This window comes from Nocardia donostiensis, from assembly GCF_002081715.1.
GTDB classification, from domain to species: domain Bacteria; phylum Actinomycetota; class Actinomycetes; order Mycobacteriales; family Mycobacteriaceae; genus Nocardia; species Nocardia donostiensis.
In genome coordinates this window covers 54760-112017 of the sequence record NZ_MUKP01000013.1, presented here as the reverse complement: position 1 = coordinate 112017, position 57258 = coordinate 54760, and the positions used below count along the sequence as shown (strand labels likewise).

At 65.9% G+C, this 57258-nt stretch carries 57 protein-coding genes and 4 tRNA genes (1 of these 61 only partly in view); 42 read left to right on the top strand and 19 right to left on the bottom strand.

The window, feature by feature from the left end; genetic code table 11:
* Position 1 precedes the first annotated feature (1 nt).
* The gene (locus B0T44_RS11520; protein WP_254854226.1) at positions 2-319 is read left to right on the top strand and encodes a hypothetical protein; all 318 of its coding nucleotides are present in this window, start codon (positions 2-4) and stop codon (positions 317-319) included.
* Between the two features lie 656 nt (positions 320-975).
* Here the strand turns inward: B0T44_RS11520 and B0T44_RS11515 are convergent.
* Positions 976-1173, bottom strand: a complete 198-nt coding sequence (locus tag B0T44_RS11515) for a hypothetical protein (protein ID WP_077119557.1) — start codon at positions 1171-1173, stop codon at positions 976-978.
* Positions 1174-1227: 54 nt separating this feature from the next.
* Positions 1228-1437, bottom strand: coding sequence for a BldC family transcriptional regulator (locus tag B0T44_RS11510; protein WP_077119466.1), 210 nt, complete (start codon positions 1435-1437; stop codon positions 1228-1230).
* Positions 1438-1739: 302 nt separating this feature from the next.
* Between B0T44_RS11510 and B0T44_RS11505 the strand changes: the two genes are divergently transcribed.
* From B0T44_RS11505 to B0T44_RS11485, 5 genes are all read left to right on the top strand, one after another.
* On the top strand, positions 1740-2102 hold the full coding sequence (locus B0T44_RS11505) for a DUF4229 domain-containing protein (RefSeq protein WP_077119464.1): 363 nt from the start codon (positions 1740-1742) through the stop codon (positions 2100-2102).
* Positions 2099-3184 carry an L-cysteine desulfhydrase Cds1 gene (gene cds1, locus B0T44_RS11500; protein WP_077119462.1) on the top strand — a complete coding sequence of 362 codons (1086 nt, stop codon included), beginning with the start codon at positions 2099-2101 and terminating at the stop codon, positions 3182-3184. Before B0T44_RS11505 ends, cds1 begins: the two co-directional genes overlap by 4 nt.
* A gap of 172 nt (positions 3185-3356) precedes the next feature.
* On the top strand, positions 3357-3578 hold the full coding sequence (locus tag B0T44_RS11495) for a helix-turn-helix domain-containing protein (RefSeq protein ID WP_077119460.1): 222 nt from the start codon (positions 3357-3359) through the stop codon (positions 3576-3578).
* Complete coding sequence (locus B0T44_RS11490; protein WP_077119458.1) at positions 3578-4159, top strand: Clp protease N-terminal domain-containing protein; 582 nt, start codon at positions 3578-3580, stop codon at positions 4157-4159. Before B0T44_RS11495 ends, B0T44_RS11490 begins: the two co-directional genes overlap by 1 nt.
* Positions 4160-4217: 58 nt before the next feature.
* Entirely contained in the window at positions 4218-4601 is a 384-nt protein-coding gene (locus tag B0T44_RS11485) for a phage holin family protein (RefSeq protein WP_077119456.1), read from the top strand.
* An 11-nt stretch (positions 4602-4612) separates the two neighbouring features.
* Here the strand turns inward: B0T44_RS11485 and B0T44_RS11480 are convergent, their stop codons facing one another.
* Together B0T44_RS11480 and B0T44_RS11475 are read right to left on the bottom strand one after the other, a co-directional pair.
* A complete protein-coding gene (locus B0T44_RS11480; RefSeq protein ID WP_077119454.1) occupies positions 4613-5482 on the bottom strand; it encodes a 1,4-dihydroxy-2-naphthoate polyprenyltransferase in 870 nt (289 codons plus the stop codon).
* Between the two features lie 28 nt (positions 5483-5510).
* Positions 5511-5978 carry an SRPBCC family protein gene (locus tag B0T44_RS11475; protein WP_077119452.1) on the bottom strand — a complete coding sequence of 156 codons (468 nt, stop codon included), beginning with the start codon at positions 5976-5978 and terminating at the stop codon, positions 5511-5513.
* A gap of 260 nt (positions 5979-6238) precedes the next feature.
* Between B0T44_RS11475 and B0T44_RS11470 the strand changes: the two genes are divergently transcribed.
* Positions 6239-6508, top strand: a complete 270-nt coding sequence (locus B0T44_RS11470) for an Rv3202a family protein (protein WP_139347925.1) — start codon at positions 6239-6241, stop codon at positions 6506-6508.
* Here the strand turns inward: B0T44_RS11470 and menD are convergent, their stop codons facing one another.
* The 3 genes from menD to B0T44_RS11455 all read right to left on the bottom strand — a co-directional run bounded on the left by menD (position 6509) and on the right by B0T44_RS11455 (position 9645).
* Positions 6509-8155: a 2-succinyl-5-enolpyruvyl-6-hydroxy-3-cyclohexene-1-carboxylic-acid synthase gene (gene menD / locus B0T44_RS11465; protein ID WP_077119447.1), complete on the bottom strand. Its 1647-nt coding sequence runs from the start codon at positions 8153-8155 to the stop codon at positions 6509-6511.
* Between the two features lie 311 nt (positions 8156-8466).
* Positions 8467-8913, bottom strand: a complete 447-nt coding sequence (locus B0T44_RS11460; protein WP_077119555.1) for a DUF6918 family protein — start codon at positions 8911-8913, stop codon at positions 8467-8469.
* A gap of 75 nt (positions 8914-8988) precedes the next feature.
* A complete protein-coding gene (locus tag B0T44_RS11455) occupies positions 8989-9645 on the bottom strand; it encodes a PaaI family thioesterase (protein ID WP_077119445.1) in 657 nt (218 codons plus the stop codon).
* Positions 9646-9772: 127 nt separating this feature from the next.
* Here B0T44_RS11455 and B0T44_RS11450 point away from each other — a divergent pair, with 127 nt between their 5' ends.
* The 3 genes from B0T44_RS11450 (at position 9773) to menE (ending at position 12413) form a co-directional block, all read left to right on the top strand.
* Positions 9773-10687, top strand: coding sequence for a 1,4-dihydroxy-2-naphthoyl-CoA synthase (locus tag B0T44_RS11450; RefSeq protein WP_077119443.1), 915 nt, complete (start codon positions 9773-9775; stop codon positions 10685-10687).
* Between the two features lie 11 nt (positions 10688-10698).
* A complete protein-coding gene (locus B0T44_RS11445; protein ID WP_077119441.1) occupies positions 10699-11088 on the top strand; it encodes a VOC family protein in 390 nt (129 codons plus the stop codon).
* A 149-nt stretch (positions 11089-11237) separates the two neighbouring features.
* Positions 11238-12413 (top strand): o-succinylbenzoate--CoA ligase, encoded by a 1176-nt coding sequence (menE, locus tag B0T44_RS11440; RefSeq protein WP_077119553.1) that lies wholly within the window; start codon positions 11238-11240, stop codon positions 12411-12413.
* Here menE and B0T44_RS11435 read toward each other — a convergent pair.
* Together B0T44_RS11435 and B0T44_RS11430 are read right to left on the bottom strand one after the other, a co-directional pair.
* Complete coding sequence (locus B0T44_RS11435) at positions 12382-12960, bottom strand: TIGR03086 family metal-binding protein (RefSeq protein WP_077119439.1); 579 nt, start codon at positions 12958-12960, stop codon at positions 12382-12384. The genes menE and B0T44_RS11435 overlap by 32 nt on opposite strands.
* 178 nt (positions 12961-13138) lie before the next feature.
* Positions 13139-14707, bottom strand: a complete 1569-nt coding sequence (locus tag B0T44_RS11430) for an MFS transporter (RefSeq protein WP_077119437.1) — start codon at positions 14705-14707, stop codon at positions 13139-13141.
* A 117-nt stretch (positions 14708-14824) separates the two neighbouring features.
* Between B0T44_RS11430 and B0T44_RS11425 the strand changes: the two genes are divergently transcribed.
* Positions 14825-15463 carry a TetR/AcrR family transcriptional regulator gene (locus B0T44_RS11425; protein ID WP_077119435.1) on the top strand — a complete coding sequence of 213 codons (639 nt, stop codon included), beginning with the start codon at positions 14825-14827 and terminating at the stop codon, positions 15461-15463.
* A gap of 82 nt (positions 15464-15545) precedes the next feature.
* Here the strand turns inward: B0T44_RS11425 and B0T44_RS11420 are convergent, their stop codons facing one another.
* Positions 15546-19817, bottom strand: coding sequence for a bifunctional nitrate reductase/sulfite reductase flavoprotein subunit alpha (locus B0T44_RS11420; protein ID WP_245839245.1), 4272 nt, complete (start codon positions 19815-19817; stop codon positions 15546-15548).
* Between the two features lies 1 nt (position 19818).
* Between B0T44_RS11420 and B0T44_RS28000 the strand changes: the two genes are divergently transcribed.
* Complete coding sequence (locus tag B0T44_RS28000) at positions 19819-19947, top strand: hypothetical protein (protein WP_254893675.1); 129 nt, start codon at positions 19819-19821, stop codon at positions 19945-19947.
* Between the two features lie 90 nt (positions 19948-20037).
* Here B0T44_RS28000 and B0T44_RS11415 read toward each other — a convergent pair whose 3' ends face one another.
* On the bottom strand, positions 20038-20742 hold the full coding sequence (locus B0T44_RS11415) for a demethylmenaquinone methyltransferase (RefSeq protein ID WP_077119548.1): 705 nt from the start codon (positions 20740-20742) through the stop codon (positions 20038-20040).
* An 87-nt stretch (positions 20743-20829) separates the two neighbouring features.
* Here B0T44_RS11415 and B0T44_RS11410 point away from each other — a divergent pair, with 87 nt between their 5' ends.
* Positions 20830-21690 (top strand): alpha/beta fold hydrolase, encoded by an 861-nt coding sequence (locus B0T44_RS11410; protein ID WP_077119431.1) that lies wholly within the window; start codon positions 20830-20832, stop codon positions 21688-21690.
* Between the two features lie 13 nt (positions 21691-21703).
* Here B0T44_RS11410 and B0T44_RS11405 read toward each other — a convergent pair whose 3' ends face one another.
* On the bottom strand, positions 21704-22159 hold the full coding sequence (locus B0T44_RS11405) for a DUF3592 domain-containing protein (RefSeq protein WP_077119550.1): 456 nt from the start codon (positions 22157-22159) through the stop codon (positions 21704-21706).
* Between the two features lie 40 nt (positions 22160-22199).
* Here B0T44_RS11405 and B0T44_RS11400 point away from each other — a divergent pair, with 40 nt between their 5' ends.
* On the top strand, positions 22200-22706 hold the full coding sequence (locus tag B0T44_RS11400) for a DUF2505 domain-containing protein (protein ID WP_077119429.1): 507 nt from the start codon (positions 22200-22202) through the stop codon (positions 22704-22706).
* 26 nt (positions 22707-22732) lie between these two features.
* Here B0T44_RS11400 and B0T44_RS11395 read toward each other — a convergent pair whose 3' ends face one another.
* Genes B0T44_RS11395 through B0T44_RS11385 form a run of 3 tightly spaced genes read right to left on the bottom strand, consistent with a single transcriptional unit; the run spans position 22733 to position 24989 of the window.
* The gene (locus B0T44_RS11395; RefSeq protein WP_077119546.1) at positions 22733-23176 is read right to left on the bottom strand and encodes a VOC family protein; all 444 of its coding nucleotides are present in this window, start codon (positions 23174-23176) and stop codon (positions 22733-22735) included.
* A 10-nt stretch (positions 23177-23186) separates the two neighbouring features.
* Positions 23187-23705: a helix-turn-helix transcriptional regulator gene (locus B0T44_RS11390; RefSeq protein WP_081511953.1), complete on the bottom strand. Its 519-nt coding sequence runs from the start codon at positions 23703-23705 to the stop codon at positions 23187-23189.
* Positions 23706-23708: 3 nt separating this feature from the next.
* A complete protein-coding gene (locus tag B0T44_RS11385; protein WP_077119427.1) occupies positions 23709-24989 on the bottom strand; it encodes a geranylgeranyl reductase family protein in 1281 nt (426 codons plus the stop codon).
* 132 nt (positions 24990-25121) lie between these two features.
* On the opposite strand from B0T44_RS11385, the gene B0T44_RS11380 reads away from it, so the two are divergent.
* Positions 25122-26144 carry a polyprenyl synthetase family protein gene (locus B0T44_RS11380; RefSeq protein WP_077119425.1) on the top strand — a complete coding sequence of 341 codons (1023 nt, stop codon included), beginning with the start codon at positions 25122-25124 and terminating at the stop codon, positions 26142-26144.
* Between the two features lie 349 nt (positions 26145-26493).
* Positions 26494-27369, top strand: coding sequence for a zinc metalloprotease HtpX (gene htpX, locus B0T44_RS11375; RefSeq protein WP_077119423.1), 876 nt, complete (start codon positions 26494-26496; stop codon positions 27367-27369).
* A 139-nt stretch (positions 27370-27508) separates the two neighbouring features.
* On the opposite strand, the gene B0T44_RS11370 is transcribed toward htpX, so the two are convergent.
* The gene (locus tag B0T44_RS11370) at positions 27509-28000 is read right to left on the bottom strand and encodes a YajQ family cyclic di-GMP-binding protein (RefSeq protein WP_077119421.1); all 492 of its coding nucleotides are present in this window, start codon (positions 27998-28000) and stop codon (positions 27509-27511) included.
* Between the two features lie 214 nt (positions 28001-28214).
* Between B0T44_RS11370 and B0T44_RS11365 the strand changes: the two genes are divergently transcribed.
* The 25 genes from B0T44_RS11365 to B0T44_RS11245 all read left to right on the top strand — a co-directional run bounded on the left by B0T44_RS11365 (position 28215) and on the right by B0T44_RS11245 (position 54864).
* Positions 28215-28297 (top strand) — tRNA-Tyr (locus B0T44_RS11365).
* Positions 28298-28585: 288 nt separating this feature from the next.
* A tRNA-Thr gene (locus B0T44_RS11360) sits at positions 28586-28658 on the top strand.
* Positions 28659-28740: 82 nt separating this feature from the next.
* Positions 28741-28816: transfer RNA gene (locus tag B0T44_RS11355), tRNA-Met, on the top strand.
* Positions 28817-28857: 41 nt separating this feature from the next.
* Positions 28858-29028, top strand: a complete 171-nt coding sequence (gene rpmG, locus B0T44_RS11350) for a 50S ribosomal protein L33 (RefSeq protein WP_011211653.1) — start codon at positions 28858-28860, stop codon at positions 29026-29028.
* 165 nt (positions 29029-29193) lie between these two features.
* Complete coding sequence (locus B0T44_RS11345) at positions 29194-30264, top strand: fused (3R)-hydroxyacyl-ACP dehydratase subunits HadA/HadB (protein ID WP_077119544.1); 1071 nt, start codon at positions 29194-29196, stop codon at positions 30262-30264.
* 239 nt (positions 30265-30503) lie between these two features.
* Positions 30504-30576: transfer RNA gene (locus tag B0T44_RS11340), tRNA-Trp, on the top strand.
* 109 nt (positions 30577-30685) lie between these two features.
* Positions 30686-31087 (top strand): preprotein translocase subunit SecE, encoded by a 402-nt coding sequence (gene secE / locus B0T44_RS11335; RefSeq protein ID WP_077119419.1) that lies wholly within the window; start codon positions 30686-30688, stop codon positions 31085-31087.
* 94 nt (positions 31088-31181) lie between these two features.
* A complete protein-coding gene (nusG, locus tag B0T44_RS11330; RefSeq protein ID WP_077119417.1) occupies positions 31182-31970 on the top strand; it encodes a transcription termination/antitermination protein NusG in 789 nt (262 codons plus the stop codon).
* A gap of 89 nt (positions 31971-32059) precedes the next feature.
* Positions 32060-32494, top strand: coding sequence for a 50S ribosomal protein L11 (rplK, locus tag B0T44_RS11325; protein WP_077119415.1), 435 nt, complete (start codon positions 32060-32062; stop codon positions 32492-32494).
* Positions 32495-32571: 77 nt separating this feature from the next.
* Positions 32572-33285: a 50S ribosomal protein L1 gene (gene rplA, locus B0T44_RS11320; protein ID WP_077119413.1), complete on the top strand. Its 714-nt coding sequence runs from the start codon at positions 32572-32574 to the stop codon at positions 33283-33285.
* Between the two features lie 414 nt (positions 33286-33699).
* The gene (gene rplJ, locus B0T44_RS11315; RefSeq protein ID WP_077119411.1) at positions 33700-34239 is read left to right on the top strand and encodes a 50S ribosomal protein L10; all 540 of its coding nucleotides are present in this window, start codon (positions 33700-33702) and stop codon (positions 34237-34239) included.
* 72 nt (positions 34240-34311) lie between these two features.
* Positions 34312-34692 (top strand): 50S ribosomal protein L7/L12, encoded by a 381-nt coding sequence (gene rplL, locus B0T44_RS11310; RefSeq protein ID WP_077119409.1) that lies wholly within the window; start codon positions 34312-34314, stop codon positions 34690-34692.
* A 246-nt stretch (positions 34693-34938) separates the two neighbouring features.
* The gene (locus tag B0T44_RS11305) at positions 34939-36012 is read left to right on the top strand and encodes an ABC transporter ATP-binding protein (protein WP_175648090.1); all 1074 of its coding nucleotides are present in this window, start codon (positions 34939-34941) and stop codon (positions 36010-36012) included.
* 21 nt (positions 36013-36033) lie between these two features.
* Positions 36034-36828 (top strand): MlaE family ABC transporter permease, encoded by a 795-nt coding sequence (locus B0T44_RS11300; RefSeq protein ID WP_077119407.1) that lies wholly within the window; start codon positions 36034-36036, stop codon positions 36826-36828.
* Between the two features lie 63 nt (positions 36829-36891).
* A complete protein-coding gene (locus B0T44_RS11295) occupies positions 36892-37698 on the top strand; it encodes an MlaE family ABC transporter permease (protein WP_245839262.1) in 807 nt (268 codons plus the stop codon).
* Between the two features lie 17 nt (positions 37699-37715).
* A complete protein-coding gene (locus B0T44_RS11290) occupies positions 37716-39050 on the top strand; it encodes an MCE family protein (RefSeq protein WP_077119540.1) in 1335 nt (444 codons plus the stop codon).
* A 47-nt stretch (positions 39051-39097) separates the two neighbouring features.
* Positions 39098-40165 (top strand): MCE family protein, encoded by a 1068-nt coding sequence (locus B0T44_RS11285; RefSeq protein WP_077119538.1) that lies wholly within the window; start codon positions 39098-39100, stop codon positions 40163-40165.
* Positions 40165-41175, top strand: coding sequence for an MCE family protein (locus B0T44_RS11280; protein WP_077119403.1), 1011 nt, complete (start codon positions 40165-40167; stop codon positions 41173-41175). The genes B0T44_RS11285 and B0T44_RS11280 overlap by 1 nt, the downstream gene beginning before the upstream one ends.
* A complete protein-coding gene (locus tag B0T44_RS11275; protein WP_077119402.1) occupies positions 41175-42404 on the top strand; it encodes an MCE family protein in 1230 nt (409 codons plus the stop codon). The genes B0T44_RS11280 and B0T44_RS11275 overlap by 1 nt, the downstream gene beginning before the upstream one ends.
* A gap of 19 nt (positions 42405-42423) precedes the next feature.
* The gene (locus B0T44_RS11270) at positions 42424-43683 is read left to right on the top strand and encodes an MCE family protein (RefSeq protein ID WP_077119400.1); all 1260 of its coding nucleotides are present in this window, start codon (positions 42424-42426) and stop codon (positions 43681-43683) included.
* The gene (locus tag B0T44_RS11265; protein ID WP_077119398.1) at positions 43680-44921 is read left to right on the top strand and encodes an MCE family protein; all 1242 of its coding nucleotides are present in this window, start codon (positions 43680-43682) and stop codon (positions 44919-44921) included. The genes B0T44_RS11270 and B0T44_RS11265 overlap by 4 nt, the downstream gene beginning before the upstream one ends.
* A 174-nt stretch (positions 44922-45095) precedes the next feature.
* Positions 45096-46052, top strand: coding sequence for a hypothetical protein (locus B0T44_RS11260; protein WP_077119396.1), 957 nt, complete (start codon positions 45096-45098; stop codon positions 46050-46052).
* 215 nt (positions 46053-46267) lie between these two features.
* A complete protein-coding gene (locus B0T44_RS11255) occupies positions 46268-46786 on the top strand; it encodes a hypothetical protein (protein ID WP_245839247.1) in 519 nt (172 codons plus the stop codon).
* A gap of 488 nt (positions 46787-47274) precedes the next feature.
* Positions 47275-50793 (top strand): DNA-directed RNA polymerase subunit beta, encoded by a 3519-nt coding sequence (gene rpoB / locus B0T44_RS11250; RefSeq protein WP_081511949.1) that lies wholly within the window; start codon positions 47275-47277, stop codon positions 50791-50793.
* A gap of 117 nt (positions 50794-50910) precedes the next feature.
* Positions 50911-54864, top strand: coding sequence for a DNA-directed RNA polymerase subunit beta' (locus tag B0T44_RS11245; protein WP_077119390.1), 3954 nt, complete (start codon positions 50911-50913; stop codon positions 54862-54864).
* Between the two features lie 69 nt (positions 54865-54933).
* Here B0T44_RS11245 and B0T44_RS11240 read toward each other — a convergent pair whose 3' ends face one another.
* Complete coding sequence (locus tag B0T44_RS11240) at positions 54934-55569, bottom strand: DUF8020 domain-containing protein (RefSeq protein ID WP_077119388.1); 636 nt, start codon at positions 55567-55569, stop codon at positions 54934-54936.
* 142 nt (positions 55570-55711) lie between these two features.
* A complete protein-coding gene (locus B0T44_RS11235) occupies positions 55712-56173 on the bottom strand; it encodes a MarR family winged helix-turn-helix transcriptional regulator (RefSeq protein ID WP_077119386.1) in 462 nt (153 codons plus the stop codon).
* 137 nt (positions 56174-56310) lie between these two features.
* On the opposite strand from B0T44_RS11235, the gene B0T44_RS11230 reads away from it, so the two are divergent.
* Positions 56311-56682: a VOC family protein gene (locus B0T44_RS11230; RefSeq protein WP_077119385.1), complete on the top strand. Its 372-nt coding sequence runs from the start codon at positions 56311-56313 to the stop codon at positions 56680-56682.
* Between the two features lie 12 nt (positions 56683-56694).
* Here the strand turns inward: B0T44_RS11230 and B0T44_RS11225 are convergent, their stop codons facing one another.
* On the bottom strand, positions 56695-57258 hold the 3' portion of the coding sequence (locus B0T44_RS11225; protein ID WP_077119383.1) for an SUKH-4 family immunity protein. 15 nt of this gene lie beyond the right edge of the window; 564 of the gene's 579 nt are visible here — the last part of the coding sequence; its start codon lies beyond the right edge, outside the window — the gene reads right to left on this strand; its stop codon occupies positions 56695-56697.

The following is a 57258-nucleotide window of genomic DNA, read 5'->3' as shown; positions in this document are numbered from 1 at the left end:
AATGTTCGGGGACAACAAGGCGCTCGGGTTGGTCAACCGAGGCATTCACGGCAGCGGTGCGGACCTGCACACGCTCGCCGAACGGCACGGCTACCGACTCGTGTTCACAGTCGCACTCGATACCGGCCCGCTGGTGGCCGGGCTCATCATCGCCCAACACATCTACGAGCACGGAGCCGCAGCCGTCGTCGTCCCGAACTTCGCCCACATCGACGCCGTGCGCCACATCGTCACCGACCTGGCCGAACTCATCACCCCGATGCGCACCTACCCCCGCGGCTACCGCTGGCCCGTGCTCGACCTCGAGGACGAACAGTGACGGGCGCAGACATAGCCCTGGTGCTGTTGGTGCTGGCTCTGGTCGGGCTGACGACATGGCTGTTCTGGCCCGAACGCCAAGCACGGGAGGGTTCCGCCGACCGCGACGAGGGATAGCCGACGCCGACAACCTGGGATGAGCGCAACTCACACCAGGAACTTTGCGTGATCCCGCAAAGTGGCGCCGACCATCTTGCCGACGCCGACCAAAGGGGCGGACTTCAATTCCGACCCTCGAGGGTGACCCGGAGTGCTACGGCGATCACCGAAACCGGCTGGGGTACTCACACCGAGTACCCCGGCCGTCTGTCTGACTGGCGCTTCGGTACGCAGAGGGTACGCAGTAGTGCCGAGAGAGGGCTAAACAGGCCAACGATGAACAACGCGCCTACCTGCGTATTTGTTACCCACGCCTAAACGCGCCGACAACAGCAAACGCCAAGATAGGCATTCATCATCAACATGGTGATCAGCGGTTTGCACAGCTACGCGGGACTGAGCTGACCGCAACTCGCTCCGCGCAGCATCAGCCGACCGGTACCAGCGAGCGGGTCGAATGCCAGCCCGCTAGGCCGCGTGCCGCTGCACTGCGGCGAGACCGAGCGAGGCGAACGGATTCGGAGAACGTGAAACGGGTATCGGACCGGACTCGGCGGATCAGCGTTCGGCCGACCCCGGATCGGTATCGCGATGTTGTTGACGAGAAATACGCCAGAGGAATTCGGGGTCGTCATCCGGGCCGATGATGCGCTTACGGGCCGGGCCGGGCGGTGTCGCTGTCCGCTCGGGGCCGAATGCCTTCCAGCACAGCACCGCGACAGCCACAATCGCGATGAGCGCCAACAGGTACGTCACGTCGTCCACCTCCTGACATCGAGGGTAGACCCGTGACCGGCCCACGCGCACACGTCAGCGTCGGGTCGCTTCTGTGGTGAGCGACTCGAGCAGCTGCATGACCTCCGATTCCCGGAACCGGCGATGCCCACCCGGGGTGCGTAGCGACCCGAGGCGACCGGCATGCGCCCAACGGGTGACCGTTTTCGGATCGACATGGAACAGGGCGGCAACCTGGCCCGGCGTCAGCAGGGTGTCCTGGCTGCCGACGGTGATCGCGGTCATGGCAAACCTCTCCGTATTCGACAACTTCCCTCATCAGATGTCGACATAGTGGCACCGCGACCCCTAGGTACTCGAACTACCCACAGTTGGTAAAGGGGAGGTAATAGACAAAACGGGCGTACCTCCGCCTCCGCTCCGGCCATGCGCATTTCTGTCACCTCCCTTGTTTGCACGGCTGGGTGGGGTATGCCCGGCTGCCGCTTTTGTTGCGGGGCGTGCGGCCTGCGTACCTCCGTGTTCGCTCCAGCGAGTGGGTCTGCGGGTGGGTCTGCGGCTCGGCTGCGTCCATTAGGCTGGACGGTGTGAGTAAGGCATCTGGATCAGGCGGAGCACCCGCCGGGCAAACGGGGGGATCCGCAGGCAAGCGACTGGCCCGCAACCTGGGGCTCTACACCTTGGCGCGACTCGGTCTGGTGGTGGCCGTCACCGCGGTGATCCTGTTCGGCGCCCGCCTGTTCTCGGTCGAAGTGCCGCTCATTGTCGCCGCGCTGTTCGCGCTGATCATCGTGATGCCGCTGTCGCTGGTGCTGTTCAAGGGGCTGCGTGCCAAGGTCAACGAGGACATCGCCGCGGTCGACGAACGCCGCAGGCAGGACAAGGCCCAATTACGTGCCCGGCTGCGCGGCGAAACCGGCGAATCAGCCGAGCGGGACGGCGGCGTGTGAAATCGGTCGACCGCCCAGCGCCACGTGACTGGGTCGACAACGCTATACGGCTGATCGACGCCGACACCCAGCGCAGTGCGGACACCCACCTACTGCGCTACCCGCTGCCGCCGGAGTGGAATATCCAGCTGTACCTCAAGGACGAGTCCACCCATATCACCGGCAGCCTCAAGCATCGGCTGGCGCGTTCACTGTTCCTGTACGCGCTGTGCAACGGCTGGATCACCGAAAACACCACGGTTGTGGAGGCCTCGTCGGGATCCACCGCAGTGAGCGAGGCATATTTCGCGAAAATGCTCGGACTGGATTTCGTCGCGGTGATGCCCGCGAACACCTCACCGCAGAAAGTCGCGTTGATCGAGGCTCAAGGCGGACGCTGCCATTTCGTGCAACGACCACCCGATATGTACACCGAGGCGGCCCGGCTGGCTGCCGAATGCGGCGGCCACTACCTGGACCAGTTCACCAACGCCGAACGCGCCACCGACTGGCGCGGTAACAACAACATCGCCGAATCGATCTTCGAGCAAATGGTGCTGGAAACCCACCCGATACCGGAATGGATCGTGGTGGGCGCGGGCACCGGCGGCACCAGCGCCACCATCGGCCGCTATATCCGCTACCGTCGCCACGCCACCCGGCTGGCCGTGGTCGACCCAGAGAACTCCGCGTTCTTCGGCGGTTACGAAACCGGTGACCCCGGCTACCAGACCGGGATGCCGTCGCGGATCGAAGGTATCGGCAGACCCCGTATCGAACCATCGTTCGTCGCCGAGGTAGTGGACCGGATGATGGAGGTTCCCGACGCCGCATCCATCGCCACCGCACGGCACGCCAGTCGCGTACTGGGCCGCCGCGTCGGCGGTTCGACCGGAACGAACCTGTGGGGCGCGTTCGCGTTGATCGCCGACATGCTCGACCGCGGCCGCAGCGGCAGCGTGGTGACCCTGCTCTGCGACGGCGGGGACCGCTACGCGAACAGCTACTACGACGACGACTGGGTCGCCGCCCGCGGTTTGGACCTGGCCGCCCCCACCGCCACCGTCGAGTTCTTCCGCGCCACCGGCGCCTGGCGCGACTGACGACTACCTCCGCCTTCGCTCCGGGTGTATCTCCGTCTTTTTTGCGGCCGTGTGTGACCTCGGCGTCCCGTTCTTACTTGGCCGCGGTTTCTGTGTTCCGCCGATGCAAACGCCGGCGAGATGTGTCAATTTTTGTTGACAAGCTTGGGGGTTGTCAACCAAAATTGACGTCATGACAGAAGCAACCACGTTGGCCGCGGCGGCGGGCAGCCCGGATCCGAAAGAGGGTCTGCGGGCGGTGCTGGCGCTGCGGCGGCTGCTGGAACGGCTGGAAGCGATACAGGTGGCTAATGCCAGGGACCAAGGCTGGTCGTGGCAGGCGATCGCCGACGCGCTCGAGGTCAGCAAGCAGGCAGTGCATCAGAAGTACAACCGGAAGGGCAGGGGCCGCTAATGTTCGAAAGGTTCAGCAAGAACGCCAGGATGGTCGTCGTCATGGCGCAAGAGGACGCGCGCGAGCTACGTTCCCCGCACATCCGCGTCGAGCACGTGCTGCTCGGCCTGCTGTCCCAGAGCGAACCCGAGCTGGTGGCGCTGCTGGAGCAGGCGGGACTCACCCGTGACGGCGTGCGCGGCACCCTCGCCGAGCGCGGCAAGCACGCGCCGCTCGGTAGCGAGGACGCGGATGCGCTGCGCTCCATCGGCATCGATCTCGACGCCGTACGCGACAGCCTGGAGGCAAGTTTCGGCGCCGACGCGCTCGACCGGGCCACCCCGCCGCAGCGGCGCGGCCTGTTCGGCTGGGGCAAATCGCTGAACTCCGGCCATATCCCGTTCACCGGGGACGCGAAGAAAGTACTGGAACTGTCGCTGCGCGAAGCGCTGGCACGTAAGGACAAAACCATCGAATCAGCACATGTGCTGCTCGGTATCCTGCGCGCGCCCAACGCCACCACATCGGCGCTCCTCGGCGACGCCGCCGGTATCGCCGTGCTGCGTGAGCGCGTGCACGGGCTGCTCGACCGCGTGGCCTGACTGCGCCGATTCGCCGGTGTGCCAGCCGTTATGGGTGGAATCGGCCTAGCATGTCTGCATGCAGCTTGTGCTCAGATTGATCATCACCGCGTTCGCCATCTGGCTGGCGGCGAGCTGGGTCGACAAGATCGACATCGTCAGTCCGGAAGATCAGGGCAACGGGGCGAAGATCATCGTCCTGCTCGCTGTCGCGGTGGTGTTCACCGTGGTCAACGCGTTGATCAAACCGATAGTGAAACTGCTTTCGCTGCCGCTGGTGATTGTCACGCTCGGACTGTTCCTGCTGGTGATCAACGCGCTCATGCTGTGGCTGACCGCGTGGATCACCGAGTTCACCGAGTACGGGTTGCGCATCGATGGATTCTGGGCCGCGTTGATCGGCGCGATCATCATTACGGTCGTCAACTGGGTGCTCGGCATCCTGGTGCCGGACCGGGACTGAAAGCCCGACGGTCAGCCGAACCCGAGCGCCAGCGCGCTCACCGCGGACCAGACCAGCAAGGCGAGACCGGAATCGCGCAATGCGGGAATGAGTTCCAGCCCGTTACCGCCGGAACGGACCGGGTTGTTCGCACGGACCGCCAACGGGACGGCGAGCAACCCGGCCAGCGCCCACGGGGTGCGCACCACCAGCAGCAGCGTCGCCAGGAACGGAACCACCAGCAGCACCAGATGCAGGGTGCGGGTGCGTGGATCGCCGAGTTTCACCGCGAGGGTGGTCTTTCCGGATTCGGTGTCAGTGGGGATATCGCGCAGATTATTGGCGACCAGCACCGCGCTGGAGAACGCGCCGACACCGACGGCGAGCACCGCCCCGGCCCACTCGATCCGCTCCGCCTGTACGAACTCGGTGCCCAATACGGCCACCAGGCCGAAGAAAACGAAAACCGCGATTTCGCCGAAACCGCTGTAACCGTACGGTTTGCGCCCACCGGTGTAGAACCAGGCGCCTGCCAGGCAGGCCGCGCCGATCAGCAGCAACCACCGCGCCGTCGTCAGCGCCAGCACCAGCCCGAACACCGCGCCGACGGTCAGGCTGGCAATCGCGGCGCCGCGGACCGCGGTAGGGGAGGCCAGGCCAGAACCGACCAGCCGCAGCGGGCCGACCCGTTCGTCATCGGTGCCGCGCACCCCATCGGAGTAATCGTTGGCGTAGTTGACACCGATGATCAACGCCAGCGAAACGACCAGCGCCAGCACGGCTTTCCACCACGCCGCAGCGTCCAGCGAGGCGGCGGCGCCGGTTCCCGCGAGGACCGGGGCGATAGCGTTCGGCAGAGTGCGGAGCCGGGCACCCTCGATCCAATGCGCTGCGGTAGCCATGTTCGCAGCCTAATGCGCTCGGCGGCAATCAGTCCGCGGCGGCTTCGGCGGCCGCCCGCAGCCGGGCCAGCCCCTTCTCGAAATCCTTGCCGACCAGCCGGTCCATCGGCATGACCCGGCCGAGCAGAGCCATCACCCCCGTCTGCTCGCCGTTCATCCGCCACACCACATCGGTACCGCCGGTGGTAGCCGGATTCAGGGTGAACGTGGCGGTGTTGGTGGCCCGCCACGGCCGCTCGAACGACACCCGCACCCTGATCTCCCGATCGGAGCTGGAGGTGATCTCCATGGTGCCGCTGCCCGCCTTACGGTTGCCCTCCCAGGCGTAGCGCGCCCCCGTCCCGGTGTCCGGGCCGCTGTACATCCGGCGCAGTTCGGGGTCGAGATCCTCCCAGGGTGACCACTGGGCCCAGTTGTGGAAGTCGTTGATCAGTCCGTGCACGCGTGCCGGTTCGGCCGCGATCGTGATCTGGCGTACCACCTCGAATTCGGCCATCCGCACAGCGTAAGCGACCGATCAGTAGGGCGGAACCCGTTTCGACCTGCGTGTTTCGCCGTCATCGCCGTGCTGCCGCCGGTCAGCGACACGCCCGAGATCGGTGAGTGAGACCACATCGTCGCGGGTTGCCCGATCCGGCGGTGCGGAGCATCCTCGACAGCGCCGGACTGTTTCCCCGTTACCTGGGTAAGCATCGATCGAGGCTTACCCCTCGGTAGAGGAAACCCCTCATAGGAAAACGCGGAGAGGAGCCCACGATGATCGATCGCACGCCCCGCACGGTGGACGAGGTGCCGGAAGCCGATCTCGCCGAGCAGTCGGTCCCGGCCTATCCCGACGACCCCGCGTACTCCGATATCGACTCCGGCGCCTTTCCCGAGGACACCGCTGCCACCGACGTCGAACCCGGTCCCAGCCTGCGCGACAACTGGAACGCCAACACCGCCGATATCGTCGAACAGTCCATCTCGGTGCCACTGGAGGACGAGTACGGCGATCTGGAGGACGAATACCCCGGCCAGGAGTGATTACGGGCCGATCTTGGCTTTCACGGTGGCGTGCAGTTCACGCAGTCCGACGCGTTCGGTGAGCACTTCGAGCACCCGGATGCCTGGCGCGCTGCCGGTGAGTTCTGCGGCCAGTTCGCCGGGATCCACCTGGCGGTGCGGGATGCGGTAGGCCGCGCACAGCGCCGCCAGGTCCATCCCGTGCGGGGTGCCGAAGACCCGCTCGAAAACGCCCGCGTACTGCGGGTCGCCCTGTTCGAGCAGTTCGAAGATGCCGCCGCCGTCGTCGTTGGCGACGATGATGGTCAGATCGGCAGGTCGTGGTTCCCCGCGCCCGATCAACAGCCCGGCCGCATCGTGCAGGAAGGTGAGGTCGCCGATCAGCGCGACGGTGCGGCCCGGATGGCGCAGCGCCGCGCCGACGGCCGACGATACGGTCCCGTCGATACCGGCCACACCACGGTTGGACAGCACGGTGACCCCAGGACGCGGATAGGAGACCAGGGCGGCGTCCCGGACCGGGTTGGATGCGCCGAGCAACAGTTGGTCACCCTCGCGTAGCGCGTCCATCACCACGGCGGCCACATGCAGGCCGGTGGGTTTGGGATGCCGGGCGATCTCCTCGCGCACCACCCGCCGTGCCTGCGCGTCTAGTTCGCGGCACCGCTCTAGCCACTGTTCGCTGGGCGCGCCGCTGGTAATCGCGCGGGTCCCGGTGCCGACCACGTTGCCGGAGACATCGGGCCAGCGCGGTCCGGTGGTCAACGCGTAGACGGTGACCGACGGGTCGGCCAGCACTTTCGCTACCTGACGGTGCAGTGTCGGGCGGCCGGTGATGATCGCCTGACGCGGTTTCAGCAGCGGCAGCGCCAGCGGGTGCAGGGCAGGCCCGTGCATGGGTGCGGTCGGTTCGGCGACGGTGGGCAATGCCGCGAGTTCCGGGCGCAGGCCTGCGCCGTGGCCGGAGACGACGACCGTGTCCGGGGTCAGATCGATTTCGAGCGGCACGTCGAGCGTGGCGTACTGAGTGGCTGTCCAGGGCTGATCGTCGGCGCGGCCCGCGGGCGCCTGCTCCTCGGGTGCGAAGTCGGGGACGAGTGGTTCTCGCAGCGGGATATCGAAATGGACCGGCCCGGCGTTCCCGGAGCGGGTGCCGCGCGCGGCCGCGAGTACCCGGCACACTGCCGAGCGCCAGACGCTGTTCTGCTGGGCGTACGGTCCGCTCGACCCGCCGTCGCCGGGCTCGGTTTCGGCCAGGCCGAGGCTGATCGCCGCGCGCACCTGACTGCCGAACAGCCCGAATTGTTCCACCGTCTGATTGGCGCCGGTGCCCAGCATTTCGTAGGGCCGGTTGGCGCTGAGCACGATGAGCGGAACCCGGGCGTAATTGGCTTCCAGAACGGCCGGGCCCAGATTGGCCACCGCGGTCCCGGAGGTCATCACCACCGGGACAGGGGCGCCAGAGGCGATAGCGATACCGACCGCGAGAAAACCGGCTGTGCGTTCGTCGATACGCATATGCAGCCGTAACCGTCCCGCGGCGTCGGCGGCCTGCAGGGCGAATGCCAGCGGTGCGTTGCGGGAGCCGGGACACAGGACGACGTCCCGGACACCGCCGCGGACGAGTTCGTCGACGACAACCCGCGCTTGCGCTGTTGACGGATTCACGCCTCCAGACTCCCAGACGCTGCCCGCCGCGTCTGCGTCGCCCTGCTCACACACGCGTGTCCCCCGGCCACCGGGCGTGCCACCCCCATGGAAACCGGATCACCCCTGCGAGATGCGGTGCAACCGACCGGAAATATGCCCGCCGCTAAAAACATCGATGTCACCTGCATATCGAAGGGACCGGCCAGCCGGTGTGGTGACCGCCCCCGAGATGAAACGCGGAGCGTCGCACCTGACATGGAACGGGGTGCGACGCGCCGTGCACTTACCTCCGCCGGAACGCGGAGGCTTGCGCGCTACGTTCGCTGGGGTCAGCTTGCGTGACGCTGCACCAGGTCGCCGACCCGGGGCAGTGCCTCGATGACGTTCTTCTTGGCGGAAGAGCGCATCGAGTTGTAGACCTTCTGGATGGCGGGCCTGCTGGAGGCCTCGGCACGCGCGTCGGTCACCGCGAGCAACGCCTCGGCGACCTCGTCGGACTTGGCGACCAACAGGTCACCGAAGCTGCCGGAACCGTTCGCCTGGAACTCTTGCCAGTACGGCTCGAGCTGCGCGACCAGTTTGGGCGCCAGGGACTCCAGTGCATCGGGAACGATGGACGGGCTGATCTTCTTGACCGCCGCGTACCCACCCTTCACGGCCAGGCCGGATGCACCACCCTTATCGGAGACTTCGGCATCCAGGACCTGGACGGCGTCGGCAAGGAAAGCCGGGCGCTTGGCCTCGTCGAGCAGGGATTCAGACAGTGCTGCAACCAATTTCAGGATCCTCCGGATCATTGTTCGATGGACGGGCAGCCGCAACTATACGCACCGCCCCCGTCATCGCATCGGCTACGGCTGTCCCGGCAGCAGCTGCACCATCAGCGCCTCGCAATCGGCCAGCACTGTTCCCTCCGCGTCGGTGAGTTCGGCGCTGGTGAACGTTTTCCGGCGGTCGATCCGCTCCACGCGGCCGCGCACCGTCAGCGGGGTCTCCAGCGGAGTCACCTTGCGGTAGTTGACGTGCAGGTAGGCGGTGCGGCTGATCGGGCGGCCCGCATAGTGCACGATCATGCCCATCAGATCGTCGAACAGCAGCGGCAGCACCCCGCCGTGTACCGCGCCGTTGCCGCCGAGGTGGTAGCGGCGGAATTCGCCGGTCAGCACGATGCCGTCGGGTCCGGCTTCGACGACGGTCCAGGGCAGCATCAGCAGGCTGCCGCGGCCGGGCAGTTCCATGGTGCGCCCGGCAGGTCCCTGGCCTTCCGGCGCGCGATAGGGCTCCAGCAGTTCGATCATCTGCCGTGCCTGAGCAAGTGCGGCGCCGTACACCTCGTCGGGGGCGTCCACGGAGACGGCGAGATCCTGCAGTGTCCGCATCGCTTCGACGAAATCGGCGAAGTCGGGGCCGGGCTCGGCGGGCTCCCATTTGGGAAACCCGCCGTGCTGTTCGTACCGTCTCGCGTCGACCGCGCTTGAGTCGATAACCGGTTTCACTCGCTCGCTCATAACTGCACCGTATCCTGTCGTTATACGCCGTCAAGCCGCAACTGGGCAGTTGTGGTGTATCCGACGGAAACCGGCGCGGACACGCGGCATTGCCGCGCGAGAGGAACCGGGGACCATAATCACGGATGTGACGTTCAATCCGAAGCTGTGGCGGCCCGTTCCCGGGTTCGAGAACCTGACCGACATCACCTACCACCGGCATATCGACCAGGGCACCGTCCGGGTCGCCTTCGACCGGCCGGAGATCCGCAACGCGTTCCGCCCGCATACGGTCGACGAGCTCTACCGGGCGCTCGACCACGCCAGGATGACCCCCGATGTGGGTGCGGTCCTGCTCACCGGCAACGGACCCAGCCCCAAAGACGGCGGCTGGGCGTTCTGTTCCGGCGGTGACCAGCGCATCCGTGGCCGCACCGGCTACCAGTACGCGCGCACCGACGATTCCGGCGCCATGGGCGAAACCGCCGACACCGTCGACCAGGCGCGCGCGGGCAGGCTGCACATCCTGGAGGTGCAGCGACTCATCCGGTTCATGCCGAAGGTGGTGATCGCCCTGGTCAACGGCTGGGCAGCAGGCGGAGGTCACAGCTTGCACGTGGTTTGCGATCTGACCCTGGCCAGCCGCGAACACGCCAGGTTCAAGCAGACCGACGCCGATGTGGGCAGTTTCGACGGCGGCTACGGCAGTGCGTACCTGGCGAAACTGGTCGGCCAGAAGTTCGCCCGCGAGATCTTCTTCCTCGGACGTCCCTACACCGCCGAGGAAATGCACCGGATGGGTGCGGTGAACCGGGTCGTCGACCACGCCGAACTAGAGGATGTCGCGCTCGAATGGGCCGAAGCGATCAACGGCAAATCCCCGCAGGCACAGCGGATGTTGAAATACGCTTTCAACCTGGCCGATGATGGCTTGGTCGGCCAGCAACTGTTCGCAGGCGAAGCCACTCGAATGGCGTACATGACCGATGAGGCGATCGAAGGCCGGGACGCCTTCCTGCAGAAACGGGAGCCGGACTGGTCCCCGTTCCCCTGGTACTTCTGAACGGAGAGCGGATGGACATCCTCAGCAGCCGGATCATCCTGCGCCCCCACGATTACGAGAAGACGCTGGCGTTCTACCGGGACGCGCTCGGTTTGGCGATCGCACGCGAATACCCGGGCGGCACGGTCTTCTACGCGGGCCAGTCGCTGATCGAGGTGGCGGCGCACGGCAGAGCCGAGGATGCTCCAGCTGGAGCCGGCTTCCAGGGCGCGATCTGGTTGCAGGTGCGCGATCTGTCCATCGCCGCTACCGAACTCGCGCTCGACGGCATCCCGATCGAGCGGCCGCCGATGCAGGAACCGTGGGGTTTGATCGAGATGTGGCTGCACGACCCGGACGGGGTGCCGATTGTGCTGGTCGAGGTGCCGCCGGAGCATCCGCTGCGGCGCGATAACCGTTGAAGCCGCGGTGAGGCGGACCCGTTCTGTGTTCGTCGACACGGACATGACACGATCGCTGACGTGAGCGAGCGCAGCGAGCGAACCACGGGTACCCCGCAGCCGACCGCGAGCGGGGCGCGGCCGTGAGTAAAACCTTGCGTACTCTGCCGATGCCGACCGGCACCGGAGTGAGCGATGTGCTGCCGCATCTGCGTCAGGTGCTCGACGATAACGATTCGGCCGCCTGGCTGCCCATCCCGACCAGCGACCGGCGGGAGGCGCGCAGGCTCAGCGATGCGCTCGCGCCCGGTGAGCCGATCGATGACGAGGTGGCTCTGGTGGTGACCACCTCCGGCAGCACCGGTGTGCCCAAGGGCGCCATGCTCAGCGCCGCCGCGCTGCGCGCCAGCGGCAACGCCACCCATGAGCGGCTCGGCGGCCCGGGCAGCTGGCTGCTGGCACTGCCCACCCACCACATCGCCGGTATCCAGGTCCTGTTGCGCGGCATCCTCGCCGGGACCGAGCCCACCGTGCTCGACGTTTCCGGCGGGTTCCTGCCCGAGGCGCTGGCCGGGGCCGTCGCGAGCATGCCTGGCCCGCGTCGTTACACCTCGCTGGTCCCGACACAGCTGATCAAGGCACTCGACACCCCGTCAGGGGTGGCCGCGCTGGCCGAACTGGATGCGGTGCTCGTCGGTGGTGCGGCCACGCCGGTCCCGGTATACGAGCGGGCGCGGGCGGCGGGTATCAACGTGGTCCGCACCTACGGCATGAGCGAAACCTGCGGCGGCTGCGTTTACGACGGGGTGCCGCTGAGCGGTGTACGCGTCCGGATCGAGGACGGTCGCGTCCTGCTCGGTGGTGCTGTGCTGGCTTCCGGTTACCGCAATCTGCCCGATCATCCGGCGTTCGCCGAACCGGGCTGGTTCCGCACCGATGATGCGGGTGTTTACGACAACGGTGTGCTGCGGGTGACCGGTCGTCTCGACGAGGCGATCCTGACCGGTGGGCTCGTGGTCATCCCGCAGGTGGTGGAAGCCGTGCTGGCCACCCACCCCTCGGTCAGCGAATGCGTGGTGCTCGGCCTGCCCGATGAACGGCTGGGACAGCGTGTCGTGGTCGCCGTGGTCCCCACTCCCGGCGCCACCCCGACCCTGGCCGAACTGCGCGAGCACGTGCTCGCCGAACTCGACTCGATCGCGGCCCCACGAGAACTGGCGGTGCTCGACGAACTTCCGCTGCTCGGCGTCGGTAAGCCGAACCGGGCGGAATTGCGCCGGGAGCTGCTGTCCGATTCCATGGGGCAACCCGGAGTTATCCGGTCCAGGACGGATCGCGGCCAGTGAGCCCGAGCACCCGGTGCAACAGGGGCGCGTCGTGCGGGATCGGCACAATCGGGCCGAAAAGTCCCGGGGTGCCCTCCGGCGGGGTGCCGCGCAGGAAGTCCAGCAGCACCTCCAGATCCTCCTGAGCCACTTCGGGCCGTCGACCGGTGGCGCGGGCGAGATCCCACGCATGGATCACCAGCTCGTCCAATGTCACCCTGGCCAGCATCGCGGCGGGCATGGTGACACCGCCTGCCTCGGTGTCACCTACCCATGCCTCCGGTTCCCGCCATGCGGCGACCAGTGCTGTCAACTGCTCCGGGATTCGGGTACGCCAATCGGCGGGCGGCGTATTGCCCGGCCCGACCGACGGTGATGCCGAGCGTCCCACCGACTCTTTGGTCGCCGCCTGCCGGAACGCCTCGGTGAGGCCGACGATATGCGCGAGCAGATCACCGACGCTGGCCTGCGCGCAGGGCGTGGGGGCGGTGAGTCGGTCATCGGGGATCGCGGCCACCACCTTTGCGAGCGTGTCGGCGGCCGATTGCAGATCGAACTCTTGGGCCATCGGTTCTCCTCAGCTGGGTTCTGCAGAAGAGACGCGACGAACCGGCTGGATTTATCGGTCGCCGCGAGTCGGCCCGATGAGGTGGTCCTGTGACCTTCCGTCAGCGCGATCGACCCGCGTCAGCTGATCGAGGTCGCCGGGTGGGCACACCGCTCGTTGTCTCGGCGAGGAGCAGCACTCAGACGACCGAAGCTTCCTGCTTCTCGGATTCGCGCACAGGTTCTTTCGTGACAAGCACCTGCTTGGCCGCGCGACGCCCCGGCGCCCACACTCCGATGGCGACCGCGGCGACCAGCGTCAGGATGCCGAGCGCGATAGCGGACTGCTGCGCCCCGTGCGCGAACGCGTCCTTGGCGAGATCGGCCAAGGGTTGCGCGGCGGGCCCGACGCGTTCGGTGACTTCCAGTGCGGCGGCGAGTGAATCACCGACCGGTTCCCTGGCCTGCTCGGGGAGCCGGGGGAGGACCGCGGCGATGCGGTCGCTGTATCCGGCTGCCAGGATGCTACCCGCGACCGCGACGCCGATGGCCGCGCCGATTTCGCGGGCGGCGTCGTTCACCGCCGACGCCACACCGTGCTTTTCCACTGGGGTGCCCGCGATGATGGCGGCGGTGGCAGGCGCGGTGCAGACACCGAGTCCGATGCTCATCACCAGCAGCGGCCACAGCAGGTCGAGATACGTACTGTCGGCGGTCAGGCGCGACAGCAACAGCAGCCCGATGCCGATGGCGGCGAGGCCGAGGAAGGTCAGCAGTCGCAGCCCGAATCGTTCGGCGAGCCGGGGCGCGATCGCCGACAGAGCGATGATCGGCACGACCATCGGCGCGAGCGCCACCGCCGAAAGCAGCGGCGCATAGCCGAAGATCAGCTGCAGGAACTGCACGAACAGCATGAAGACGCCGAACGAGACCAGATACTGGACGGCCACCGAAGCCGCACCGCTGCCGAACCCCCGGTCGGCGAACAGCCGCAGGTCCAGCAGCGGATGCTCGACCCGTAATTCCACGGCGACGAACGCTGCCGCGGCGACCACCGCACTACTGAACAGCCCGATCACCACGGTGTCGGTCCAGCCGCGGATGGGCGCCTCGATCGCGGCGACGACGAACATCCCGATCGCGATCGCAGCGGTGATCGCGCCCCACGCATCGAGCGTAGGTCGTGTCTCGTCAACGGACTCGGGCACGGTGAACGCGGCGACCGTCAGCGCCGCACCCGACACCGCCATGGCGATGAACACCGAGACCCACGACCACATCTGGAGCAGCATGCCCGATCCGAGCAGGCCGAGCACCGCACCCGCCCCCGCGACACCGGACCACAGACCCACTGCGGTACTGCGCCGATCTTCGGGGAATCCACTGGTCAACAGCGAGAGAGTGGAGGGCATGACCAGCGCGGCGCCGACGCCGGCAATAGCCCTGGCGAAGATCAACCACAGCGGTGAGTCGACAAGCAGTGGTAGTGCGGACGCCGCCGCGAAGATCACCAGCCCGGCGATCAGGACGGCGCGACGGCCGTAGCGGTCGCCGAGTGCGCCCGCAGGTAAGACCAGGCAGGCTAGCGCGAGTGTGTATCCGTCCACGATCCAGGTGAGCTGTAGCTGCGTGGCACCGGAGGTGGCGGCCACCTCGGGCAGCGCGGTGTACAGCGCCGCCATCGAGGCGATCACCAGGGCAATCGCCAAACACGACACTGCGAGCAGCCAGCGTTGCGCGGCGGTCAACCGTGTCCTCGTGGGCTCCATCGGTTCCTCCCGAGGCATCGAATCAGAGAAAAGATAACTTTAGTATCGCTACGCTACTAGCAGTATCATAAGTAGAGTCGACCGGCGATGGACACCCCGAGGAGGAACACTCGAGCCATGAGCCCCACCGGTGCCGACCTGCCGCCCGACGACACGGACCCGCGCAAACTACGCTCCCGCGCCCGGCTGCTCGACGCCGCGACCGAACTGCTGCGCTCCGGCGGACTGGATGCCGTGACGATCGAGGCCGTCACGCGGATGTCGAAGGTCGCGCGCACCACGCTGTACCGCCATTTCGACAATGCCGTGCAGTTGCGTGCCGCCACACTGGAACGTCTGCTGCCGCCGGTACTGGAAACGCCTCCGGAGGGCCCGCTGCGCGACCGGCTCGTCGAAATACTCAGCAGGCAGGCCGCGGTGGTGAACGAGGTGCCGCTGCACATCTCCACCATGGCCTGGCTGGCCACCGGCGATCGTTCCGAAGGCGGCGAAGGCCCGGCACTGACATCGCTGCGCATACGCCTCATCGAGCAGTACCGCGCCCCCTTCGACCGGCTGCTCGACACCGAGGAGGCGCACGCCGAGCTCGGCGACTACGACCGCACTCTCGCACTGATACAGCTGCTCGGACCCATCGTCTTCGCCAAACTCGTCGGGATCGGAAACCTCACCTCCGACGACTGCGCCCGCCTCGTCGACGACTTCCTCACCGCCCGCGCAACGGACCGGGCAGCGCGGGAGCGCAAAACCAGGTAGGCAAAGACGCCGTCGCATGGACACGAGAGCTGACTCCGGACGAGGAACACCGGCTGCTCGAATGGCTCGGGATTGCGAAACCTCAGTAAACGTCCCGTACATACCGTTTTTCGGCGACCAGCTGTCTGCGGAACGCGAGCGCGGCGTCGGTGTCCATTTTCCCGTGCACCCGGACGATATCGAGGAGCGCTTCGTCGACGTCTCTGGCCATGCGGGCGCCGTCACCGCACACGTAGAAATATGCGCCGTCGCACAGCCACGACCACAGGTGCGCACCGTGCTCGATCATCCGGTGCTGCACATAGATGCGTTCGCGCTGGTCGCGGGAGAAAGCCAGGTCCAGGCGGGTGAGAAAACCCGAGCCGAACATCTCGGACAATTCGTCCCGATAATAGAAATGCTGATCGACGTACTGGTCGCCGAAGAACAACCAGTTGCGTCCGGTGCATCCCAGAGCGCGACGCTGCTGTAGGAACCCGCGGAACGGCGCGATCCCCGTACCGGGGCCCACCATGATCATCGGGGCGGCCGGGTCGGCGGGCGGCTTGAAATGCGGTGCGCGCTGCAAGAAAACCGGAACGCTCTGCCCACCTGCCCGGTCGGCCAAAAATGTCGAACACACCCCGCCCCGCGCGAGGTGGTGCCCGTAACGCACCACGCCGACCGTCAACTCGATCTCACCCGGGTCGACCAGCGGACTGGACGAAATCGAATACAGGCGTGGCTGCAGCCTTTTGAGCACCTCCAGCCATTCGACCAGATCGGCTTGAACCGGAAAATCCCGCAGGACGTCCACGGCTTGCCGGTCCCACAGGTACCTGTCGAGTTCGATGCGATTGTCGCGGCGCAGCAGTTTCGCCAACCGGTTGTCCGGATTGCGGTCGGCGATGAATTCCAGCAGATGACGCCCGGCCTTGGTGATGTCGTAATGGGTGCGCAGCGCCTCGACCAGCGGTAACTCCGTACCGTCCACAGCGACGGAACTCGCTTCGCGCAATCCCGTCACCTCGAGCCATTCGGCCACCACCTGCGGCGCATTCGACGGTCGGATTCCCAGTGCGTCCCCCACCTCGTAGCCCGCGCCGAGCCCACCCAGATCGAACCCGAACCGCCGCACCTCCTTCGCCGAACCCGCCGCCGACAACAGCTCGTTACGGATCAACGGCACGTGCAGCGGCGAGTTCCGGGTGAACGGCGCGGGTTCGTCACGAGCTCGGCGGCTGGGTGCGGCTGTCGGCAACAGCGCCGTCGCCGCGCCGGCCCGATGCGTTGGTGTACCCATCGGCCGGGCCGCTGGCATCGTGCCGGGCTGGGCAGTCAACGCAGTGCCGGAGTAGGCGGCTGGTGCGGCACCGGGCCCATGCCCTGCAGCAGCGCCCTCGAACTCCGGAGCCATCTCGGTACCGTCCAGCTGGCCCGCCGCATGAAGTACCGATATGACATCGTCGAGCCATTGTGCCCCTGGCTCGGCATAATCGGGTTCGGACTCGACCCGGGTGAGCAGTCGTCTCGCCCCGCGATCGGTGAGCATGTCGTCCAAGGCCCGTCCGTGTCCGCAGAAATCGTCGTACGACGAGTCGCCGAGCGCGAACACCGCATACCGGACCCCGGACAACCGCAGCGCTTCATCGGCCAGCGATTCCCGGAATTCCGCCCCGTTATCGGGCGGTCCTCCGTCGCCGAAGGTGCTGCTGATCACCAGGACGTCCCCGCAGAGCGCCCTCGGATCGCACGCGTTCATTTCCAGTAGCCGCGGCGCGAACCCGGAGTCGGCGAGCCGGGCTGCCGCGATTTCGGCGAACTCCTCGGCAGTGCCGGTCTGCGAAGCCCACAGCACGGTTACCGCACGGGTGATGACCTCGGTGTCACCAGGTATCACCGAAGGCACGGGATGTCGAGGTATGGAGCGGGAATACATTCCGGCCAGCAGCCCGTCGACCCAGAGCCTGCTGTGCGACGACAGCGGCGCAGAATCCGGTAGCACCGGCACCGCGGTATCCGCAACGGTATGCAGTGCGGTCAGATAACCGCTCAGGTAGATCCGCTCGGTGTCGTTCAACGCAGGTGTCGCGGTATCGGCGCCGAGCAGCGCAGCCAGCGGGTGCACGGTTCGTTCACTCGGTGGACCGCCCACCAGGCCGTCGACTGCTGTCCGGACGGCTGGTTCTGCGGCCGGGCCGACAGCAGGCGCGACCGATGGTGGCGTGGGCGAGGGTTCCGGTTCGATCATCAGCGCCTCCGGCCGGGTCATCCCTGCCACCCGGCGCAGCGCGACCGCACACGCCTTGTACTCCGGTTGCCAGGATTCTGGATCGACAGCGTCGCTGGTGACAGCGTTGACGGTCAGATATTCGCCCTGTTCGTCGTTCCAATGGAACGGGGCGAAACAGTCACCCGGCCGCACCCGGTCGCTGATATCGACAGGCAGTACCGCCCGTCCGCGGCGGGAGGTGAGCTCGAGGTGATCGCCGGGGCGTACCTCGAGACGCCGCGCATCGTCTGGATGGATCTGCAGGAACGGCTGCCCGGTGAGCTTGCCGAGTTTGGCGATCCGGCCGGTTTTGGTCATGGAATGCCATTGATGCGGTAAACGGCCGGTATTGAGCAGGAACGGGTAGTCGTCGTCTGGCATTTCCTGTGCGGGCATATGCGGGCGGGCCCAGAACACGGCACGTCTGCTCGGCGTCGGAAAAGCCAGCGCGGGACGATCTCCGGATTCGTCGGTGGACACCGGACCGGTCGCGCCGTCATTGCGGTACCGGATCGGGTTGCGTCGCCGTCCCGGGTCGGGGCACGGCCACTGCATCGGGCCTTCGCGTAGCCGTTCGTAGCTCATGCCGCTCAGGTCGTAGCCGGTGACGGGATTGGCGAATCGGGTGATTTCGGCGAAAACATCAGCGGCTGAAGCGTAAACGAAACCCGGAAAGCCCATTTCGGTCGCAATCCGGGCGATGAGCAGCCAATCCGGCATGGCCTCGCCGACCGGTGCCACACTTGCGGGCAGCAGCGTTACAGTGCGTTCCGAATTCACCATCACCGCGTCCGCTTCGGCCCACAGGGCGGCGGGCAGCATCAGATCGGCGTAGGTGTTCGTCGCGGTTCGGGTGTAGGCGTCCTGTGTGATCACCAGTTCGGCCGCCTCCAGCCCGGCGATCACCGTTTTCCGGTTGGCCACCGTAGCGACCGGGTTGGTGCCGATGATCCAGGCGGCTTTGATATCGCCCGCAGCCATACCGCGGAACATCTCGATGGTCCCCGGCCCGGTTTCCTCGCGAATAGTGCCCGGTTCCAGATCCCACACGGTTTCCACGTACGCGCGATCGGCAGCCGCGAGCACACTGCGCTGCCCTGGCAGCCCTGGACCCAGATAACCCATTTCCCGGCCACCCATCGCGTTCGGCTGACCGGTCAATGAAAACGGGCCGCTTCCGGTCCGGCAGATAGCGCCGGTGGCCAGATGCAGATTGCAGATGGCGTTGGTGTTCCAGGTGCCGTGAGTGGACTGGTTCATCCCCATCGTCCACAGCGTCATCCATTCGCCCGCCGCGCCGATCCAGCGTGCGGCGGTGCGGAGATCGGCTTCGGCGAGCCCGGTGATCTCGGCGACCCGAGCCGGGGTGTAGTCGGCGAGGAACTCCGGCATCACCGACCAGCCTTCGGTGTAGTCGGCGATGAACTGCTCATCGATGTCGCCAGCTGCCACGAGCAGATACAGCAGACCGTTGAGCAGCGCCAGATCGGTGCCGGGCGCGATCTGCAGGAACAGGTCGGCCCGCGCCGCGGTGTCGGTGCGCCGGGGATCGACGACGATCAGCTTTGCGCCCGCTTTCAACCGGTCGGCCATCCGCAGGTACAGGATCGGATGACAATCGGCCATATTGGCGCCGATCACGAAGAACACATCGGCGTGATCGATATCGTCATAGGAGCCGGGCGGCCCGTCCGCGCCGAGAGATTGTTTGTATCCGGTGCCCGCGCTGGCCATGCACAGCCGGGAATTGGCTTCGATGTGCACCGTGCGCACATAACCCTTGGCCAGTTTGGTCGCCAGGTATTGCGCTTCCAGTGACATCTGCCCCGAGACGTACAGCGCGATGGCGTCGGGTCCGTGCTCGTCCAGAATCGCGCGCAAACGAGTGGCGGTCTCGCGCACCGCCTCGTCCACCGGTACGGCCTGGGGTTGCGCGCCGCGCCGGGGGCGGGTGTAGGCGGTGGTCATCCGGCCGGGCGCGGCCATCAACTCGGCGTGGGTAGCGCCTTTGGTGCACAGCCTGCCCGCGTTCGCCGGATGTAATTTATCGCCGCTGACCTGGGCGATCACCGGGTTGCCCGCCGCGTCTGGCCGGGTGGTCACGGTGATCCCGCAGCCAACGCCGCAGTACGAGCACGCCGTCCTGGTCGTGCTGGGCTGCCGGTTGGTCGCCGCATCGGACATGTACCCGATGATGGGGGCGCGCGATTTCGTCGGTTTTTCCCGACGTTAGCGGGAAGTGACGTTCTTCCTCACCCGCAGCTTCCACGGCGGTGAGGCCACCGGAAGGTCACCGCCAGATTTCGCCCCGTGACCTGGGTGTTCAGCCCAGTTTGCAACCCCGGTGCAAGGCCACGACGCCCGCGGTCAGATTGCGCCATTTCACATTCGACCAGCCCGCATCGGCGATATGCCGCGCCAGCTGGCGCTGGTTCGGCCACGCCCGGATCGATTCGGCGAGGTAGACGTAGGCGTCCGGGTTGCTGCTGACCGCCTGCGCCACCCGAGGCAGCGCCTTCATCAGGTACTCCAGGTAGATGGTGCGGAACACCGGAACGACAGGTGTGGAGAACTCGCACACCACCAGTCGCCCGCCCGGCTTGGCCACCCGCAGCATCTCCCGCAACCCCAGATCGATATCGGCCACATTGCGCAGCCCGAACGAGATGGTCACCGCGTCGAAGGAGTTGTCGGCGAACGGTAACGCCATCGCATCCCCTGCCACCATCGGCACCCGCCGGGACCGTCCCGCCGCCAGCATCCCCTGCGAGAAATCGGCTGCCACACACCAGGCGCCCGATTTACCCAGCTCCACCGTGGAAACCCCCGTCCCCGCCGCTAAATCGAGCACCCGCTCCCCGGGCCGCGGATCGATGGCTTGCCGGGTCGCCCACCGCCAGTACCGATCCTGTCCCGCGGAGATCACCGTATTGGTCAGGTCGTACCGCCGTGCGACACCGTCGAACATCGACGCGACCTCATGCGGTTGTTTGTCCAGGGAGGCACGGACCGATTCTGTTTTCGCCACGAACACGACACTAACCCCAACATCGCCTGATCGCCCTCGGGTTCGCACCTGATCCGCGCTGGCGTTGCCGACTGGCACCATGGCCATGTGGAAGCGTTTGTCATCAGCCCGCCCCGCACCGGTGAACAGCGACTGTCTGACGGACGGACACTCGGCTGGGCCGAATGGGGGCCGGAAAAAGGTTTCCCAGTGCTGCTTTCACCGGGTGCGGCGACTAGTCGCCACCTCGGTTTCGGTGCCGGGATTCTCGACGATCTGGGGGTACGGCTGATTTCTGTCGACCGGCCAGGGCTGGGCGCATCGACAGCGGTCCCATCTCGCACCTTCGCCGATTTCGCCGCCGACACCCAGGAATTCGTCGAACGCCGTGAACTCGGGAAGCCGGCTATGGTCGGTAACTCACAGGGGGCACCGTTCGCGCTGGCCTGCGCCGCGGCGGAGGTGGTCGACGCACTCGCCCTCACCTCGGCTGCCGACGAGATCGCGCAGCCCCGTTTCGCCGAGGCGCTTGAGCCGCAGCTGCGGCATCTGGTGGACACCGTAGTGTTCGACCCGGTCGCCGCGCGTCGCATCCTCAGTGAATTCGATGCGCAGACGATGTGGGACATGGTGATATCCGGCAGTCCCAGCAGTGATCTGGCCGTATACCAGGACGAGGCATTCGCCGCCGCATACCGGCAGGCCCTCGCCGAAGCATTCGGCCGAGGCCCCCAGGGTTACGCCTGCGACACCGTACTTGCGATGGGGTATTGGAGTATCGACCTGGCCTCCATCCGGGTACCGGTCGACCTCTGGTACGGCGAGCAGGACACCAGCCATTCACCCGATCTCGGCGTGGGGCTCGCAGAACGCATCCCCGGGTGTGTCCGGCATGTCGTGCCGGGGATCGGTGGGGCGGTGCTGTGGACGCATGCCGAACACATCCTTCGCAGGCTGGTCGGCCGATGAGTCCCTGCCGTGCTCACTGCACCGCACCCGGCTCCCGGCCCCGCATCCGGGCCAGTAGCCAAAGCGTCGGCAGCGCCAGCGCCCAGGTGATCGCGATCACCGACAGTGCAGGCGGAATCGCCACCCGCACGTCGCGGCCGGCCACCCGTACCAGGTCGGGGTCGGCGCGACTGTATTCGACTTTGATCCGTTCCCCCGCGGTGAGGTTGGTCGGGTAGAGCACGCCCACCTTCGGATTGTGCGTCACCCCGTCGGGCGTGACGTACATGACCGCCGACCGCAGTCGTCCGGCCGACAGCACCTCGCCGGTGGTCACCCCCTGATTCGAGCTGATCAGGTAATCGTTGCGCCACGCCGCGAGCACCAGCAGCACGACGAGCACACTCACCGTGGTCGCGGCGGCGAGCACCCCGATCCGGGTCCGCCGCAGCCGCCGCGACCGCCTTTCCGACTGGGTGGTTTCCGACACCGGCACAGGCTACTGTCCGACTCGGCTAGCGTGAGCGCCCATGTCCCGAAAATTCAGGTTCACCGTGCCCTATACCATCTCGGTGAAGGAACTGCACCGGGCGCTCACCGGAGACCAGATGTGGCAGGCCCGGTTCACCGGCGCCGAAACCGCCACCCTCGACCTGGCCCACCCCGGCGGACCCGGCACCGCCCACATCGCCATGAGCGAAAAGATTCGCCCCGACAAAATCCCCGCCATCGTGCGCAAGGTACTCAAAAGCGACCTGGTGGTCTCCCGTACCGATGACTGGCAGGCGCTCGACGGCGAAATCGCCGCAGGCACCTTTCACGGCACATCGACTGGCATCTCCTCGGAGATGACCGGCAGCTACGAGCTGCGCCCCACCGCCGAAGGCTGCGAAATCGAGGTCGCAGGCACGGTGAAGGTGAAGGTGCCGCTGGTCGGCGGCGCCATCGAACCGCTCGCCGAACAGCTGCAGCACCGGGTCCTGCACAGTGAACGCAAGTTCATCGAGAAATGGGTCGCCGAGCAGCGATCCGCATAAACATCACGGTTGCGTACTCGACGTACTCACGGTTCCTGACCGGCCTGCTGGTCGAACTCGGTCGGTTCGACCAGCACCAACCAGTTACCCGAATTGTCCCGGAACACCGCCTCCACGCCGTACGGGCGTGCCGACGGCGGCTGCACGAACTCGACACCCTTGGCGGTCAGGTCCTCATACGCCTTCCGGCAGTCGTCGGTGCGCAAACCCAGCGAGCCATGCGTGCCGCTGTGCAGGGAACGACGGATCGCCTCGGCCAGAGTCTCGTCCAACGGCGGACCCGGCACCATCAACGTCACCTCCAGCTCCCGATGATCGGGATGGGCGACAGTAACCCAGCGGAACCCGTGCTCACCCATCGTCATATCGGCCGTCTCCACGAAACCGAGCTTTTCCGCATACCACTTCTTGGCCGCGTCCTGATCGGTGACATACACCGTGACCAGGGAAATATTCGTGATCGGAGTCATGGCCATCAGGCTAGGCCCGGTCGCGTCCGCCCGGCTTCTCCGAAATTGCTGTGTTGTCCCCGGCCGAAGCGCCCGGCACCGTGTTGCCCGCGGCATCGTCCGCAAGAGCCGAACCAGGCACAGGTCTCCGATCGGACAACCCGTGCATGAACACATAACAACCCGGGATACGCAGCGCGCCGTCGGCGAACTTCGCTTGATACGCCGACGGCGACACCCCAACCAGCTCGGTGAACTTCCGGGAGAACGAGCCGAGACTGCTGTAACCGACCAGCATGCACGCCTCGGTAACGGTGATATTGGTGGCGCGTAACAGGTCCTGCGCCCGCTCGATCCGGCGCTCAGCCAGATACGCCGCCGGAGTACGTCCGTAGGTCGCCGCGAAACAACGCAAGAAATAGTATTTCGACACTCCCGCCGCCGCGGCCAGCCCTGTCAAATCCAGCGGTTGCGCGTAATGCCGGTCGGCGAAATCACGCGCCCGCCGCAAATGGGGGAGCAGCTCCTCAGGGACTGGTCGCACGGGCATGGTCTACACGAACGGAGGACGTTCGTCGAACCCCATCGACACCCGCCCCGCAGCCCGCCACGCCCGCGCGGTCAGGTCGACGTCCTCATCGGTGACCAGATTCCCCATCAGCCGAACCGCGGTGCGCTGCAAGAACTTCGACCGCATCACCGGCGGACCGCCCGTCGGTACCATCCGCGGATGGGTGGCCAGACCGGCGATCCGGCGCGCCACCGAATAGGTGCGACCGTACTTGGCGCGCAGCAACTCCGGCCACATCTGCGTCAGATCCGGTTCGTCCAGCAAACCGGCCAGCATATGGCCGCCCTCCAGCCCGTAGTCGATACCCTCACCGTTGAGCGGGTTCACACACCCCGCGGCATCGCCGACCAGCGCCCAGTTGCGTCCAGCGATCCCGGACACCGCCCCGCCCATCGGCAGCAGCGCAGACGCCACCGCACGCAGCGGGCCCTCGAACTGCCATTCCTCCCGCCGCAGCGACGTGTAATGCTCCAGCAGCGGTTTCAACGCGATATGCGATGGCCTGCGCTCGGTGGCCAGCGAACCGACACCGATATTCACCTCACCGTTGGCCAGCGGAAACACCCAGCCGTAACCAGGAACCAGATCGCCGCTCGCATCACGCAACTCCAGATGCGAGGTGATCCACTGATCGTCGCTGCGCGCGGAGGTGATGTAGGCGCGCGCCGCGACACCGTAGGCGTATTTGCGGTGCCAGGTCCGGCCGAGCAGCTTCCCGATAGGGGAGCGGACCCCGTCGGCGACGATCAAGACATCGCAACCGATCTCCCGCGGCGCGCCTCCGGCACGCACCGTGACACCGGTGACCCGGTCACCGTCGCGCGTCACGTCGACCACTTTGGTTCCGTCCAGCATCCTGGCCCCGGATTTGACCGCGGTCTCGCGTAACTTGTCGTCGAGTTCGGTTCGCGGGACCGCGCTTCCGTAAGTCGGGAAGGAACCGCGCGGCCAAGGCAGCAACGCCTCCCGGCCGAAACCGGTCATCCGCAAACCGTGATTGACGGTATGCGCGCGCACCCACTCCCCGAGGCCGAGATGCTCCAGTTCCGCAACCGCGCGCGGCGTCAACCCGTCACCGCATGTTTTATCCCTCGGGAACACCGCCGCATCGATGAGCAGCACATCGCGGCCTGACCGCGCGGCCCATGCCGCCGCCGCCGAACCCGCCGGTCCCGCGCCCACCACCAGCACTTGTACGTGCTCAGGCGCCGCACTGTTCGTATCCCCATCGCGATCGGCCGGCGTCAGATCGGGTGCACCCATGGCCTCAATAGTTGCAGTACCGCCACCTCGATGTCGACGCCGGTGCGGCGCGCAGTGACGGTGTTCATGGGCCATCGGCGGTGAACACGCTAGGTTCTTCACCGTGGGTCGGACGCGTCTCTGGGAGAAGAAATGAGCACATCTGCTGTGAGCGACAAGAGCACGGTGGTGGCCGGGATCGATCTCGGTGACGCCGAACTCGCCGCGAGAGTGCGCAACGGCCTGGAGGAAGTGGAGAAACTGCTGGTCGAAGAGTTGTCCGACGGTGCAGCCTTCCTCAGGGAGGCCGCGCTGCACCTGGCGAAGGCAGGAGGTAAACGGTTCCGCCCGTTGTTCACCGTCCTCACCGGCCAGCTCGGACCCCGACCCACCGATCCCGATCTGGTCACCGCGGGCACAGTCGTCGAACTCGTGCACCTGGCCACGCTCTACCACGACGACGTCATGGACGAAGCCACCATGCGCCGCGGCGCACCCAGTGTGAACTCACGCTGGGGCAACAGTATCGCCATCCTCGCGGGCGACTACCTGTTCGCACACGCCTCCCGCCTGGTATCCACCCTCGGACCCGACGCGGTACGCGTCATTGCCGAAACCTTCGCCGAACTGGTCACCGGCCAGATGCGCGAAACCATGGGCGCCAGCGAAGCCGGCGACCCCGTCGCGCACTACCTGCGCACCGTCTGGGAGAAAACCGGTTCCCTCATCGCCGCCGCAGGCCGCTTCGGCGGCACCTTCTCCGGCGCCGACAGCGAACATGTAGAACGACTGGCCCGCCTCGGCGACGCCGTTGGCACCGCCTTCCAGATCTGCGACGACATCATCGATATCTCGTCCGAATCCGCCCAATCCGGCAAAACTCCTGGCACCGACCTCCGCGAAGGCGTTCACACCCTGCCCGTGCTCTACGCCCTGCGCGACGAAGGCCCCGACGGCGACCGCCTGCGCACTCTACTGGCACGCCCCCTGGAAACCGACAGCGAAGTCGCCGAAGCACTGGAACTGCTCGGCCGCTCCCCCGGCATGACACAGGCGAAGGAAAAACTGCGCGAATACGCCGACATCGCCTACACCGAACTCGCCGCCCTACCCCAAGGTCCCGCCAACGACGCCCTGGTCCGCCTGGTCCAATACAACATCGACCGCGTGGGCTGAAATATTGGCCGCGATTCCGGCGCGACGCTATCCCGGAACTCCACCCCCTCCGCGATCGTTACCGTGCTGTAGGACCCGAGCAGCATGAACCAGCAGCTCGGAGATACCTACCAACAATGCCCCGCGACCACGGGCACCCAGCCCATCGCGGCAAATACAGCCGATCGGTCAGCTATCCGGTTTGTGGCCCGGCCCGCGTTTCAGCCTCGCAGCTAGGAGCACCGGGGCGGACGAACGTCCGACCCTCGCGTATGCGCCGAAGGCGCAAGTCGCGGAGGCTGAAACGCGAGCCACCAGGGGACCGCAAACCCGCCGTGCCGGAGGCGCGGCAAATAGACACAGGAGCGCTATGCACGGGCACGGGTTTGCGAATGGGTTGAAGACGTTCGGGCTCATGGTCGGTCTTTCCGCCCTGATCGTGTTTGCGGGGGCGATGTTCCGGAACACGACCATTCTGGTTGTGGCGGTGGTGCTGGCCGTCGGCATGAACGCTTACGCGTACTTCAACAGTGACAGGATCGCGTTGCGGGCGATGCGTGCGCAGCCAGTCAGTGAACTGGAGGCGCCGGTGATGTACGGCATCGTCCGGGAGTTGGCGACGGCTGCTCGGCAGCCGATGCCGCGGCTGTACATCAGTCCGACGAATGCGCCCAACGCCTTCGCTACGGGCCGTAATCCTCGGCATGCCGCGGTGTGCTGTACCAGCGGGATTTTGCGGATTTTGGACGAGCGGGAGTTGCGCGCGGTGTTGGGGCATGAGCTGTCGCATGTGTACAACCGCGATATTTTGATTTCGTCGGTGGCGGGTGCGATGGCGGCGGTGATCTCGGGGTTGGCGAACTTCGCTTTTTTCGCGTCGGCGTTCGGCGGTAACCGTAACGGCGGCTCCAACGTTCTGGGTATTTTGCTGGTGTCGCTGCTGGGGCCGATCGCGGCTTCGCTGATCAAGTTGGCGGTGTCGCGGTCCCGCGAGTATCAGGCGGATCAGTCCGGCGCGGAGCTGACCGGTGATCCGCTGGCGCTGGCTTCGGCGTTGCGTAAGCTCGAACGTGGGGTGCAGGCTGCGCCGTTGCCGCCGGAGCCGCGGCTTACCGCGCAGTCACATCTGATGATCGCCAACCCGTTCCGGCCAGGGGAGCGGGCGGCCCGCTGGTTCTCTACGCATCCGCCGATGGCGGAGCGGATAGCCCGCCTGGAGCAGCTCGCAGGCGGGCCCCGCTTCTAATAAGCGCCCTGGGCGTAGCCCATCCGCCGATCGCCTCTGATGGATCGGATGCGGGGCGTGTACGCAGGCCGCACGGCTGGAGCGAATGCGGAGGTACGCACGGAGCGCACGGCTGGAGCGAATGCGGAGGTACGCACGCTTAGCGGTAGTTGACGAACTGCAGCGCGATCCCGAAATCCTCGTTTTTCAGTAGGGAGATCACTGCTTGCAGGTCGTCGCGCTTCTTACTGCTCACCCGTAGTTCATCGCCCTGGATCTGCGCCTTGACGCCCTTGGGGCCTTCGTCGCGGATTTTCTTGGAGATCTTCTTCGCGCGCTCGGAGTCGATCCCCTGCACCAGCGTGCCGGTGATCTTGTAGGTCTTGCCGGAAGCGGCCGGTTCGCCCGCGTCGAACGCTTTGAGGGAAATATCACGCCGGATCAGCTTTTCTTTGAAAACCTCCAACGCGGCTTTGACCCGTTCCTCGGCTTCCGCGCTCAAGACGATCTTGTCCTCACCGGACCATTCGATCGTCGCCCCGGTGCCGCGGAAGTCGTAACGGGTGTTCAGTTCCTTCTCCGCCTGATGCAGGGCGTTGTCGACCTCCTGACGGTCGACCTTGCTGACGACATCGAACGACGAATCGGCCACACTGTGCTCCTGTCTGACGTCTCCGGCGGCTCGAACGGCACCGGTGGGTTCGTACCCATAGTTGTACAGGGGAGTGGTCGTGCCTGGAGTATCCGTACCCGAGTGGCTGTTCCCGCAGCAGCACCGACGGCAACTCTGCCGGGCCGACAGCCAGCCGGTTTGCATTGGGGGTGTGGGTTCGTTGTATTCTGCTCAGCGCGCCGGAAAGCGCGACGGCAGGTTGCCCGAGCGGCCAATGGGAGCAGACTGTAAATCTGTCGGTGAAAGCCTACGTAGGTTCGAATCCTACACCTGCCACCGGATCACGAGCGGGCGAGTTGTGTATGCACAGCTCGCCCGCTCGTTTGTGTTCGGCCGCCGTATCCGTGCGGGTATTCGTATTGTGTTTCGATTGGTGGCCTTGCCGGTGGGATCCGTTCAGCAACGTTCCGCGATTGCGCGATTGCCGGCCAGTGATCGGAGGCAGCCCCCAGGAAACCGGTCCTGAGCTGGTAATTTGGAGCTCTCGGCGATAAGTGTGTAATCTCGTTCAAGACTTCGCCGCTCCGGAGTCGAGTTCTCTCGGGCCGGAGTGAGGCAAGTCGCGCCCCCTTAGCTCAGTCGGCAGAGCGTTTCCATGGTAAGGAAAAGGTCAACGGTTCGATTCCGTTAGGGGGCTCGCCGGATTGCCGGTGGTGACCGACTCGGCATCTCTGGGTCTTCCCGAGGTAGGGCGCGGCGCCATCGCAATGCGACGCCGTGGCGGTGTAGCTCAGTCGGTAGAGCAAACGACTCATAATCGTTGTGTCGCCGGTTCAAGTCCGGCCATCGCTACCACAACCGATCAAGCCCATCAGGTACCGGAAAGAAGGCATATCGTGGCCGCGAAGTCCACCGATGTCCGGCCAAAGATCACCTTGGCCTGCGAGCAGTGCAAGCACCGCAACTACATCACCAAGAAGAACCGGCGTAACGATCCGGACCGGCTGGAACTGAAGAAGTTCTGCCCGAACTGCGGGACCCACCGGGCTCACCGCGAATCCCGCTAGATTTCCTCGCGTTACGCTGCCACGCGGCGTGAATGACGACCGGAGGCCGCTGCCTCCGGTCTCCGCGTTCTCCCGGTCCGGATTCGGCGGATCGATGTCCGCGGTGGCGAACGCTCCGCCGACTCCGGGCTTGCGGGGTCAGATAGGTACAGTCCTCCCGTGACAATCAACACCGGTACAGAGGAAGCGGTCGCGACCGGCGAAGAACTCGACCCGGCCGCAAACGCGGCAGCGATGGTCGGTCACCACTACCGCGCCGACGACTACTACGAGGTCGGCCGTGAAAAGGTGCGTGAATACGCCCGCGCGGTGCAGGACAACCATCCGGTGCACTGGGACGAAGACGCCGCGCAGGAGTACGGCTACGACAATCTGCTCGCCCCGGTCACCTTCATCTCCCTGATCGGGATCCTGGCGCAGCGCAAACTCTTCGAAGAAGTCGTCACCGGCTACGACTTGAGCCAGATCATGCAGACCGACCAGATCCTGGAATTCCACCGGCCTATCCAGGTCGGCGACCAGTTGACCTGTGATGTCTACCTGCACTCGTTCCGTCAGGCGTTCGGCGGCGACATCATCGTCACCAAGAACATCGTCACCGATCAGCGTGACGAACTGGTGCTCACCACCTACACCACGCTCGTCGGCCGCAGCGGCGGCGATATCGACCCCAACATCGCCGACGCCGTGGGCAACGTCCTCGTCCTCATGAGCGGTGTGGGCGCCGGTGTGCCCGATTCGCATCCCCGCACGTCCCCGCCTGCCGCGCCGGCGGAGCCGGTTGTGCACGTGCCCGAGATCGCGCCGAGCAAGCACGCCATCAGCTTCGACGACGTGCAGGCAGGTGATGAACTGCCGCCGCGTACCGTCCGGCTCACCCGCGGCGATCTGGTGAACTACGCGGGCGTTTCCGGTGACGCCAACCCCATCCACTGGAGTGACGAGATCGTCGAACTCGTCGGCCTCGACGACGTCGTCGCGCACGGCATGCTCACCATGGGGCTCGGTGGCGGTTTCGTCACCTCCTGGCTCGGCGATCCCGGCGCGGTGAAGGAGTACAACGTCCGGTTCACCAGCCCCGTCTTCGTCGGCGCCGAACAGCCCGCCGAGATCGAGTACACCGGTAAGGTCAAATCCGTCGATCCGGAAGCCAGGACCGCTGTCGTCGCGATCGTCGCCAAATCGGGTGGACGCAAGATCTTCGGCCGCGCCACTGCCACCGTCCAGCTGTCCTGACCTGGACCGGCGACCCGGATTCGCTATTGACGGTGACCGTGCCGTACACTCGGGTTTCTGGGGTCACCAGCCGATGCGCGCTGCTCTGCAAGGCTGGTTCCTGGCGGAGGGTGAAACGCTTCGCCGACGGGGCCGGCAAATGCCGGGGCAGCGCGCGTGTTGTGTGACACCGGAACGCGACAACTGAATACAGCACATGTGGCTGGGCTGGAACTACGTTCGCGAGTCCGACCAGCCGAAGGGGCGTAGCTCAATTGGCAGAGCAGCGGTCTCCAAAACCGCAGGTTGCAGGTTCAAGTCCTGTCGCCCCTGCCCTGGATGCCAGCGACGGAGAGAGGATCGACGTGAGCGAGCGTAGCGAGCGAGCCATTGGCACAGCGCGCATCGCGCACGGCGGCTCCGAGCGAAGCGAGGAGGCGGCGTGAGCGACGAGCGGGATACCACTCGCCACGGCGCGCATGCGGCCGACGACGGCGATGGCACTGCCGCTGCGCAGCGGCCGAGCGGTAAGCGGTCCGCCCGGCGGGGCCGGGCAGGCTCGTCGGACGCGGAAACCGGCGCTGTCGCCACGATCGACCGGCCCATGCGCAAGGCATCCACGACCTCCGGCCGGGCTGGGCGTGAACGGTCACGCAATCCGTTCAAGCGGCTGATCAAGTTCCTGCGTGAGGTGATCGCGGAACTGCGGAAGGTGATCTGGCCCAACCGGAAGCAGATGATCACCTATACGAGCGTTGTTCTGGTGTTCGTGGTCTTCATGGTCGCGTTCATCAGCGGGTTGGACCTGGCGTTCATCAAGGGTGTCAGCTGGCTGTTCGGCTAGCCAACGAGCCGACGCCGGTCGCCAGGAGCGTGGTACGCCGCGTCGGCCCGGCACGCAGAGGATGTATGTGACGACACAGGAAGCGAGTGCCCCAGTGAGCACCCCGGAGAACGACACACACGACGAGTTCCCGGTCGACGATACGACGGCCGAGCAGGCCGCCGCGTCCGTCGAGGAGCCGACGGCCGACGCCGAGTCGGTGGCTGTCGACGAATCCGAGCCCGCTGCCGAGGCACCCGCCCCCGTTGACGAGGCGCCCGCCGATCCGGTCGAGGAGATGAAGGCCGCGCTGCGGCGCGCCCCGGGTGAGTGGTATGTCATCCACTCGTATGCGGGTTACGAGAACAAGGTCAAGGCCAACCTCGAAACGCGCGTGCAGAACCTGGACCTCGAGGACTACATCTTCCAGGTGGAGGTGCCCACCGAAGAGGTCACCGAGATCAAGAACGGCCAGCGCAAGAACGTCAACCGCAAGGTGCTGCCGGGCTACATCCTGGTCAGGATGGATCTCAACGACGAGTCGTGGGGTGCGGTGCGCAACACCCCCGGCGTTACCGGGTTCGTCGGCGCGACTTCGCGCCCGTCCCCGCTGTCTCTCAACGACGTGGTGAAGTTCCTGGTCCCGGCCGCGCAGCAGAAGAAGGCCCCGGCCGCCGCGGCCGCTGCCGCGCCCGAGACGGCCGCCGAAACCACCGCCAAGCCCGCGATCGAGGTCGACTTCGAGGTCGGCGAATCGGTGACCGTGATGGACGGTCCGTTCGCGACCCTGCCTGCCAGCATCTCCGAGGTCAACGCCGAACAGCAGAAGCTCAAGGTGCTGGTGTCGATCTTCGGCCGCGAAACCCCGGTCGAGCTCGCGTTCACCCAGGTCGCGAAGATTTAAGCGGCGGTATCGCCCTGCCCGGGATGTTCCGGGTCCGGTCTTGCAATCAGCAAGGAACACGCACACACCAGAAAAACTTAGGAAGAAAGATGCCCCCCAAGAAGAAGAAGCTCGCCGGGATCATCAAGCTTCAGATCCAGGCAGGCCAAGCCAACCCCGCCCCTCCGGTGGGTCCGGCGCTCGGCCAGCACGGCGTCAACATCATGGAGTTCTGCAAGGCGTACAACGCCGCGACCGAGTCGCAGCGCGGCAACGTCGTCCCGGTCGAGATCTCGGTGTACGAGGACCGGTCCTTCGACTTCAAACTGAAGACGCCGCCTGCCGCCAAGCTGCTGCTCAAGGCTGCCGGTGTGCAGAAGGGCTCCCCCGAACCGCACCGCAACAAGGTCGCGAAGGTGACCATGGACCAGGTGCGTGAGATCGCCAAGACCAAGCAGGAAGATCTGAACGCCAACGATATCGATCAGGCCGCCAAGATCATTGCGGGCACCGCGCGCTCGATGGGCATCACCATCGAGGGCTGAGTCCCGGCGTGCAGGTGGGAGGGCCGGCCAGGCCCGGTTACCACAGCTGAACCAGACTACCCAAGGACAGACTGAACATGGCAAAACGAAGCAAGGCATACCTCGCCGCGGCCGAGAAGGTCGATCGCAGCACGCTCTACTCCCCGCTCGCCGCCGCTCGGCTGGCCAAGGAGACCGCCACCACCAAGACCGACGCGACCGTCGAGGTCGCCGTCCGCCTGGGTGTGGATCCCCGTAAGGCCGATCAGATGGTGCGCGGCACGGTCAACCTGCCGCACGGCACCGGTAAAACCGCCCGAGTCATCGTGTTCGCGGCCGGTCAGAAGGCGGCCGAGGCCGAAGCCGCTGGTGCCGACGCCGTGGGCGCGGAGGACCTGATCGAGCGTATCCAGGGCGGCTGGCTCGATTTCGATGCCGCGATCGCCACTCCGGACCAGATGGCCAAGGTCGGCCGTATCGCGCGTGTCCTCGGCCCGCGTGGCCTGATGCCGAACCCGAAGACCGGCACGGTCACCACCGATGTCACCAAGGCGGTCGCCGACATCAAGGGCGGCAAGATCAACTTCCGCGTGGACAAGCAGGCCAACCTGCACTTCGTGATCGGCAAGGCGTCCTTCGACGACACCAAGCTGGTGGAGAACTACGGCGCCGCGCTGGAGGAGATCCTGCGTGCCAAGCCGTCTACCGCCAAGGGCCGCTACGTCAAGAAGGTGACGGTTTCGACGAACACCGGACCGGGCATCCCGGTGGACCCGAACCGCACCCGCAACCTCCTGGACGAGGACGCGTAAGCGAGACCCCGAACACCGCCGAGCAGCGGGAGCGTCATTGCACGCTCCCGCCGCTCGGCATATCCGGCCTCCCAAGAGGAGGATCTGGCGGGCGCCGCCTGGCTTCGATACCCCGTTTTGCCAGATGGTGGCATGTCCAGGTACTCTTAACGGCAGTTATCGACATGTTCGATCGCTACCCAATCCGTTCTACCGAAGACCGTTGGTCGCTGATTCCGTATGGGATCGGTCGAAGGTCCGGCGAGAGTGCCGGCGGCCCACGCAGGGAGAGCCGAGGCTGGGAGTCGGCTACGATTTCGTGGTTCGATATTTCCTGTTGCGCCCCGGAACGCTCTGCGTTCGGGGCGTTTGTTGTTTCGCCGTCCTCTGATCGGTAGTGCACAGACGAACCGACCATCAGAGAGGAGGCGAAGTATGGCGAAACCCGAGAAGGTCACCGCGGTTGCGGAGATCGCTGAACAGTTCCGGAACTCGACGGCCACCGTGATCACGGAATACCGTGGCCTGTCCGTCGGTGCTCTGACCGAACTGCGCCGCGCGCTCGGCACCGAGGCCACGTACTCCGTCGCCAAGAACACCTTGGTCAAGCGCGCTGCTGCCGAGGCCGGTGTGGAAGGTCTGGACGACCTGTTCGTCGGGCCGACCGCGATCGCCTTCATCGAGGGCGAACCGGTCAACGCGGCGAAGGCGCTGAAGACCTTCGCCAAGGACCACAAGGCGCTCGTCATCAAGGGCGGCTACATGGACGGCAACGCGCTGTCCGTGGCCGAGGTCGAGAAGATCGCCGACCTGGAGTCCCGCGAGGTGTTGCTGGCCAAGCTGGCGGGCGCCCTGAAGGGCAATATGGCCAAGGCTGCCGGTCTGTTCAACGCTCCCGCCTCGCAGGTGGCCCGCCTGGCCGCCGCGCTGCAGGAGAAGAAGCAGGCCGAAGGCAGCGACGCCGCCGCGGAGTAACCACCGCAAACCCCTCCGCGGGACGGCCGCAGGCCCGCCCGCACAGACATCAACTATCGAAAGGACACGATTATGGCCAACGTCGACGAACTGCTCGAGACCTTCGGCAACATGACCCTGCTGGAGCTCTCGGACTTCGTGAAGAAGTTCGAGGAGAAGTTCGAGGTCACCGCGGCTGCTCCGGTCGCCGCCGTCGCCGCTGCTCCGGGTGCCGCTCCCGAGGCCGCCGCTGAGGAGCAGGACGAGTTCGACGTCATCCTCGAGGGCGCGGGCGACAAGAAGATCCAGGTCATCAAGGTGGTCCGCGAGATCGTCTCCGGTCTGGGTCTGAAGGAAGCCAAGGACCTGGTCGAGGGTGCCCCGAAGCCGATCCTGGAGAAGGTTGCCAAGGAAGCCGCCGACGCCGCCAAGGAAAAGCTGGAAGGCGCAGGCGCCAAGGTTACGGTCAAGTAATTCGACCGGTGAACCGGAACGGGCGGTCCCATTCGGGGCCGCCCGTTTTACTGTGTTCACCTGCGATGCACGGCTGTCGCAGGATTTTCTCGAAAGGCCTTCCTGGTTACTGCCCGGTCAGGTCCGGGGTGTGCTGTACCGGACACATGCGTTACAGTGGCCCAACCCACTGTGACGTGACGCACCGCGAATCGAAAGTGTGTGGAATCGCGGGTGGGCGGCTCGCTGAGAAATGTGGAGGTTGGCGTGGGCGTCGAGGTCAGGACCGAGAGTGTAACCAAATCGTTCGGTTCACAACGGATTTGGCAGGACGTTTCCATCACCCTGCCCGCAGGTGAAGTCAGTGCGCTGCTCGGCCCCTCGGGTACGGGTAAATCGGTGTTCCTGAAATCGCTGATCGGTCTGCTACGCCCCGAGCGCGGCTCGATCTACATCGGTGACACCGATATCACCACCTGCTCCAACAAGGAGCTCTACGAAATCCGCAAGCTCTTCGGCGTCCTGTTCCAGGACGGTGCGCTGTTCGGCTCGATGAACCTCTTCGACAATGTCGCCTTCCCGTTGCGTGAGCACACGAAGAAGCCGGAGTCGGAGATCCGCAAGATCGTCATGGAGAAGCTGGAGCTGACCGGTCTGCTCGGGGCCGAGGGCAAACTGCCCGGCGAAATCTCCGGCGGTATGCGCAAACGTGCCGGCCTGGCCCGTGCGCTGGTGCTCGACCCGCAGATCATCCTGGTCGACGAGCCCGACTCGGGTCTCGACCCGGTCCGCACCTCCTACCTGAGCCAGCTGCTGATCGATATCAACGCCCAGATCGACGCCACGATCCTGATCGTCACGCACAACATCAACCTGGCCCGTACCGTGCCGGACAATATCGGCATGCTGTTCCGCCGCCAGTTGGTCATGTTCGGCCCGCGTGAGGTGCTGCTGACCAGCGAGGAGCCGGTGGTCAAACAGTTCCTCAACGGCCGCATGATCGGGCCGATCGGTATGTCCGAAGAAAAGGACGAGGCGCAGATGGCGCGCGAGCAGGCGATGGTCGACGCGGGCCATCACCACGGCGGCGCCGAAGAGGTCGAGGGCATCATTCCGCAGATGAAGGCCACCCCCGGTATGCCGGTGCGCCAGGCGGTGCATCGCCGCAAAGAACGCGTCCGCGAGATCATGCACACCCTGCCGCACGCCGCGCAGGTCGCGATCCGCGAATCGCTGGCCGAAAACGACGACACCCAGGTGATGTCCTACAGCACGAGCCAGCTGAGCAACTACCCGGGCGGCGACGACACGACTGTGCGCCAGAACACACCGCAGGGGTAATCGCAGGTAACATCTGCGTCCGTGAACACCGCCCTGGCGCGTTTACGGAATCCGGTCGATACCGGGTTTGCTCAGGCAGGCAATATCTTCGCGCTGCTGCTCGATGTGGTGCGCAAGACGCTGTCCCGACCGTTTCAGTGGCGGGAATTCATCGAACAATCCTGGTTCATCGCCAGTGTTTCGATTCTGCCCAGCGCTTTGGTCGCTATTCCGTTCGGTGCGGTCGTCGCGCTGCAAACCGGGTCGCTGATCAAACAGCTGGGCGCCGAATCGTTCACCGGCGCGACCAGCGTGCTGGCCACCGTACAACAGGCGGCGCCTGTGGTGACGGCGCTGATCATCGCGGGCGCGGCCGGTTCCGCGGTGGCCGCTGATCTGGGGTCGCGCACCATCCGCGAGGAGATCGACGCGATGGAGGTGCTCGGCGTCGACCCGGTGCAGCGACTGGTGGTGCCGCGCGTGCTCGGCATGATGCTGGTGGCGCTACTGCTGAACGGGCTGGTGTCGGTGGTCGGCATCGCGGGTGGATATTTCTTCAACGTGCTGCTGCAAGGCGGGACGCCGGGTGCTTATCTGGCGTCGTTCTCGGCGCTCGCGCAGCTGCCAGACCTGTGGATCGGAGAAATCAAAGCAGCTGTTTTCGGCCTGCTCGCCGGCGTTATCGCCGCGTACAAGGGGCTGCATCCCAGCGGGGGACCGAAAGGAGTCGGTGACGCGGTGAACCAATCAGTGGTGATCACGTTCCTGGTGCTTTTTTTCGTCAACCTGATCCTTACCCTGGTCTATCTGCAGGTTGTTCCGGCCAAGGGCTCCTGACCGGTGGCGTCGGGCTACCGCGTTCCCGTCCTTTCCAGTACGGCCCGCCGGGCTGGGGCTGTGCTGCGCGCGCCGTTGCATGTCATCGACCGCGCCGGCGAGCAGATGTCGTTCTACACCCGCACCGTCGCCTGGATTCCGCGTACCACGCTGCATTACCGCAAGGAGATCATGCGGCTGCTGGCGGAGGTGACGTTCGGCAGCGGCGCGCTGGCGGTGATCGGCGGGACGATCGGCGTGATCGTCTTCATGTCCGGCTCGGTGGGTGTTGTGGTCGGATTGCAGGGATTCAAGGCGCTCGACGCACTGGGCAGCTCGGTGTTGACCGGTTTCCTCACCGCCTATATCAACACCCGTGAGATCGCGCCGCTGGTCGCCGCGTTGGCCTTATCGGCGACGGTGGGCTGCGGGTTCACCGCCCAGCTCGGTGCGATGCGCATCTCCGAGGAGATCGACGCGCTCGAGGTGATGGCGGTGCCGGGGGTCCCGTTCCTGGTCACCTCCCGGGTTATTGCCGGGTTCCTTGCCGTTGTCCCGCTCTACGTGGTCGGACTGCTGGGCACATTCATCGCTTCCCGGCTGGTGAGCATCTATTTCAACGGCCAGTCCAGCGGTTCCTACGACCACTATTTCGGGCTGTTCCTCCCCCCGGAGGACGTGCTGTATTCGTTCCTCAAGGTCCTGGTGTTCGCCCTCGTGATCATCCTGGTCCACTGCTACTACGGTTTTCATGCCACCGGTGGTCCGGCCGGGGTCGGCGTGGCCGTGGGGCGGGCGGTGCGGGCGGCGATCGTGCTGGTGAACGTGCTCGATTTCTTTTTGAGCCTGGCCATCTGGGGCACGACGACAACGGTGCGGGTGGCCGGATGAAAGGTGACCGGCTGCGGATGTGGCGCGCGACCGCGACCCTGCGGGTGCGGTTGCTCGGCATCGCCTTCTTCGTGGTGGTCGCGATGTTCTTGTGGACGACGATCGCGATCTACAACAAACAGTTCGTGCGTTCGGTCGAGGTGGATCTGATCACCGACAGCGTCGGTAACTCGCTCACCCGCAATGCCGATGTCAAAGCGCGCGGTGTGCGCGTCGGCGAAGTGCGTTCCACCGATACCGCGGACGGGAAGGTCGTCCTGCATTTAGCGATCAATCCGGCGATGGCCGGACAGATCCCGGTGAACACCACCGCGCGACTGCTGCCGAAAACCCTGTTCGGGGAGCGCTATGTGGCGCTGATGATCCCCGAAGCCCAGGCCGCGCAGCACATTTCCGACGGGGTGACCCTGCATCAGGACAGTAGCGGTAACGCCGTCGAAGTGAGCCAACTTCTCGACGATCTGCTGCCGCTGCTGCAGGCCATTCCGCCGCAGGATCTCGCGACCACCTTGGGCGCGCTGTCGCAGGCGCTGTCCGGTCAAGGGAAGGCGCTGGGGGAAACGCTCGACAAACTGGACGAGATTCTCGCCGAAACCAACAGTGTGCTGCCGGATCTGCAAGCCGGGCTGCGCAGCTTCGCCGAGGTTGCGGCCACCTACTCGGACGCGGCCCCGCAATTGGTCAACGCTCTGGATCAGCTGCGCACCACCAACGCCACGATCGTGCAGCGGCGCACCGATATCGACGTGCTGCTGGCGACATTGACCCCGACCTCCACCACGACCGCCGATTTTCTGTTGGTCAACCGGGACAACATCATTGATGTGGCCGCCGACGCCCGTCCGGCGCTGGAACTGCTGGCCACTTATTCGCCGACCTATGCGTGCGTTTTGCGCAACTTCGCGCAGATCCGGCCGCGGATCGACCAGATCATGGGGATGGGCACCGACCGTCCTGGGTCGCGGGTGACCATCGAGCTGACCAATACCCGCGGCCGATATCTGCCCAACCAGGACGAACCACGCTGGCTGGACACCCGCGGCCCCTCCTGTATCCCGGAGTTCCCCCTCGGTGTCGACCCAGGCCAGTACGTGGGTGGGCCGAACAACGACGGCTCGTATCAGCCGCCGAGCCGGTACCCGGGCCAGCAGCAGATACCGCAGCTGCCGGTACCGCAGTTCGGGGTGTTCCCCGCGGGTAAGACGCCGGCCCTGCCCGGGTCGCCGCTGGAACGGCATACGCTCGGCGCGATCTACGGCGCCGCCAACGGGGTCGCACCGCAGCAGGTTCCCGGCTGGTTGACCCGAGTGGCCGCACCCGCGTTCCGGGGGAGCGAGGTGAGTATGCGATGACCGCCGCGGTGCGGAAGAAAATCGGAGGTCCACGCGGCCTGCGCGGTCTGCGCGGGCTGGGCGGGCCGCTGACCAAACTAGCGATTTTCGTCGCGGTGACCCTGTTCGCCACCGTGATGCTCGGATTGTCGATCGCGAACTACACCGGCGGCGGGCCGTCGTTCCGGGCGCGGTTCACCGATGTCACCGCATTGAACGAAGGCGACGAGATACGGATCGCCGGTGTCCGGGTAGGCAAGGTCACCGGTATCGCGATCGTGGACCGGCGGCTGGCCGAGGTGGAGTTCGAACTCACCGACCGCGACTGGCTGCCCGCGGGCACGACCGCCACCATCCGCTACCGCAACCTGGTCGGGCAACGGTATATCGCGCTGGAACGCGGGCCAGGGGATCAGGAGCAGAAACTGGAGCCCGGCAGCACGATTCCGCTGGAACGCACCCGGCCTGCGTTGAATCTGACCACCCTGTTCAACGGTTTCCGCCCGCTGCTGAGCACCCTGTCCGCCGAGGACGTGAACAAGCTGACTTATCAGATCGCCCAGGTTTTCCAGGGCGAACAGGGCACCATCGCCGATCTGGTGGCCAGCACCGCGAACTTGACCAATAAGGTCGCCGACAAGGACGCGGTGATCGGTGCGCTCATCGACGAGCTGACCGAGGTGCTCGACACCGTCAACACTCGCGAGGACCAGCTCGACCAGTTGCTGATCAACACAGCGGCGCTGGTCGACGGGCTGGCCGCTGAACGCGACACCATCGGCCGCTCGGTCGCCTCGCTGGCCGATCTGACCACCGCCACCTCCGAACTGCTCGTGCCTGCCCGGCCTTCGCTGCCCGGCGCGATCGCAGGATTGCGCGAGCTGACCGGCACCATCGACGAGCGCCGCGACGAGGTGAACCAGGCACTGGCGAACCTGCCGGTGAAAATGGAGAAACTCGGCCGGGCAGGCAGCTACGGCTCCTGGTTCCAGTTCTATTTGTGCGGTCTGGATATCGTCGCCGGTCCGGGCGCGCCGGAGGCACCGCAACTGAATCTGCCGGTCGGCCTGCCGACAGTCAATCAGCCGCTGTACACCAACGCCGCGCCCCGCTGCCGCGGTACGGGAGGCCGCTGATGGACGATCGCGCACTGTTCGGCGGGCGCAGTCCCAGGTTCCTCGGCGCGCTCGGCGTGGGCATGGTGGTGCTGGTGACGTTGTCGGCGTTCTTCCTCGACCGGTTGCCGATCATCGGTGCGGGGGTCGAATACCAGGCCGAATTCTCCGAGGCGGCCGGACTGGACCGGGGCGACGAGGTGCGGGTCGCGGGTGTGAAGGTCGGTTCGGTGTCGGGGGTGTCGCTCGACGGTGACCGGGTGGTGGTCGAATTCCGCACCAGGGACACCTGGATCGGGGACCGCACTACCGCATCCATCCAGATCAAAACCCTGCTCGGCCAGAAGTATCTGGCGCTGGACCCGCAGGGTTCGCGGCCCGCCGACCCGAGTGTCCGGATCCCGTTGGACCGCACCGTGGCTCCCTATGACGTCATAGACGTGTTCAGCGACACCGCGCGCACGCTGGACGATATCGATACCGATCAGCTCGCGGCCTCGATGCGGGCGCTGTCGGATGCGTTCGCCACCTCACCCCCGCATATCCGCAGTGCCATCGATGGTGTGAAACGTCTGTCGGAGACAGTCGCCACCCGCGATGAACAACTGCGCAAACTATTCGCCGCGACCGAACAGACCACGCAGATACTTGCCGACCGCAACAGCGAATTCGAACGACTGCTCGCCTCGGGCGGGCGCTTGCTGGCCGAACTCAATATCCGGCAGCAGGCGATATCGCAGCTGCTGTCCGGCGCCAAAACCCTGTCGAACGAACTGCGGGCGCTGGTGGCCGACAACGAACAGCAGATCGGCCCGGCGTTGACCAATCTGATGGCGGCGATCGATGTGCTCAACGCCAACCAGCGCAACATTTCCAGAACCCTCGAACTGGCCGCGCCTTTCTACGGCCTGTATGCGAATGTGCTCGGCACCGGGCGTTGGTTCGACGCCGTCATCGTCAATATCACTCCGCCGGGACTGCCGGAGGTTCCCGGCTACCGGCCGCCGGTGCGCACACTGGGAGGCAACTGATGGCGACCAGGCGTGCGACGCAGGCGGCGCTCGCGGTGGCAGTAGTGGTGGTGCTGGTGCTCGCCGTCGGCACCTGGTGGCTGTTCAACCGGTGGAACACGACGACGATCACCGCCTACTTCGAGCGCGCTGTCGGCATCTACGAGGGATCGGATGTGCGGATCCTCGGGGTGCCGGTGGGGTCGGTGAATTCGGTGGAACCGATCGGCGCGCAGGTGAAAATCGTGATGAGTGTGGACCGTTCGTACGACATTCCCGCCGAAGCCAAGGCCGTACAGATTTCCCCGGCGGTGGTTTCGGACCGCTATATACAGCTCACCCCCGTGTATCGCGGCGGCCCGAAGATGGGACGCACCGCCACCATCGAACGCCACCGGACCGCGACCCCGGTCGAGATCGACCAGCTCTACCGCAGCATTACCGAACTTTCCTCAGCACTCGGCCCGGAAGGAGCCAACGCCGACGGCGCGCTGACCGAACTGGTGCAAACCACAGCGGCGAATGTGTCCGGTAACGGGCGTGCACTGGCGGACAGCCTGACCCAACTGTCTCGGGCGGCGCGGACCCTGTCCGATACCCGCGGCGATATTTTCGCCACCGTCGAACATCTGCAGGTGTTCGTCAGCATGCTCGCCCGCAACGACCAGAACGTGCGCCAGTTCAATATCCAGCTCGCCGATCTGGCCGCGTTTCTCGCCGGTGAGCGCCGTAATCTGGGTGACGCGCTGGAACTGCTGTCGCTTGCGCTCGGCGATGTCGCCAGGTTCATCGACGACAACCGCGCGCTCGTCGCGGGCAACGCGGAACGTCTGATCACCCTCACCCAGACGCTGGCAGGCCAGCGCGACGACCTCGCCGAAGCGCTGCCGGTGATACCGGTGGCGTTGAGCAATCTGATCAACATCCACAACGCCGAATCCGGCACCCTGGATATGCGCGCCAACTTTCCCGACCTGCAGGATCCGTTCGGCGCCCTGTGCAAACTGCTCGACCTGGGCAAGCTCAGGCCGGGCGACCCCGAATTCGAGGCGCTGGGGAGGCAGGCGCGGCCCCTGCTCCAGCGGTGCGAGCAGCTCACCGGCCAGCTCACCGCGGCCGTACAAAGCTCGTCGTTGATCCTGCCGTTCGGCATCCTCAGCGCCGAGAACCAACAGCGTTACCCCGTGCCGGGAACGGTGCCCGGGACACCGTCGCATCGGCTGCCGCCGTCACAGGAAGGTGCGCGATGAACCCGCAGGGAGGTGCGCGATGAGCCGCCTCCGGCGAGTGAGCACATTCGCCCGCGCAGGCGCCGCGGTATGCGCCGGTCTGCTGCTCACCTCCTGCGCGGACGGTATCTACAGCATTCCGCTGCCCGGCGGCGCCGACCTCGGTGACCACCCGATGCATATCGATATCCAGTTCGACGATGTACTGGATCTGGTGCCGCAGTCGGCGGTGACGGTCGACGGGGTGCCGGTGGGCCGGGTCGAGGAGATCTCGCTCGGCGCGGACGGCTGGACCGCGACTGTGTCGACGCTGGTGAACGCCTCGGTCGAGCTGCCTGCCGATGCGCGGGCCGAGGTGCGCCAATCGAATCTGCTCGGGGAGAAGTTCATCGAACTGTCCGCACCCGAAAACGGCACCGTCGGCCGCGGCGGGCCCCGGCTGAGTGACGGCGCGGTGATCCCCCTGGGCCGTACCCGGCACGCCACCGAGGTCGAGCAGGTGCTCGGCGCGCTATCGCTACTGCTCAACGGCGGTGGTGTGGCACAGCTGCAGCCCATCGTCGCAGAGCTGTCCACCGCACTCGACGGGCGCGAGGGTCGGGTGCGGGCGCTGCTGGAGAACGCCGAAAGCGTGATCACCGGCCTGAACGAGCAGGTCGCCGATATCACCCGCACGCTCGACGGATTGGAAACGCTCAGTAACCGCGTTGCCGCCCAGACCGGGCAGCTCGAGCAGATCCTCGACGAACTGCCCGAGGGCATCCGGATCCTGGAAGAACAACGCCCGCAGCTGATTACACTGCTCGAGCAGCTGGACCGGCTGGGTCGGGTCGGCTTCGATGTGATCAACACCGCCAAAGACGACCTCATCACCGATCTGCGCGCGCTCCGCCCGACCCTGCAGGAACTCGGCCGCGCCGCACCGGATCTGGTGACCGCGCTCCCCTTGATCCCGACCTACCCGTTCCCCGATTCGACCCTGGCGGGAACCTTCGGCGGGCAAGTCAACACCTTCCTGTCGGTGGATCTGCAGATCGGCGTCGCGTTGAGCAACCTCGGCGTCGGGAAACCCGACCCGGTCTATATTCCGCCGGTCGGCCCGCCGGTGAACGTGAACCCGACCAACCCGTACTACAACGGCAACGGCCCACGGCCGGGCTGGCCGACGGTATCGCTGTCGCTGCTGCCGCCGCTGCCACCGGGCCTGGTGGCGCTGCCGGAACCAGGACAGACCGCCGATGCGCGGCCGCGAGCCGCCCAGATCCTGGAGCAGATGGGGATCGGCGGTGGGCCGCGATGACCCGTCTGGTGCGGTATCAGCTCATCGCGTTCCTGATCGTCGCCGTGCTCGGCGTCGTGTACGTGGGTGGGCGTTATATCCGGTTCGATCAGATGCTCGGGTTCGGCAAATACGAGGTGTACGTGCGCGCCGAGCAGACCGGCGGCGCCTATGACGGCTCCGAGGTCACCTATCGCGGTGTCCCGGTCGGCCGGGTCGGCGCTCTTCATCTCACCGACGCCGGGGTGCTGATGGAGCTGGTCATCGATTCGAGTTCGCCGCCGATTCCCGCATCCGCGCACGCGGTGGTGGCCAACCGTTCGGCGATCGGCGAACAGTACGTCGATCTGCAACCCGATACCACCGAGGGGCCGTTCCTACACGACGGTTCGATCATCGACACCGTGACCACCCCGGTCCCGGTGGAGCAGTTGCTCGGCAGCGTCGATGCCCTGGCGGCCACCGTCGACCTGCCAGCCCTGCACACCACGATCACCGAGCTGGCAACCGCGTTGGATGGCAAAGGCGGTGAACTGCACGGGCTGATCGATTCGCTGCGCACATTCACCGACACTTTCCACCACACTCTGCCGGAGACGATCCAGTTGATCCGCGACGGCCGGATCGTGCTCGACACCCAAGCCCAGCAATCCACCGAAATCCGCCGGTTCAGTGATGGGCTGGAAAAACTGACCGCGCAGTTGCGCGATAGCGACCCCGCGGTGCGCAGACTCATCGGAACCGGTACCGACGCAGGACAGCAGATCAGTGCGTTACTGGACGAAAGCGGCCCCGCGCTCACCGCCGACCTGACCAATCTGCGCGCCCTGCTGCTGGCCGTCTCACCCCAGTACTACGCGGTTGAACCGTTGCTGCAGATGCTGCCGCAGCTGTCCATCGGCGCCTCGGCGACCGCCCCCGGCGACGGGACCAGCCATTTCGGCCTCGTCCTTGAAACGAACAACCCGCCCGCCTGCACCCTTGGCTACGAGGGCACCCAGCGAATTCTCGACGAGATGAAAGCCCGCGACCCGGACTTCGACGACACTCGCGACGAGTTCCCGTTCAACACCGAGGCCGCATGCACCGTGCCGTTCGGCAACCCGACCGCGGTGCGCGGCGGCGCGCGCGCCGACCTCGCCGACCCGGAAATCGTCCAGCCATGGGACGACAACCCCAAAACCGACCCGGACAAGCTCAACCTGAACCCGATCGCCGAGGAAATAGCTGCCCTCCTCGGCGTCACCCCGAAACGCTGACCATAGGTGAGGTGCTGCGTAGTGAATCTCGACTCTGGTGATCCCGCAGAGCTCGTCGGCCCCGTTGGGCCGCTCCCCACGGATCGGGGGGGATCCAGCGCGGCGAAGGGACGCCAAGTCGCCTCACCCGCATCACCCGGGAGAGCAGGCAGCGCGGGGGCCTCCGGCGACAGTGTGACCTCCGGCTATGTGGCCCCTGGTGACGGCCCCGACGCCGGCCTGACGCAGCAGGCTGCTGCGGCCAACAGCCCGTTTCTGCGCAAGATGCTGCGTAGACGGCGAGAAACGGCGCACCCGGCGCAGCAGTTACGGTCAGGTCCGCTGGTGGTGGTCACCATGCTCTCGGCGGTGACTGTTGTCGCGTCGCTCGCTGCGGCGGTGTGGTTCGGGGCAGGTTGGGTGCGGGCCGCGTACTTCACCGACGGACCGCGGGCCGCGGCCAGGGACGCGGCACTGGACGCCGCGCAGCAGGCCGCGATCAATATGACGTCGATGGACACCGCCGACGTCGCGGGGTCCCTCGCGCTGGCCAGGTCGTCGATGACCGGCGCGATCCTGGAATCGGCGACCGAGCATCAGCAGCAGGCCGAGCAGATGGCCACCGAAGCCGGGGTGCGGATGCGCTCGCAGGTACTGGGCGCATCCGTGACCTCGCTGAACTCCGAACTGGACAAGGCCTCGGTGCTGGTGGTGCTGCGGGTGGACGAGACCGAGCCGGACCAGCCGGACAAGCCGGGTAACGCCTTCCGCTACACCTGGGCCCTCGATATGGCCAAGGAAGGCGATACCTGGAAGGCCGAACAGGTGTCGTCACTCGGTCAACCGGTCCCGCTGAGCAGTGGCAACACCGAAGCCCGAACACCTGCCCCCGCGCCAGCTGCACCGCCCGCGGCCCCGGCCGCTCCGGCGGTGCCGCCCACCACCGCGGACGCTCCCCCCGCAGCTCCGGCCGCACTACCCGCCGCTCCATCCGCGGATACCCCGTCGCTTACTCCGCGCGCGGTCCCTGCTCCCCCGGCCGCCGGTGATGGCTCTGGGACGGATGCGGTGTCGGAGGGGGCACGACCGGATGCCCATGCAGCGGTTCAGCTGCTATCGGGAGCCACGAACCCGGAGGGACAGCCATGGTGAACCGTCGCACCGTCAACCGCGTCTCGCCGACCCGGCGTCCGGGAAACCGGCGGCCTCGGGTGGCCGGAGACTCGGGGCTCATCCGTTCCAGTCGGCGCGCCGCCGCAGGTGTGCAGGCCCCGGCTCGTCCCCGGCCTGCGGGTTCGAGACCGCCTCGCGGTTCATCGCGGCCGCTGCCGCGGGGCGAGCACAGTGCTGCCCGGAGGCAGCTGCGGTTGCCGCGGCGGACTCGGACAGCGAGACGGGCGCGACGGTGGTCCCGGCCGCTCGCCGCGTTCCTCACTGCGCTGCTGCTGACCGGGTTCGCGGTGCTGGCTGCCCAGCATCCGGGGGTCGCAGACGATAACGCCGCCTTCGTCGACAGCGCCGCCACCGAGGAGGTGCGGGCCGCTGCCGAGCACACGCTACGCACCATCTACGGGTACAAAGTCGAGGACATCGACGGGTACGAGGCGGCCGTTCGTGAGGTGGTGACGGGAAAGATGCGCGAGGAGCTGGATACCTTCGCCGCGACCACCGTTTCTGCGATCGAACAGGCACAGACCAGCGCCGACGCCGCCGCTGACCCGATCGGGGTGACTTTGCTCACCGAAGACCGCGCAGAGGTGCTGGTGAATCTGGTGGTGAGCGCCACAAAAGACGGAGTCGCCCAGCAGAGCGCGGCGGGACCGGTAGTGCTGCAGATGCAGAAGGTGGAGGGGCGCTGGCTCGCCGCCGATATCATCGACCGGTGATCGGTGCCCTGCCGGTGATCCTGCACGGGGGCAGTCGATCTCGCGGGGAGGGCCAGGTAGGAGTGGCCACTTGACGAGTTTCGCCGGACAAGTCACGCTATTTACAACAGCGCTAGCCAGCAGCAGCTGTCCCAGTGGTGAGTACCGGAAACGACGATAGCGAAACGACGAAACAAACATCCCACCGGCGAACTGCCACCCGCGGCACCGGGCCCGGCGCGGTCGGCGATACCGACCGGCGCGCCAGCCGGGCGAGAGTTCGTCCGAGTGGTACTTTGACACCTCCATGTAGGTAGGTGTAGGTTTGGACGTTGCGCTGGCTGCCTCCTGTCCATACCTCAATTCGCACTCGTAAGTGCCACCCTTCTGGTGTTGCTTTCGTTGTTGCCTGTTCGGGTTCGTTCGGGTTGTGACCAGCGAGAATCTCAACAACAACAACAACGTAGCAGGCAAGCGACGGTCGCGGACCACCACGCGACACGCGTTAGGTGCTGGAAGGACGCATCTTGGCAGTCTCCACCCAGACAAGCGCCAATTCGAAGCTGGGAGTTGCGGGGGGTATCCCCGGAGCCCCTATGCGGGTGTCTTTCGCGAAGATCCGGGAGCCGCTGGAGGTGCCGGGTCTTCTCGATCTACAAACGGAATCCTTCGCCTGGCTGATCGGCGCGCCGGATTGGCGCGAACGGGCCGCTGCGCGCGGTGATGTCGGGCTGGTCGGCGGGCTAGAGGAAGTGCTGGAGGAGCTCTCGCCGATCGAGGATTTCTCCGGATCGATGTCCCTGTCCTTCTCCGATCCGCGCTTCGAAGAGGTCAAGGCCTCCATCGACGAGTGCAAAGACAAGGACATGACCTACGCGGCGCCGCTGTTCGTCACCGCGGAGTTCATCAACAACAACACCGGCGAGATCAAGAGCCAGACGGTCTTCATGGGTGATTTCCCGATGATGACCGACAAGGGCACCTTCATCATCAACGGCACCGAACGCGTCGTCGTCTCGCAGCTGGTGCGCTCGCCCGGTGTGTACTTCGACCATTCCGTCGACAAGAGCACCGAAAAGGATCTGCACAGCGTGCGGGTCATCCCGAGCCGCGGCGCCTGGCTGGAATTCGATGTGGACAAGCGCGACACCGTCGGTGTCCGCATCGACCGCAAGCGCCGTCAGCCGGTCACCGTGCTGCTCAAGGCGCTGGGCTGGAGCACCGAGCAGATCGTGGAGCGCTTCGGCTTCTCCGAGATCATGATGTCCACCCTCGAGAAGGACAACACCGCAGGCCAGGACGAGGCGCTGCTGGACATCTACCGCAAGCTGCGTCCGGGTGAGCCGCCGACCAAGGAGTCCGCGCAGACCCTGCTGGAGAACCTGTTCTTCAAGGAGAAGCGCTACGACCTGGCGCGCGTCGGCCGCTACAAGATCAACAAGAAGCTCGGCCTCAACCCGGGCGAACCCATCACCAGCTCGGTGCTCACCAAGGACGACATCGTCGCCACCATCGAGTACCTGGTGCGCCTGCACGCGGGCGACCAGGAGATGACCGCGCCCGGCGGGGTCGAGGTACCGGTCGAGGTCGACGATATCGACCACTTCGGCAACCGCCGCCTGCGTACCGTCGGCGAGCTGATCCAGAACCAGATCCGGGTCGGCCTGTCGCGGATGGAACGGGTCGTGCGCGAGCGGATGACCACCCAGGACGTCGAGGCGATCACGCCGCAGACCCTGATCAACATCCGCCCCGTCGTGGCCGCGATCAAGGAGTTCTTCGGAACCTCGCAGCTGTCGCAGTTCATGGACCAGAACAACCCGCTGTCGGGCCTGACCCACAAGCGCCGCCTGTCGGCGCTCGGCCCCGGCGGTCTGTCCCGTGAGCGCGCCGGCCTCGAGGTCCGCGACGTGCACTCCTCGCACTACGGCCGCATGTGCCCGATCGAGACCCCGGAAGGCCCGAACATCGGCCTGATCGGTTCGCTGTCGGTGTATGCGCGGGTCAACCCGTTCGGCTTCATCGAAACTCCCTACCGCAAGGTGGTCGAGGGCCGGGTCACCGACGAGGTCGTCTACCTCACCGCCGACGAAGAGGACCGGCACGTCCGGGCCCAGGCCAACTCGCCGGTCAAAGCCGATGGCTACTTCGCCGACGACCGGGTGCTGTGCCGCCGCGGTAACGAGGAGATGGAGTACGTCGACGCCACCGAAGTCGACTACATGGACGTTTCGCCGCGCCAGATGGTGTCGGTCGCGACCGCCATGATCCCGTTCCTCGAGCACGACGACGCCAACCGTGCCCTGATGGGCGCCAATATGCAGCGTCAGGCCGTGCCGCTGATCCGTTCCGAGGCGCCGATCGTCGGCACCGGTATGGAGCTGCGCGCCGCGGTGGACGCGGGCGACGTCGTGGTGAACGAGAAGACGGGCGTGGTCGAGGAGGTCTCCGCCGATTACGTCACCGTGATGGCCGATGACGGCACCCGCCGCAGCTATCGGATGCGCAAGTTCGCCCGCTCCAACCAGGGCACCTGCGCCAACCAGCGGCCCATCGTGGACGAGGGGCAGCGGGTCGAGGCCGGTCAGGTCCTCGCCGACGGCCCCTGCACCGAGAATGGTGAGATGGCGCTCGGCAAGAACCTGCTCGTGGCGATCATGCCGTGGGAAGGCCACAACTACGAGGACGCGATCATCCTGTCGCAGCGCCTCGTGGAAGACGACGTCCTCACCTCGATCCACATCGAAGAGCACGAGATCGACGCCCGCGACACCAAGCTGGGCGCCGAGGAGATCACCCGGGACATCCCGAACGTCTCCGACGAGGTGCTCGCCGATCTGGACGAGCGTGGCATCGTGCGCATCGGCGCCGAGGTGCGCGACGGCGACATCCTGGTCGGCAAGGTCACCCCGAAGGGCGAGACCGAGCTGACCCCGGAGGAGCGGCTGTTGCGCGCCATCTTCGGTGAGAAGGCCCGCGAGGTCCGCGACACCTCGCTGAAGGTGCCGCACGGCGAGTCCGGCAAGGTCATCGGCATCCGGGTGTTCTCCCGCGAAGACGACGAGCTCCCCCCGGGCGTCAACGAGCTGGTCCGGGTGTATGTGGCGCAGAAGCGCAAGATCCAGGACGGCGACAAGCTGGCCGGCCGCCACGGCAACAAGGGTGTCATCGGCAAGATCCTGCCGACCGAGGACATGCCGTTCCTGCCGGACGGCACCCCGGTCGACATCATCCTGAACACCCACGGTGTGCCGCGCCGTATGAACATCGGCCAGATCCTGGAAACCCATCTGGGCTGGATCGGCAAGGCAGGCTGGCAGGTCGACGTCGCCGATGGCACCCGCCCTGATTGGGCGCAGTCGCTGCCGGAGGAGATGCTCGGCGCACCCGCCGACTCCAATATCGCCACCCCGGTGTTCGACGGTGCACAGGAAGAGGAGCTGAGCGGTCTGCTCGGTTCGACCCTGCCCAACCGCGACGGCGAGCGGATGGTCGACGAGAACGGCAAGGCGATCCTGTTCGACGGACGTTCCGGTGAGCCGTTCCCGTATCCGGTGGCGGTCGGCTACATGTACATCCTGAAGCTGCACCATCTGGTCGACGACAAGATCCACGCGCGTTCGACCGGCCCGTACTCGATGATCACCCAGCAGCCGCTCGGCGGTAAGGCCCAGTTCGGCGGCCAGCGCTTCGGTGAAATGGAATGCTGGGCGATGCAGGCCTACGGCGCCGCTTACACGCTGCAGGAGCTGCTGACCATCAAGTCCGATGACGTGGTCGGCCGTGTGAAGGTGTACGAGGCGATCGTGAAGGGCGAGAACATTCCGGAGCCGGGCATTCCGGAATCGTTCAAGGTGCTGCTCAAGGAACTCCAGTCGCTGTGCCTCAATGTCGAGGTGCTGTCCTCCGACGGTGCCGCGATCGAAATGCGCGACGGCGACGACGAGGATCTGGAGCGGGCGGCGGCCAATCTGGGCATCAACCTGTCCAGGAACGAAGCGGCCACCGTCGACGATTTGGCGAACTAGGCAGGGGCCGGGCGCCGGGGCACTCCCGAGTGGAGGAACCCGGGCGCCCGGCCGCAGCGCTCGAACTACTAGAGAACTTTTGCTCGAATTCGACCCGCACAGGGGAAAGGAAGTTACGTGTTAGACGTCAACTTCTTCGATGAACTCCGGATCGGTTTGGCTACCGCCGAAGACATCCGCCAGTGGTCCTATGGCGAGGTGAAGAAGCCGGAGACCATCAACTACCGCACGCTCAAGCCGGAGAAGGACGGCTTGTTCTGCGAGAAGATCTTCGGTCCCACCCGGGACTGGGAGTGCTACTGCGGTAAGTACAAGCGTGTCCGCTTCAAGGGCATCATCTGTGAACGCTGCGGCGTCGAGGTGACCCGCGCCAAGGTGCGTCGTGAGCGGATGGGCCATATCGAGCTGGCCGCCCCGGTCACCCACATCTGGTACTTCAAGGGCGTGCCCTCGCGGCTGGGCTACCTGCTCGACCTGGCGCCGAAGGATCTGGAAAAGATCATCTACTTCGCTGCCTACGTCATCACCACCGTCGACGAGGAACTGCGGCACAACGAGCTGTCCACTCTCGAAGCGGAGATGGAGGTCGAGAAGAAGGCCGTAGCAGATCAGCGCGACGCCGATCTGGAGGCCAGGGCGCAGAAGCTAGAGGCCGATATCGCCGAGCTCGAGGCCGAAGGCGCCAAATCCGATGTCCGCCGCAAGGTCAAGGACGGCGGCGAGCGCGAGATGAAGCAGATCCGCGACCGCGCCCAGCGTGAGCTGGACCGGCTCGACGAGATCTGGAGCACCTTCACCAAGCTCGCGCCCAAGCAGCTCATCGTCGACGAGGTGCTCTACCGCGAGCTCACCGACCGCTACGGCGAATACTTCACCGGCGCCATGGGTGCAGAGTCCATCCAGAAGCTGATGGAGAACTTCGATATCGAGGCCGAGGCCGAATCGCTGCGCGAAACCATCCGCAGCGGTAAGGGCCAGAAGAAGCTGCGCGCGCTCAAGCGGCTCAAGGTTGTCGCGGCCTTCCAGGCCAACAACAACTCGCCGATGGGTATGGTGCTCGACGCTGTTCCGGTGATCCCGCCGGAACTGCGGCCGATGGTGCAGCTCGACGGTGGTCGTTTCGCCACCTCCGACCTGAACGACCTGTACCGCCGCGTCATCAACCGCAACAACCGCCTCAAGCGACTGATCGACCTCGGCGCACCCGAGATCATCGTCAACAACGAGAAGCGGATGCTGCAGGAATCCGTGGACGCGCTGTTCGACAACGGCCGCCGTGGCCGCCCGGTCACCGGGCCAGGCAACCGCCCGCTGAAGTCGCTGTCGGATCTGCTCAAGGGCAAGCAGGGCCGGTTCCGCCAGAACCTGCTCGGCAAGCGCGTCGACTACTCGGGTCGTTCGGTTATCGTCGTCGGCCCGCAGCTCAAGCTGCATCAGTGCGGTCTGCCGAAGCTGATGGCGCTGGAGCTGTTCAAGCCGTTCGTGATGAAACGCCTGGTCGATCTGAACCATGCGCAGAACATCAAGTCCGCCAAGCGGATGGTGGAGCGGCAGCGGCCGCAGGTGTGGGATGTCCTCGAAGAGGTCATCGCCGAACACCCGGTGCTGCTCAACCGCGCGCCCACTCTGCACCGCCTCGGTATCCAGGCCTTCGAGCCGCAGCTGGTGGAAGGTAAGGCCATCCAGCTGCACCCGCTGGTCTGTGAGGCGTTCAACGCCGACTTCGACGGTGACCAGATGGCCGTGCACCTGCCGCTGTCGGCGGAGGCGCAGGCCGAGGCCCGCATCCTGATGCTGTCGTCGAACAACATCCTCTCGCCCGCGTCGGGTCGTCCGCTGGCCATGCCGCGTCTGGACATGGTCACGGGCCTGTACTACCTGACTCGGCACGAGGAAGGCGCCGTGGGCGAATACCAGCCCGCAGACGAGAACGGCCCCGAGCAGGGTGTGTTCTCCTCGCCTGCGGAGGCGCAGATGGCCGTCGACCGTGGTGAGCTGAGTGTGCGGTCGCTGATCAAGGTGCGGCTGAGCGAGCAGCGCCCGCCGAAGGACGTCGAGGCCGAACTGTTCCCCGACGGCTGGCGGCACGGCCAAGCCTGGACCACCACGACCACGTTGGGCCGGGTGCTGTTCAACGAGTTGCTGCCGCCGGACTACCCGTTCATCAACGAGCAGATGCCGAAGAAGCGGCAGGCGACGATCATCAACGATCTCGCCGAGCGCTACCCGATGATCGTGGTCGCGCAGACCGTCGACAAGCTCAAAGACGCCGGTTTCTACTGGGCGACCCGCTCCGGTGTCACGGTCTCGATGTCCGACGTGCTGGTGCCGCCGGAGAAGGCCGAGATCATGGAGCGCTACGAGGCGCAGTCCGAGCAGATCGAGAAGAAGTACCAGCGTGGTGCGCTCGATCGCCAGGAGCGCAACAACGCCCTGGTCAAGATCTGGCAGGAGGCGACCGAAGAGGTCGGTAAGGCGCTGCGTGCGCACTACCCGGCCGACAACCCGATCATCACGATCGTCGACTCGGGTGCCACCGGTAACTTCACCCAGACCAGGACACTGGCCGGGATGAAGGGTCTGGTGACCAACCCGAAGGGTGAGTTCATTCCGCGTCCGATCAAGTCCTCCTTCCGTGAGGGCCTGACGGTGCTGGAGTACTTCATCAACACCCACGGCGCTCGTAAGGGTCTGGCCGACACCGCGCTGCGCACCGCCGACTCGGGTTACCTGACCCGTCGTCTGGTGGACGTGTCGCAGGACGTCATCGTGCGCGAAACCGATTGCGGCACCGAGCGCGGTATCACCGTGCACATCGCGGAGAAGATGCCGGACGGCACCCTGATCCGGGACGCGCACGTGGAAACCTCCGCCTATGCCCGCACCCTCGCCGCGGACGCGGTGGACAGCAGCGGCAACGTGGTGGTGGTCAAGGGCGCCGACCTCGGCGACCCGGCCATCGAGGCGTTGCTGGAGGCCGGTATCACCGAGGTGAAGGTCCGTTCGGTCCTGACCTGCGGCACCGGCACCGGTGTGTGCGCGACCTGCTACGGCCGTTCGATGGCGACCGGCAAGCTGGTCGATATCGGCGAGGCGGTCGGTATCGTCGCGGCCCAGTCCATCGGTGAGCCCGGCACCCAGCTGACCATGCGTACCTTCCACCAGGGTGGTGTCGCCGGTGACGACATCACTGGTGGTCTGCCGCGGGTGCAGGAGCTGTTCGAGGCCCGCGTGCCCAAGGGCAAGGCCCCGATCGCCGAGGTTTCGGGTCGGGTGCGGCTGGAGGACGACGACCGCTTCTACAAGATCACCATCATCCCGGATGACGGTGGCGATGAGGTCGTCTACGACAAGCTGTCCAAGCGTCAGCGGCTGCGCGTGTTCAAGCACGACGACGGCACCGAGCGTCTGCTGTCCGACGGTGACCACGTCGAGGTCGGCCAGCAGCTGCTGGAAGGCGCCGCCGATCCGCATGAGGTGCTGCGCGTGATGGGCCCCCGGCAGGTGCAGATCCATTTGGTCCACGAGGTCCAGGAGGTGTACCGGAGCCAGGGTGTGTCGATCCACGACAAGCACATCGAGGTCATCGTCCGCCAGATGCTGCGCCGGGTGACGATCATCGATTCGGGCGCCACCGAGTTCCTGCCCGGTTCGCTCACCGAGCGTGCCGAGTTCGAGGCGTCCAACCGCAGGGTCGTCGCCGAGGGCGGCGAGCCTGCGGCGGGTCGTCCGGTGCTGATGGGTATCACGAAGGCGTCGCTGGCCACCGATTCGTGGCTGTCGGCGGCCTCCTTCCAGGAGACCACCCGAGTTCTGACGGACGCGGCCATCAACTGCCGCTCCGACAAACTCATCGGCCTCAAGGAGAACGTGATCATCGGTAAGCTGATCCCGGCCGGTACCGGCATCAACCGGTACCGCAATATCCAGGTCCAGCCCACCGAAGAGGCCCGTGCCGCGGCGTACGCGGTGCCGTCCTACGACGACACCTACTACAGTCCCGAGGGCTTCGGCGCCACCACCGGCGCTGCGGTTCCGCTGGACGACTACGGGTTCAGCGACTACCGCTGATCGTCGTCGATATCACGAAACGCCCCGCTCGCACTGCGCGAGCGGGGCGTTTCGCTTCGTCTGGCTGGTTCAGGGGGTGCGGGTCAGGTAGGCGACGGTGGCGTCGATGGCGGGTTGGCCGCCTGCGGTGGCCAGGCCGGCGAAGGCGCCGATGGCGGCGCCGACGACGGTGGCTACCGGGACAGTGATGAAGTCGAGGACGAAAAGGCCTAGGGGGAAGCCGATGATGAAACCGATGGCGCCGCCTATTGCGGCCCCGGCGAGGATGGTCGGCATATGGCGTTCGGTTTCGGCGAAGAAACGTTCCTCGGCGTTGATATCGCGGATCGGGGTGGGGGACGCCGCGACAGGGGTGAGGGTCAAGCGGGTGCCGGATTCTTCGATGACGGGGGTGAGGTCGACGTGTTCGCCTGCGGCGTGCACGGTCATCGGGAAGGCGGCGACGACGTAACCGGTCTGATCGGTGAGGGTGACGATCCGGTCGTCGGCGATCAACTCGAAACGGCCACCTTCGACGGTTGCCACTGCGGCGCGCCGGTCTTCGGTTGCGGTGACTCGGTAGTCGAGGTGGTGCATCGAACCGCTCAGATCGAGATGCGCGCGAGCGGGCGCGTCAGCGGTGGGCTCGGCGGTGACCGGAGCCGCGGTGATGCCGGCAGCTGCGAGCAATACCAGTGCGGCAGTGGTGATTCTGGTGATCCTCATCGTGTTCTTTCGACTCGCGGGGCCGGGCGGAAATGCCGGGTCTCGTGGCGAAACCCTACCGGCAGTCCGGACATTTCAGACGCCGAACTATCGCGGCGGTGCCAGAATCGGGACGGTTCACAAGATCAGCGGGTGCGCACTGTCAACGGTGATGTGGTAGATCGTCGGCCAGCCGCTGTAGGTAGCCGGCGAAGCGCTGCCGGTCCGTGGCCGACCAGTGTGCGGTGAGTTCCAGAAATACCTGCCGCTGCCAGTCGTGCGCTTCGGCGAGTAGCCGTTCGCCGCCCTCGGTCAGCTGTAGGGAGGTGCGTCTGCGGTCTTGTTCCGATTCGGCACGGGACAGGAAGCCGGCCGCGGTCGCGTCACGCACCATCCGGCTGGCCCCGGAATGGTCGAGGCCGAGTTGATGGGCCACCGAGGTGATGGTGGCCTCGTCCGCCGCACCGGTGGCCGCCGCTACCGCTTCGACCACCTGGATGTGCTGGGCGTGCCGCAGTTCCGTGGGCAGGCCAGGGGAGGTGCGATTGATCCAGCGCCGGGACCAGAACCGGACCAGACGGAACAGCGCGGGACCGCCGTCGGTGGCGGTGGATCGACTGCTCATGCGCCAAATCTAGCCCGTGAAACAAATTAATATGCGACTCGCACCTATATTGCATGACAACCGCACGTATAATAGGTGTGTATCGCATGTAGTAGGGAGTGAAAATGGCTGAGCAGCCCAGTAGGGGAGGGGCGCCGATGGCGATCGTCTTGAACCACACGATCGTTCCGGCTTTCGATCGCGTAGCGGCGGCGACATTCTTCGCCGAGCTCATGGGCCTGGTGGTGGGTGAGCCGAGCGGACCGTTCGCCCCGGTTCACATCAATGCGGATCTGACCTTCGACTTCGACGACCGTGGGCGGGTCGAACCTGGGCATTACGGCTTTCTGGTCGACGACCACACCTTCGATGCCGTGCTGCAGTGGCTGGCGTATCAGCCCGCGGTGAAATACGGGTCCGGCCCGGAATGTGGCTGGGACCGTGAGATCAACCGCGGAGGCGGTGGGCGCGGTGTCTATGTGCTCTCGCCGGAAGGCCATAGCTACGAACTGTTCACCGTCGCCCCTTGACGACAGGTTTCTTCAGCTGAAAGTCAATCCTTCCCACCAGCTCACCCCGTCGTCGGCGTGCATTTTTGCTGCCGGATCGCGCTGAACCGTCCACGCAGCGAAACGTTCCAGACACCAGTACACGGTTTCGTCCTCACCCGCCGCCTCCAGTGGCTGGATGAGTTCGCTCAGCAGCGTCCAGCGCCACACCGTCTCCACATAGAGCGCCACCGAGGTGTTGACCAGGCCGTCTGCCGACGCATCTGGTCGGCCGAGCGCGAAGACACCGCCCCCGCCGGTGGCGGCCGCATACCAGCGGCGTTTACTGCCCGCGATTCGGTACCCCGAGAGAACCGCAGCCTCCGCAGGCCCGGGGAGCGGACACTGCGGATCGGCCTCGACCTGGAAATCAGCGGCAGGCAACTCGGTCGCGGGATCGTGTGCGGCCACCGGCAGCCCCCAGCGCAGCAGTGCGTAGATGTCACGGGCGGGCAGATCCCAGTGCTGCAGGGTTGTCGGGGCAGGCCGCCGCACCTCGCGCGGCGCGGCAGCGACGGAATCCAAACCGCGAGCGAGTAGATCCTCCAGCGCGCGCTG

Bases quoted from the DNA above. Each gene is read 5' to 3' on its own strand.
- B0T44_RS11520 (WP_254854226.1), top strand. From the start codon at position 2: ATGTTCGGGGACAACAAGGCGCTCGGGTTGGTCAACCGAGGCATTCAC.
- B0T44_RS11510 (WP_077119466.1), bottom strand. From the start codon at position 1,437: ATGACCGCGATCACCGTCGGCAGCCAGGACACCCTGCTGACGCCGGGC.
- B0T44_RS11495 (WP_077119460.1), top strand. From the start codon at position 3,357: ATGACAGAAGCAACCACGTTGGCCGCGGCGGCGGGCAGCCCGGATCCG.
- B0T44_RS11490 (WP_077119458.1), top strand. From the start codon at position 3,578: ATGTTCGAAAGGTTCAGCAAGAACGCCAGGATGGTCGTCGTCATGGCG.
- B0T44_RS11485 (WP_077119456.1), top strand. From the start codon at position 4,218: ATGCAGCTTGTGCTCAGATTGATCATCACCGCGTTCGCCATCTGGCTG.
- B0T44_RS11480 (WP_077119454.1), bottom strand. From the start codon at position 5,482: ATGGCTACCGCAGCGCATTGGATCGAGGGTGCCCGGCTCCGCACTCTG.
- B0T44_RS11475 (WP_077119452.1), bottom strand. From the start codon at position 5,978: ATGGCCGAATTCGAGGTGGTACGCCAGATCACGATCGCGGCCGAACCG.
- B0T44_RS11470 (WP_139347925.1), top strand. From the start codon at position 6,239: ATGATCGATCGCACGCCCCGCACGGTGGACGAGGTGCCGGAAGCCGAT.
- B0T44_RS11455 (WP_077119445.1), bottom strand. From the start codon at position 9,645: ATGAGCGAGCGAGTGAAACCGGTTATCGACTCAAGCGCGGTCGACGCG.
- B0T44_RS11445 (WP_077119441.1), top strand. From the start codon at position 10,699: ATGGACATCCTCAGCAGCCGGATCATCCTGCGCCCCCACGATTACGAG.
- menE (WP_077119553.1), top strand. From the start codon at position 11,238: ATGCCGACCGGCACCGGAGTGAGCGATGTGCTGCCGCATCTGCGTCAG.
- B0T44_RS11435 (WP_077119439.1), bottom strand. From the start codon at position 12,960: ATGGCCCAAGAGTTCGATCTGCAATCGGCCGCCGACACGCTCGCAAAG.
- B0T44_RS11430 (WP_077119437.1), bottom strand. From the start codon at position 14,707: ATGGAGCCCACGAGGACACGGTTGACCGCCGCGCAACGCTGGCTGCTC.
- B0T44_RS11425 (WP_077119435.1), top strand. From the start codon at position 14,825: ATGAGCCCCACCGGTGCCGACCTGCCGCCCGACGACACGGACCCGCGC.
- B0T44_RS11400 (WP_077119429.1), top strand. From the start codon at position 22,200: ATGTCCCGAAAATTCAGGTTCACCGTGCCCTATACCATCTCGGTGAAG.
- B0T44_RS11395 (WP_077119546.1), bottom strand. From the start codon at position 23,176: ATGACTCCGATCACGAATATTTCCCTGGTCACGGTGTATGTCACCGAT.
- B0T44_RS11390 (WP_081511953.1), bottom strand. From the start codon at position 23,705: ATGCCCGTGCGACCAGTCCCTGAGGAGCTGCTCCCCCATTTGCGGCGG.
- B0T44_RS11385 (WP_077119427.1), bottom strand. From the start codon at position 24,989: ATGGGTGCACCCGATCTGACGCCGGCCGATCGCGATGGGGATACGAAC.
- B0T44_RS11380 (WP_077119425.1), top strand. From the start codon at position 25,122: ATGAGCACATCTGCTGTGAGCGACAAGAGCACGGTGGTGGCCGGGATC.
- htpX (WP_077119423.1), top strand. From the start codon at position 26,494: ATGCACGGGCACGGGTTTGCGAATGGGTTGAAGACGTTCGGGCTCATG.
- rplK (WP_077119415.1), top strand. From the start codon at position 32,060: ATGCCCCCCAAGAAGAAGAAGCTCGCCGGGATCATCAAGCTTCAGATC.
- rplA (WP_077119413.1), top strand. From the start codon at position 32,572: ATGGCAAAACGAAGCAAGGCATACCTCGCCGCGGCCGAGAAGGTCGAT.
- rplJ (WP_077119411.1), top strand. From the start codon at position 33,700: ATGGCGAAACCCGAGAAGGTCACCGCGGTTGCGGAGATCGCTGAACAG.
- rplL (WP_077119409.1), top strand. From the start codon at position 34,312: ATGGCCAACGTCGACGAACTGCTCGAGACCTTCGGCAACATGACCCTG.
- B0T44_RS11290 (WP_077119540.1), top strand. From the start codon at position 37,716: ATGTGGCGCGCGACCGCGACCCTGCGGGTGCGGTTGCTCGGCATCGCC.
- B0T44_RS11280 (WP_077119403.1), top strand. From the start codon at position 40,165: ATGGACGATCGCGCACTGTTCGGCGGGCGCAGTCCCAGGTTCCTCGGC.
- B0T44_RS11275 (WP_077119402.1), top strand. From the start codon at position 41,175: ATGGCGACCAGGCGTGCGACGCAGGCGGCGCTCGCGGTGGCAGTAGTG.
- B0T44_RS11270 (WP_077119400.1), top strand. From the start codon at position 42,424: ATGAGCCGCCTCCGGCGAGTGAGCACATTCGCCCGCGCAGGCGCCGCG.
- B0T44_RS11265 (WP_077119398.1), top strand. From the start codon at position 43,680: ATGACCCGTCTGGTGCGGTATCAGCTCATCGCGTTCCTGATCGTCGCC.
- B0T44_RS11240 (WP_077119388.1), bottom strand. From the start codon at position 55,569: ATGAGGATCACCAGAATCACCACTGCCGCACTGGTATTGCTCGCAGCT.
- B0T44_RS11235 (WP_077119386.1), bottom strand. From the start codon at position 56,173: ATGAGCAGTCGATCCACCGCCACCGACGGCGGTCCCGCGCTGTTCCGT.
- B0T44_RS11230 (WP_077119385.1), top strand. From the start codon at position 56,311: ATGGCGATCGTCTTGAACCACACGATCGTTCCGGCTTTCGATCGCGTA.